This window comes from Caenispirillum bisanense, assembly GCF_039523075.1.
In the GTDB taxonomy this organism is placed as follows: domain Bacteria; phylum Pseudomonadota; class Alphaproteobacteria; order Rhodospirillales; family Rhodospirillaceae; genus Caenispirillum; species Caenispirillum bisanense.
The window spans coordinates 1-54,416 of record NZ_BAAAEP010000018.1 but is presented as its reverse complement, the minus strand read 5'-3'; the positions used below and the strand labels follow the sequence as shown (position 1 = coordinate 54,416).

Annotated in this window: 55 protein-coding genes, 1 pseudogene and 1 riboswitch (1 of these 57 running past the window's edge); of the genes and pseudogenes, 35 read left to right on the top strand and 21 right to left on the bottom strand. The window is 71.5% G+C overall.

Going from position 1 to position 54,416, the window contains the following annotated elements; all coding sequences use genetic code 11:
* The 5 genes from ABD056_RS10160 to ABD056_RS10140 form a co-directional block, all read right to left on the bottom strand.
* A protein-coding gene (locus tag ABD056_RS10160; protein ID WP_343866448.1) for an ArnT family glycosyltransferase crosses the window boundary here: on the bottom strand, positions 1–410 show its 5' portion. The gene continues 1,252 nt to the left of window position 1, outside the view; only the first 410 of its 1,662 coding nucleotides appear in the window; its start codon is at positions 408–410; its stop codon lies beyond the left edge, outside the window.
* 131 nt (positions 411–541) lie between these two features.
* On the bottom strand, positions 542–1,411 hold the full coding sequence (locus tag ABD056_RS10155; RefSeq protein WP_343866447.1) for a 3-hydroxybutyryl-CoA dehydrogenase: 870 nt from the start codon (positions 1,409–1,411) through the stop codon (positions 542–544).
* A gap of 74 nt (positions 1,412–1,485) precedes the next feature.
* Positions 1,486–2,439 carry an electron transfer flavoprotein subunit alpha/FixB family protein gene (locus ABD056_RS10150; protein WP_343866446.1) on the bottom strand — a complete coding sequence of 318 codons (954 nt, stop codon included), beginning with the start codon at positions 2,437–2,439 and terminating at the stop codon, positions 1,486–1,488.
* On the bottom strand, positions 2,439–3,188 hold the full coding sequence (locus tag ABD056_RS10145; protein WP_343866445.1) for an electron transfer flavoprotein subunit beta/FixA family protein: 750 nt from the start codon (positions 3,186–3,188) through the stop codon (positions 2,439–2,441). The genes ABD056_RS10150 and ABD056_RS10145 overlap by 1 nt, the downstream gene beginning before the upstream one ends.
* 165 nt (positions 3,189–3,353) lie before the next feature.
* Positions 3,354–3,929 (bottom strand): cob(I)yrinic acid a,c-diamide adenosyltransferase, encoded by a 576-nt coding sequence (locus tag ABD056_RS10140; RefSeq protein ID WP_343866444.1) that lies wholly within the window; start codon positions 3,927–3,929, stop codon positions 3,354–3,356.
* Positions 3,930–4,057: 128 nt separating this feature from the next.
* Here ABD056_RS10140 and lptG point away from each other — a divergent pair, with 128 nt between their 5' ends.
* The 8 genes from lptG to ABD056_RS10100 all read left to right on the top strand — a co-directional run bounded on the left by lptG (position 4,058) and on the right by ABD056_RS10100 (position 12,579).
* A complete protein-coding gene (lptG, locus tag ABD056_RS10135) occupies positions 4,058–5,167 on the top strand; it encodes an LPS export ABC transporter permease LptG (protein ID WP_343866443.1) in 1,110 nt (369 codons plus the stop codon).
* Positions 5,168–5,174: 7 nt separating this feature from the next.
* Complete coding sequence (locus tag ABD056_RS10130; RefSeq protein ID WP_343866442.1) at positions 5,175–6,683, top strand: ArnT family glycosyltransferase; 1,509 nt, start codon at positions 5,175–5,177, stop codon at positions 6,681–6,683.
* Positions 6,680–7,363, top strand: a complete 684-nt coding sequence (locus ABD056_RS10125) for a phosphatase PAP2 family protein (RefSeq protein ID WP_343866441.1) — start codon at positions 6,680–6,682, stop codon at positions 7,361–7,363. The genes ABD056_RS10130 and ABD056_RS10125 overlap by 4 nt, the downstream gene beginning before the upstream one ends.
* A 4-nt stretch (positions 7,364–7,367) precedes the next feature.
* The gene (locus tag ABD056_RS10120) at positions 7,368–8,789 is read left to right on the top strand and encodes an amidase (protein ID WP_343866440.1); all 1,422 of its coding nucleotides are present in this window, start codon (positions 7,368–7,370) and stop codon (positions 8,787–8,789) included.
* A gap of 462 nt (positions 8,790–9,251) precedes the next feature.
* The gene (locus ABD056_RS10115) at positions 9,252–9,683 is read left to right on the top strand and encodes a MaoC family dehydratase (RefSeq protein ID WP_343866439.1); all 432 of its coding nucleotides are present in this window, start codon (positions 9,252–9,254) and stop codon (positions 9,681–9,683) included.
* Between the two features lie 173 nt (positions 9,684–9,856).
* The gene (amrB, locus tag ABD056_RS10110; RefSeq protein WP_343866438.1) at positions 9,857–11,284 is read left to right on the top strand and encodes an AmmeMemoRadiSam system protein B; all 1,428 of its coding nucleotides are present in this window, start codon (positions 9,857–9,859) and stop codon (positions 11,282–11,284) included.
* 91 nt (positions 11,285–11,375) lie between these two features.
* Positions 11,376–11,840, top strand: a complete 465-nt coding sequence (locus ABD056_RS10105; protein WP_343866437.1) for a hypothetical protein — start codon at positions 11,376–11,378, stop codon at positions 11,838–11,840.
* A gap of 67 nt (positions 11,841–11,907) precedes the next feature.
* Entirely contained in the window at positions 11,908–12,579 is a 672-nt protein-coding gene (locus ABD056_RS10100; protein ID WP_343866436.1) for a Crp/Fnr family transcriptional regulator, read from the top strand.
* Here the strand turns inward: ABD056_RS10100 and ABD056_RS10095 are convergent.
* On the bottom strand, positions 12,564–14,102 hold the full coding sequence (locus tag ABD056_RS10095) for a sensor histidine kinase (protein WP_343866435.1): 1,539 nt from the start codon (positions 14,100–14,102) through the stop codon (positions 12,564–12,566). The two genes, ABD056_RS10100 and ABD056_RS10095, sit on opposite strands and share 16 nt — an antisense overlap.
* 184 nt (positions 14,103–14,286) lie before the next feature.
* On the opposite strand from ABD056_RS10095, the gene ABD056_RS10090 reads away from it, so the two are divergent.
* Positions 14,287–14,481, top strand: coding sequence for a YgaP family membrane protein (locus ABD056_RS10090; RefSeq protein WP_343866434.1), 195 nt, complete (start codon positions 14,287–14,289; stop codon positions 14,479–14,481).
* 70 nt (positions 14,482–14,551) lie between these two features.
* Here the strand turns inward: ABD056_RS10090 and murJ are convergent, their stop codons facing one another.
* A complete protein-coding gene (gene murJ, locus ABD056_RS10085) occupies positions 14,552–16,147 on the bottom strand; it encodes a murein biosynthesis integral membrane protein MurJ (RefSeq protein ID WP_343866433.1) in 1,596 nt (531 codons plus the stop codon).
* A 276-nt stretch (positions 16,148–16,423) separates the two neighbouring features.
* Here murJ and ppa point away from each other — a divergent pair, with 276 nt between their 5' ends.
* Positions 16,424–16,951, top strand: a complete 528-nt coding sequence (gene ppa / locus ABD056_RS10080) for an inorganic diphosphatase (protein WP_343866432.1) — start codon at positions 16,424–16,426, stop codon at positions 16,949–16,951.
* Positions 16,952–17,064: 113 nt separating this feature from the next.
* Here ppa and ABD056_RS10075 read toward each other — a convergent pair whose 3' ends face one another.
* On the bottom strand, positions 17,065–17,592 hold the full coding sequence (locus ABD056_RS10075; RefSeq protein WP_425545028.1) for a hypothetical protein: 528 nt from the start codon (positions 17,590–17,592) through the stop codon (positions 17,065–17,067).
* 184 nt (positions 17,593–17,776) lie between these two features.
* Here ABD056_RS10075 and ABD056_RS10070 point away from each other — a divergent pair, with 184 nt between their 5' ends.
* Positions 17,777–18,793 (top strand): agmatine deiminase family protein, encoded by a 1,017-nt coding sequence (locus ABD056_RS10070; protein WP_343866431.1) that lies wholly within the window; start codon positions 17,777–17,779, stop codon positions 18,791–18,793.
* 59 nt (positions 18,794–18,852) lie between these two features.
* On the top strand, positions 18,853–19,728 hold the full coding sequence (gene aguB, locus ABD056_RS10065) for an N-carbamoylputrescine amidase (RefSeq protein WP_343866430.1): 876 nt from the start codon (positions 18,853–18,855) through the stop codon (positions 19,726–19,728).
* A 16-nt stretch (positions 19,729–19,744) separates the two neighbouring features.
* Here the strand turns inward: aguB and dapB are convergent, their stop codons facing one another.
* Entirely contained in the window at positions 19,745–20,551 is an 807-nt protein-coding gene (dapB, locus tag ABD056_RS10060; RefSeq protein ID WP_343866429.1) for a 4-hydroxy-tetrahydrodipicolinate reductase, read from the bottom strand.
* Positions 20,552–20,577: 26 nt separating this feature from the next.
* A complete protein-coding gene (locus tag ABD056_RS10055) occupies positions 20,578–21,363 on the bottom strand; it encodes a hypothetical protein (RefSeq protein WP_343866428.1) in 786 nt (261 codons plus the stop codon).
* Between the two features lie 231 nt (positions 21,364–21,594).
* Between ABD056_RS10055 and ABD056_RS10050 the strand changes: the two genes are divergently transcribed.
* Together ABD056_RS10050 and sigJ are read left to right on the top strand one after the other, a co-directional pair.
* The gene (locus ABD056_RS10050) at positions 21,595–22,065 is read left to right on the top strand and encodes a carboxymuconolactone decarboxylase family protein (protein WP_343866427.1); all 471 of its coding nucleotides are present in this window, start codon (positions 21,595–21,597) and stop codon (positions 22,063–22,065) included.
* The gene (gene sigJ / locus ABD056_RS10045; RefSeq protein ID WP_343866426.1) at positions 22,058–22,978 is read left to right on the top strand and encodes an RNA polymerase sigma factor SigJ; all 921 of its coding nucleotides are present in this window, start codon (positions 22,058–22,060) and stop codon (positions 22,976–22,978) included. Before ABD056_RS10050 ends, sigJ begins: the two co-directional genes overlap by 8 nt.
* A 21-nt stretch (positions 22,979–22,999) precedes the next feature.
* Here sigJ and ABD056_RS10040 read toward each other — a convergent pair whose 3' ends face one another.
* Positions 23,000–23,560: a TMEM165/GDT1 family protein gene (locus tag ABD056_RS10040; RefSeq protein ID WP_343866425.1), complete on the bottom strand. Its 561-nt coding sequence runs from the start codon at positions 23,558–23,560 to the stop codon at positions 23,000–23,002.
* A gap of 102 nt (positions 23,561–23,662) precedes the next feature.
* A riboswitch (yybP-ykoY riboswitch) is annotated at positions 23,663–23,782 on the bottom strand.
* Positions 23,783–23,988: 206 nt separating this feature from the next.
* On the opposite strand from ABD056_RS10040, the gene ABD056_RS10035 reads away from it, so the two are divergent.
* Genes ABD056_RS10035 through ABD056_RS10020 form a run of 4 tightly spaced genes read left to right on the top strand, consistent with a single transcriptional unit; the run spans position 23,989 to position 27,874 of the window.
* A complete protein-coding gene (locus ABD056_RS10035; protein WP_343866424.1) occupies positions 23,989–24,729 on the top strand; it encodes a lysophospholipid acyltransferase family protein in 741 nt (246 codons plus the stop codon).
* A complete protein-coding gene (locus tag ABD056_RS10030) occupies positions 24,723–26,018 on the top strand; it encodes a 3-deoxy-D-manno-octulosonic acid transferase (protein WP_343866423.1) in 1,296 nt (431 codons plus the stop codon). Before ABD056_RS10035 ends, ABD056_RS10030 begins: the two co-directional genes overlap by 7 nt.
* Entirely contained in the window at positions 26,005–27,003 is a 999-nt protein-coding gene (lpxK, locus tag ABD056_RS10025) for a tetraacyldisaccharide 4'-kinase (RefSeq protein WP_343866422.1), read from the top strand. Before ABD056_RS10030 ends, lpxK begins: the two co-directional genes overlap by 14 nt.
* Positions 26,996–27,874, top strand: a complete 879-nt coding sequence (locus ABD056_RS10020; RefSeq protein WP_343866421.1) for an LpxL/LpxP family acyltransferase — start codon at positions 26,996–26,998, stop codon at positions 27,872–27,874. The genes lpxK and ABD056_RS10020 overlap by 8 nt, the downstream gene beginning before the upstream one ends.
* A gap of 40 nt (positions 27,875–27,914) precedes the next feature.
* Here the strand turns inward: ABD056_RS10020 and ABD056_RS10015 are convergent, their stop codons facing one another.
* Complete coding sequence (locus ABD056_RS10015; protein ID WP_343866420.1) at positions 27,915–28,853, bottom strand: DMT family transporter; 939 nt, start codon at positions 28,851–28,853, stop codon at positions 27,915–27,917.
* Between the two features lie 585 nt (positions 28,854–29,438).
* Here ABD056_RS10015 and ABD056_RS10010 point away from each other — a divergent pair.
* The gene (locus ABD056_RS10010; RefSeq protein WP_343866419.1) at positions 29,439–29,672 is read left to right on the top strand and encodes a hypothetical protein; all 234 of its coding nucleotides are present in this window, start codon (positions 29,439–29,441) and stop codon (positions 29,670–29,672) included.
* Between the two features lie 73 nt (positions 29,673–29,745).
* Here ABD056_RS10010 and ABD056_RS10005 read toward each other — a convergent pair whose 3' ends face one another.
* The 3 genes from ABD056_RS10005 to ggt are packed head-to-tail and all read right to left on the bottom strand — an operon-like array spanning position 29,746 to position 33,700.
* Positions 29,746–30,441: a flavin reductase family protein gene (locus ABD056_RS10005; RefSeq protein ID WP_343866418.1), complete on the bottom strand. Its 696-nt coding sequence runs from the start codon at positions 30,439–30,441 to the stop codon at positions 29,746–29,748.
* On the bottom strand, positions 30,431–31,792 hold the full coding sequence (locus ABD056_RS10000; RefSeq protein WP_343866417.1) for an amidase: 1,362 nt from the start codon (positions 31,790–31,792) through the stop codon (positions 30,431–30,433). Before ABD056_RS10000 ends, ABD056_RS10005 begins: the two co-directional genes overlap by 11 nt.
* A 30-nt stretch (positions 31,793–31,822) precedes the next feature.
* Positions 31,823–33,700 carry a gamma-glutamyltransferase gene (ggt, locus tag ABD056_RS09995; RefSeq protein WP_343866416.1) on the bottom strand — a complete coding sequence of 626 codons (1,878 nt, stop codon included), beginning with the start codon at positions 33,698–33,700 and terminating at the stop codon, positions 31,823–31,825.
* A gap of 436 nt (positions 33,701–34,136) precedes the next feature.
* Here ggt and ABD056_RS09990 point away from each other — a divergent pair, with 436 nt between their 5' ends.
* Both ABD056_RS09990 and ABD056_RS09985 read left to right on the top strand, forming a co-directional pair.
* Positions 34,137–34,394, top strand: a complete 258-nt coding sequence (locus ABD056_RS09990) for a hypothetical protein (RefSeq protein WP_343866415.1) — start codon at positions 34,137–34,139, stop codon at positions 34,392–34,394.
* Between the two features lie 81 nt (positions 34,395–34,475).
* Positions 34,476–36,266: a Crp/Fnr family transcriptional regulator gene (locus ABD056_RS09985; RefSeq protein ID WP_343866414.1), complete on the top strand. Its 1,791-nt coding sequence runs from the start codon at positions 34,476–34,478 to the stop codon at positions 36,264–36,266.
* Positions 36,267–36,289: 23 nt separating this feature from the next.
* On the opposite strand, the gene cobT is transcribed toward ABD056_RS09985, so the two are convergent.
* Positions 36,290–37,327 (bottom strand): nicotinate-nucleotide--dimethylbenzimidazole phosphoribosyltransferase, encoded by a 1,038-nt coding sequence (gene cobT, locus ABD056_RS09980; RefSeq protein WP_343866413.1) that lies wholly within the window; start codon positions 37,325–37,327, stop codon positions 36,290–36,292.
* A 77-nt stretch (positions 37,328–37,404) separates the two neighbouring features.
* On the opposite strand from cobT, the pseudogene ABD056_RS09975 reads away from it, so the two are divergent.
* The 9 genes and pseudogenes from ABD056_RS09975 to ABD056_RS09935 form a co-directional block, all read left to right on the top strand.
* Positions 37,405–37,926: pseudogene (locus tag ABD056_RS09975) on the top strand (adenosylcobinamide-GDP ribazoletransferase); the annotation flags it as partial.
* 130 nt (positions 37,927–38,056) lie between these two features.
* Positions 38,057–38,182, top strand: coding sequence for an adenosylcobinamide-GDP ribazoletransferase (locus ABD056_RS09970; protein WP_343866412.1), 126 nt, complete (start codon positions 38,057–38,059; stop codon positions 38,180–38,182).
* A 3-nt stretch (positions 38,183–38,185) separates the two neighbouring features.
* Positions 38,186–38,797, top strand: coding sequence for a histidine phosphatase family protein (locus ABD056_RS09965; RefSeq protein ID WP_343866411.1), 612 nt, complete (start codon positions 38,186–38,188; stop codon positions 38,795–38,797).
* The gene (gene cobU, locus ABD056_RS09960; protein ID WP_343866475.1) at positions 38,797–39,372 is read left to right on the top strand and encodes a bifunctional adenosylcobinamide kinase/adenosylcobinamide-phosphate guanylyltransferase; all 576 of its coding nucleotides are present in this window, start codon (positions 38,797–38,799) and stop codon (positions 39,370–39,372) included. The genes ABD056_RS09965 and cobU overlap by 1 nt, the downstream gene beginning before the upstream one ends.
* A 15-nt stretch (positions 39,373–39,387) precedes the next feature.
* Positions 39,388–40,449 carry a cobalamin biosynthesis protein CobW gene (cobW, locus tag ABD056_RS09955; RefSeq protein WP_343866410.1) on the top strand — a complete coding sequence of 354 codons (1,062 nt, stop codon included), beginning with the start codon at positions 39,388–39,390 and terminating at the stop codon, positions 40,447–40,449.
* Positions 40,449–44,162, top strand: coding sequence for a cobaltochelatase subunit CobN (cobN, locus tag ABD056_RS09950; protein WP_343866409.1), 3,714 nt, complete (start codon positions 40,449–40,451; stop codon positions 44,160–44,162). The genes cobW and cobN overlap by 1 nt, the downstream gene beginning before the upstream one ends.
* Positions 44,159–44,797, top strand: a complete 639-nt coding sequence (gene cobO / locus ABD056_RS09945; protein WP_343866408.1) for a cob(I)yrinic acid a,c-diamide adenosyltransferase — start codon at positions 44,159–44,161, stop codon at positions 44,795–44,797. Before cobN ends, cobO begins: the two co-directional genes overlap by 4 nt.
* Before the next feature lie 44 nt (positions 44,798–44,841).
* A complete protein-coding gene (locus ABD056_RS09940; RefSeq protein ID WP_343866407.1) occupies positions 44,842–45,858 on the top strand; it encodes a lipid-binding SYLF domain-containing protein in 1,017 nt (338 codons plus the stop codon).
* Positions 45,859–45,900: 42 nt separating this feature from the next.
* Entirely contained in the window at positions 45,901–47,346 is a 1,446-nt protein-coding gene (locus tag ABD056_RS09935) for a cobyric acid synthase (protein ID WP_343866474.1), read from the top strand.
* Here the strand turns inward: ABD056_RS09935 and ABD056_RS09930 are convergent.
* Positions 47,343–47,906 carry a DUF2269 family protein gene (locus ABD056_RS09930; RefSeq protein WP_343866406.1) on the bottom strand — a complete coding sequence of 188 codons (564 nt, stop codon included), beginning with the start codon at positions 47,904–47,906 and terminating at the stop codon, positions 47,343–47,345. The genes ABD056_RS09935 and ABD056_RS09930 overlap by 4 nt on opposite strands.
* On the bottom strand, positions 47,903–48,382 hold the full coding sequence (locus ABD056_RS09925) for a hypothetical protein (RefSeq protein WP_343866405.1): 480 nt from the start codon (positions 48,380–48,382) through the stop codon (positions 47,903–47,905). The genes ABD056_RS09930 and ABD056_RS09925 overlap by 4 nt, the downstream gene beginning before the upstream one ends.
* Before the next feature lie 126 nt (positions 48,383–48,508).
* Here ABD056_RS09925 and ABD056_RS09920 point away from each other — a divergent pair, with 126 nt between their 5' ends.
* The 4 genes from ABD056_RS09920 to ABD056_RS09905 all read left to right on the top strand — a co-directional run bounded on the left by ABD056_RS09920 (position 48,509) and on the right by ABD056_RS09905 (position 50,103).
* On the top strand, positions 48,509–48,991 hold the full coding sequence (locus ABD056_RS09920; RefSeq protein ID WP_343866404.1) for a MarR family winged helix-turn-helix transcriptional regulator: 483 nt from the start codon (positions 48,509–48,511) through the stop codon (positions 48,989–48,991).
* Positions 48,992–49,055: 64 nt separating this feature from the next.
* Positions 49,056–49,427, top strand: a complete 372-nt coding sequence (locus ABD056_RS09915; protein ID WP_343866403.1) for a DUF2237 family protein — start codon at positions 49,056–49,058, stop codon at positions 49,425–49,427.
* A 61-nt stretch (positions 49,428–49,488) separates the two neighbouring features.
* Complete coding sequence (locus ABD056_RS09910; protein WP_343866402.1) at positions 49,489–49,677, top strand: type II toxin-antitoxin system HicA family toxin; 189 nt, start codon at positions 49,489–49,491, stop codon at positions 49,675–49,677.
* A 27-nt stretch (positions 49,678–49,704) separates the two neighbouring features.
* Positions 49,705–50,103, top strand: a complete 399-nt coding sequence (locus ABD056_RS09905) for a type II toxin-antitoxin system HicB family antitoxin (RefSeq protein ID WP_343866401.1) — start codon at positions 49,705–49,707, stop codon at positions 50,101–50,103.
* A gap of 68 nt (positions 50,104–50,171) precedes the next feature.
* Here ABD056_RS09905 and ABD056_RS09900 read toward each other — a convergent pair whose 3' ends face one another.
* The 3 genes from ABD056_RS09900 to ABD056_RS09890 form a co-directional block, all read right to left on the bottom strand.
* Entirely contained in the window at positions 50,172–52,139 is a 1,968-nt protein-coding gene (locus ABD056_RS09900) for a PhoX family protein (protein ID WP_343866400.1), read from the bottom strand.
* A 120-nt stretch (positions 52,140–52,259) separates the two neighbouring features.
* Positions 52,260–52,508 (bottom strand): hypothetical protein, encoded by a 249-nt coding sequence (locus ABD056_RS09895; RefSeq protein WP_343866399.1) that lies wholly within the window; start codon positions 52,506–52,508, stop codon positions 52,260–52,262.
* 75 nt (positions 52,509–52,583) lie between these two features.
* On the bottom strand, positions 52,584–53,399 hold the full coding sequence (locus ABD056_RS09890; protein WP_343866398.1) for a competence/damage-inducible protein A: 816 nt from the start codon (positions 53,397–53,399) through the stop codon (positions 52,584–52,586).
* A gap of 184 nt (positions 53,400–53,583) precedes the next feature.
* Between ABD056_RS09890 and ABD056_RS09885 the strand changes: the two genes are divergently transcribed.
* The coding region (locus ABD056_RS09885; RefSeq protein WP_343866397.1) for a peptidoglycan-binding domain-containing protein at positions 53,584–54,416 on the top strand (833 nt) is incomplete at its 3' end.

The window sequence follows — 54,416 nt, the reverse complement described above, 5'->3', positions numbered from 1 at the left end:
TGGGCCTCCGTCACCAGGATCAGGCTGGCGCCCAGGATGCCGGCGGCGGCGAAGGCGACCCGGCGGTCGAACAGCGCGGCGCCGAAATAGAAGGTGCCGATCACCGCCAGCACCGCCCCCAGCACCGACACCAGCCGGTAGGGCCACACCGCCGTGCTGTGGGGATCGCTGAAGGCCTCGACGCTGGCCGACTGCAGCCAGTGGATGCCGACCGGCTTCTTGTGGCGGGGTTCGTCCTGGAACCAGATGGTGACGTAGTCGTCGGTGACCATCATCTGCCGCGAGGCCTGGACGAAGCGGCTCTCGTCGCGGTCGAGCGGCGGCACCGCCGCCAGCCCCGGCAGGTACAGCAGCGCACAGAGGAGCGTCAGGATGGCGTAGGGGCGCCAGCCCTGGAGGATGGTCTGCACGGTGCGGTGCTCCTGCTGCTCGGTCTGTCTCGGCCTCGGGCCCTACGACAACGGCCCCCGGAGATGTCTCCGAGGGCCGCATGTATCACATCCCGGGGCCGGCTCGCCAGCCCGCGGCGATGACGTTTGCGTCAGCGCGTCGGGATCGGCTTGTCGCCGGAATAGTCGTAGAAGCCCTTGCCGGTCTTGCGGCCGAGCCAGCCGGCCTCGACGTACTTCACCAGCAGCGGGCAGGGACGGTACTTGGTGTCGGCCAGACCGTCGTGCAGCACGTGCATGACGGCAAGGCAGACGTCCAGACCGATGAAGTCGGCCAGTTCCAGCGGACCCATGGGGTGGTTGGCACCCAGGCGCATGGCGGTGTCGATGGAATCCACCGAACCGACGCCTTCATACAGGGTGTAGACCGCCTCGTTGATCATCGGCAGCAGGATGCGGTTGACGATGAAGGCCGGGAAGTCCTCGGCATTCACCGGCTGCTTGCCGAGGGTCTCGGTGAAGGTACGGATGGCGGAGAAGGTGCTTTCGTCCGTGGCGATGCCGCGGATCAGCTCCACCAGCTGCATCACCGGCACCGGGTTCATGAAGTGCATGCCCATGAACTTGCCCGGCCGGTCGGTGGAGGCGCCAAGGCGCGTGACCGAGATGGACGAGGTGTTGGTGCAGAGGATGGCTTCCGGCTTCAGGCTCGGGCAGACCTTGGCGAAGATCTGCTTCTTCACCGACTCGTCTTCCGTCGCCGCTTCGATCACCACGTCGCAGGTGCCGAAGGAGAATTCGGTGCCGGTGGAGATGCGGGCAAGGGTCGCAGCCTTGCCCGCCTCGTCCACCGCGCCCTTCTTGACCTGACGGTCAAGGTTCTTGCCGATAACCGTAAGGGCTTTGTCCAACTGGGCCGGGTTGATGTCCACAAGCTGGACGTCATAGCCGGACAGGGCGCAGACATGGGCGATGCCATTGCCCATCTGGCCGGCGCCGATCACGCCGATCTTCTTGATCATGTAACTGGCCTTCCTTTGGCTGGCTGATGCGTGACGACCCAGAGAAGCCCCTACGCTCTCTCTTGCTTACTTGCTTATTTGACCTTGTCGAGTTCCTGCTCCAGCTCCGGCAGAGCCTGGAACAGGTCGGCGACCAGGCCGTAGTCGGCGACCTGGAAGATGGGCGCTTCCTCGTCCTTGTTGATTGCGACGATCACCTTGGAGTCCTTCATGCCCGCCAGATGCTGGATCGCGCCGGAGATGCCGACGGCGATGTACAGATCCGGGGCGACCACCTTGCCGGTCTGACCGACCTGGTAGTCGTTGGGCACGAAGCCGGCGTCGACGGCAGCGCGCGAGGCACCGACGGCGGCGCCCAGCTTGTCGGCGACCAGTTCGATATGCTTGAAGTTCTCGCCCGAGCCCATGCCGCGACCGCCGGAGACGACGATGCGGGCGCTGGCCAGTTCGGGGCGCTCGGACTTCGACAGCTCCTGGCTGACGAAGCTGGAGAGGCCCGGGTCCTGCGCCGCGGCGGCATCCTCGATGGCGGCGGAGCCACCCTCGGCCGGAGCGGCGTCGAAGCTGGTGCCGCGCACCGTGGCGACCTTGACGGCGTCCTTGGACTGGACGGTCGCCATGGCGTTGCCGGCGTAGATCGGGCGGACGAAGGTGTCCTGCGACTCGACGGCCGAGATCTCGGAGATCTGGGCGACGTCGAGCAGCGCGGCCACCCGCGGCAGCACGTTCTTGCCGAAGGTGTCGGCGGGGGCGAGGATGTGGCTGTAGCTGCCGGCCAGCGACACCACCAGCGCCGCCATCGGCTCGGCCAGCGGGTGGGCGTAAAGGTCGTTGTCGACCTTCAGCACCTTGGCGACGCCGGCGATCTTGGCGGCCGCCTCGGCGACGGCGCCGATGTCCTTGCCGGCCACCAGCAGGTGGATGTCGCCGGCGCCCTTCTCCGACAGCTGCCTGGCCGCGGTGATGGTGTTGTAGACGCCGCCGCGCAGACGGCCTTCGGCGTTTTCGGCGATGACCAGGATGCTCATCAGATCACCTTCGCTTCGTTCTTGAGCTTGTCGACCAGGGTGGCGACGTCGGGCACCTTGATGCCGGCCTTGCGGGCGGCGGGTTCCTCGACCTTCAGGGTGACGAGGCGCGGCGCGACATCGACGCCCAGATCGGCGGGCGACAGGGTCTCGATGGGCTTCTTCTTGGCCTTCATGATGTTCGGCAGCGACGCATAGCGCGGCTGGTTCAGGCGCAGGTCGGCAGTGACCAGGGCCGGCAGCTTGAGCGCCACCGTCTCCAGGCCGCCGTCGACTTCGCGCACGACCTGCAGGCCGCCGTCGGTCAGCTCCACCTTGGAGGCGAAGGTGCCCTGCGGCCAGCCGAGCAGAGCGGCCAGCATCTGGCCGGTCTGGTTGCTGTCGTCGTCGATGGCCTGCTTGCCGAGGATCACCAGGTCCGGCTGTTCCTTGTCGATGATGGCCTTCAGCAGCTTGGCGACGGCCAGCGGCTGCAGTTCCTCATCGGTCTGGACCAGCACGCCGCGGTCGGCACCCATGGCGAGGGCCGTGCGGATGGTCTCCTGGCTCTGGGCGACACCCAGGCTGACCGCCACCACGTCGGTGGCCTTGCCGGCCTCCTTCAGGCGGACGGCCTCTTCGACGGCGATTTCGTCGAAGGGGTTCATGGACATCTTGACGTTGGACGTTTCAACGCCGGACTTGTCGGCTTTGACGCGGATCTTGACGTTGTAGTCGACGACCCGCTTGACGGCGACGAGAACCTTCATGGATTTCCTGTCATCTCAGCGGTTGCGTTCCGGTCTAACTCCCCCGACGGGCGGATTTCATCCACACCGTCGTCGCGCTGTACGCGCAACCTTTGTTTGCGGCGCAAAATAAAGTGTCGGGAATTTCCTGTCAATCTGGCCAGCTGGCAAACAAGTTTCTTGCCATCAACGATTGCCCCCCGGCACCCACAGCACATCCCCCGGCCCCTGGGCGTTAACATACCGCGCCAGAACGAAAAGATGATCCGACAGCCGGTTGATGTAGCGGATGGCCTCGGGGTTCACCGCCTCCGTCTCCGCCAGGGCGGTGATGCAGCGTTCCGCCCGACGGCACACGGTCCGCGCGAGGTGCAGCTGCGCCGCCGCCGGCGCGCCGCCGGGCAGGACGAAGGATTTCAGCGGCGTCAGGTCGGCGTTCATGGAGTCGATTTCCCGCTCCAGCCGCTCCACCTGATCGGCGACGATGCGCAGCGCCGGCATCTCCGACGCCTCCTCCCCCTCGGCGGGCGGGACGCAGAGGTCGGCGCCGAGGTCGAACAGGTCGTTCTGGATGCGCATGAGCATGGCATCCTCCGCACTGCCGGCGGTGTGCAGGCGGGCGATGCCGAGCACGGCGTTGGTCTCGTCGACCGTGCCGTAGGCTTCCACCCGCAGGGCATGTTTGGGCACGCGCGTCCCGTTGCCGAGCGACGTCCGGCCGGTATCGCCGCCGCGGGTGTAGATGCGCGTCAGTTGAACCATCGGTCTTTGCTCCCCATACTGCGGTCGCGGGCACGGCGGTGCGGCGGTGTGCCGAGGAGGTTTCCCGCCGCACGCCGGGGCGCTAGAATGCGCCGCCTCGCGCGCCCATGCAAAGGACAATCGGTTTCGTGTTCCGGATCTATCCGACCCTGTCGCGCTATGTGACGCGCCATTTTCTGGCGGCGTTCGTCGGGACATTGCTGGTCATCGCCGGTCTGATCGTGCTGTTCGACCTGATCGAACTGCTGCGCCGCGCCGCCGGCACCGGCACGCCGGCGACCGAGCTGGCCATCATGGCGCTGCTCAAGCTGCCCAACATGATCCACACCACCCTGCCCTTCGTGGTGCTGATCGCCTGCATGGTGACGTTCTGGCGCCTGTCGCGGTCGTCGGAGCTGGTGATCATGCGCTCGGCCGGGGTCTCCGCCTGGCAGTTCCTGGCGCCGGTGGTGCTGGTGACGGCGCTGCTCGGGGTGGTGGAGATCACCGTCGTCAACCCGGTCGGCGCCAAGCTCTACGCCCGTTTCCAGGCGATGGAGGAGGAGTTCCGGCTGGTCGACGATGCCGGCAGCCTGAACTTCTCCGGCGGCGGCATGTGGCTGCGTGAAAGCGGCCCCGGCGAGCGCACCGCGGTGCTGCGGGCCGGATCGGTGCGGCAGGAGGACTTCACCCTCAAGATGGGCGGCATCTCCATCTTCGAGATGAAGAACGAGAACGAGTTCATCCGCCGCATCGAGGCCCAGCGCGCCACCCTCGGCGACGGCGTGCTGAAGCTGCGCGACGCCTGGGTGATGGTGCCCGGCCTGCCGAGCGCCTTCCATCAGGCGCTGGAACTGCCCACCACCCTGACCATCGGCCGCATCCAGGAAAAGTACGCCCAGCCGGAAAGCGTGCCGTTCTGGGACCTGCCGGGGTTCATCGAGTTCTTCGAATCGGCCGGCTTCTCGGCCCATCGCCACACCATCTACTGGCATTCGCTGCTGGCGTCGCCGCTGCTGCTGGCGTCCATGGTGCTGGTGGCGGCGGTGTTCACCATCAATCCCAACCAGCGGTCCGGCAAGCTGATGTTCCGGGTGCTGGGCGGCGTGCTGGCCGGCTTCGGCCTCTACTTCTACAGCAAGGTGACCTATGCCCTCGGCCTGTCCGACACCCTGCCCCTGGCCCTGGCGGCCTGGAGCCCCGGCGTGGTGACGGCCCTGCTCGGCACCGCCTTCCTGTTCCACCTTGAGGACGGCTGAGCGGTCCATGGCCCCTTCCCCCCTTTCCTCCGGCCCGGCCGCCGCCCCCTCCGGCGACGGCCTGTTCGGCCCGCTGGCGATCACCCTGCTGCTCGGCGCCCTGACCGTGTGGCGGGTGCTGTCCGTCGCCGCGCTGGGCATCGACCTCAGTTTCGACGAGGCGCAGTACTGGCTGTGGGCGCAACAGCCGGCCTTCGGCTATTTCTCCAAGCCGCCCATGGTGGCGTGGTCCATCGCCGCCACCACCGCCGTCTGCGGCGAGGGCGAGGTCTGCGTCAAGGCCGGCTCCGCCCTTGCCCATTTCGGCGCCGCGCTGGCCATCTACCATGTCGGCCGGCGGCTGTTTGACGCCCGCATCGGGTTCTGGAGCGCGCTCGCCTACGCCCTCATGCCGGGGGTGTCATTCTCCGCCCTGGTGATCACCACCGACCCCTTCCTGCTGATGTTCTGGGCCCTGGCGCTGCTCGCCCTGGTGCGGGTGCGCGACGGCGGCGGGCTGGCGTGGTGGCTGGCGCTCGGCCTGTTCGTCGGCCTCGGCCTGCTGGCCAAGTACGCCATGCTGTTCTTCGTCATCTCGCTGGTGCTGGCGCTCGCCTGGGTGCCGTCGCTGCGGCCGCAGGCGCGCACCTTCGGACCGTGGGCGGCGCTGGCGGTGGCGGCGCTGTGCTATGCCCCCAACCTGTGGTGGAACTGGTCCAACGACTTTGTTTCCTACGCCCACACCAAGGCCAACGCCAACCTGGGCGGCGACCTGTTCCAGCCCGGCGAGCTGGCGGAATTCGTCGGCAGCCAGTTCGGCGTCTTCGGCCCCATCTTCTTCGCCGTGCTGCTGTGGATCGTGATCGCCCGCTGGCGCGCCACGGTGACCGACGAGCGCTTCCGCCTGCTGCTCGCCTTCACCCTGCCGGTACTGGCGGTGATGACCTTCGAAAGCCTGCTCAGCCGCGCCAACGCCAACTGGGCCGCCACCGCCTATGTCGGCGGCTCGCTGCTGGTGACGGCGTGGCTGCTGACGCGGCAGCGGATGCGGCTGTTCAAGGCCGCCATCGTGCTGCATCTGGCGGTGATCTTCGTGCTGCACAACTTCAGCCTGGCGGCGCCGCTGGTCGGCATCGAGCCGGGCGGCAAGCTCGACCCGCTGAAGCGGGTGCGCGGCTGGGATGCCATGGGCGAAAACATCGCCGCCCTGAGCGCCGGCCAGCCCGACGCCCGGCTGCTGTTCGATGACCGCAAGACCATGGCGACGCTGGTCTACTACGTGCGGCCGCACCCCTTCGACGCCCGCATGTGGAACCCCGACGGCATCATCGAAAACCATTACGAGCTGGAGATGGCGCTTGAAGCCGGCGATGCCGGCCCCTTCCTCTACGTCACCCGCCTGGACGCTCCCGACCATGTGGTGACCCGCTTCGCCGATGCCCGCCAGGTGGCGGTGCTGCGGGTCAGCCTGTCGGCGGAAGCGTCGCTGACGCTGCACGTCTGGCGGCTGGACGGATTTGAGGGATACGGGTCTTGATCGCACGCTTCATCGAAGCCGCCGGCGCCTCCTTCCGCGCCCGGCCCTGCGCCTGGCTGCTGGGCCTGCTGGCCTTCTTCCTGCTGTTTCCCCAGGCCGATCTGTGGGTGAGCGGCCTGTTCTACGAGCCGGGCCTCGGCTTCGTCCATGCCCGCGGCTGGTTTGCTGAGTTCATCCGCAAGGGCCTGCCGGTGGTGCTGTTCGGGCTGCTGCTGTTCGTGGTGCTGCTGTGGCTGGCCGGGGTGGTGCTGCGCCAGCGGTTCCTCGGCATCGACGGGCGGGTGACGCTGTTCCTCGCCAGTTCGCTGGCCATCGGGCCGGGGCTGATCGTCAACACCATCCTGAAGGAAAACTGGGGCCGCGCCCGGCCGAGCCAGATCCAGGAGTTCGGCGGCGAGGCGGTCTATACCTCGCCCTGGCTGGTGACCGACCAGTGCGACGGCAACTGCTCCTTCACCTCCGGCCACGGGGCGCTGGGGTTCTGGCTGGTGGCCTTCGCCTTCCTGGTGCCGCGCCGCCATCGCGGCACCGCCATCGCGGCGGCCCTGGCCGTGGGCTCGGTGGTGGCGCTGGTGCGCATCATCCAGGGCGGCCATTTTCTGTCCGACACCCTGTGGTCGGCGGTCATCGTCGTGTCGGTCACCTGGGGGCTGCATCGCCTGATCCTGGGAGGCCGCTGAGCCCATGGACGACCTCATCCGCCTGACGGCCGTCGAGGCCGTGCGCCTGCTGCGCGCCGGCGCCGTCTCGCCGCTGGATCTCATCGACGCCGCGCTGGCGCGCATCGCCGTCGTCAACCCGGCGGTCAACGCGCTGCCCACCCTGTGCGCCGACCGCGCCCGCGACCACGCCCACCGCCTGCTCGCCGGCCAGGGCGACAGCGGCAGCCCCGGCTGGCTGGCCGGCCTGCCGCTGGTGGTGAAGGACCTCACCGACGTCGCCGGCGTGCGCACCACCTACGGCTCGCCCCTGTTCGCCGAGGCGGTGCCCAAGGCCAGCGACGCGCTGGTGGAGCGGCTGGAGTCGCGCGGCGGCCTGGTGCTCGGCAAGAGCAACACGCCCGAATGGGGCGCCGGCGGCAATACCTTCAACGACGTCTTCGGCCGCACCGTCAACCCGTGGGACACCGCCCGCACCTGCGGCGGCTCGTCCGGCGGCTCGGCGGCGGCGCTGGCCACCGGCATGGCGTGGCTGGCGACCGGCTCCGACCTCGGCGGCTCGCTGCGGCTGCCGGCGTCGTTCTGCGGCGTCGTCGGCCTGCGCCCGAGCCCCGGCCGGGTGGCGCGCGGCCCAGCGCGGGAGCCCTTCGGCAGCCTGTGGGTGGAAGGGCCCATGGGGCGCACCGTCGCCGACGTGGCGCTGATGCTGGATGCCTTCGCCGGCCCCGATGCCCGCGATCCGCTGGCGCTGGAGGCCCCGGCCGCCCCCTTCCTCGCCGCCGCCGAACGGCCGCAGCCGCCGCGCCGGGTGGCGTGGTCGCCGGACCTGGGCGTCGGGCCGGTGGCGGTGGAGATCGCCGCCCTGTCGGCCGCCGCCGTGCGACGGTTCGAGGATGCCGGCTGCGTGGTGGAGGAGGTGAGCCTCGACCTTTCCGCCGCCCGCGAGTCGTTCCAGACCCTGCGCGCCGCCAGCTTCGCCACCGCCATGGGACCGCTGCTGGAGCACCGCCGCGAGGCCCTGAAGCCCGAGGTGGTGTGGAACATCGAGAAGGGCCTCGCCCTCACCGCCGCCGACATCGGCCGCGCCGAACGTCAGCGGGCGGCCCTGGTGGCGAAGATGGCGCGGCTGTTCGAGACCTTCGACCTGCTGGTGACGCCGGTGGCGCCGGTGGCGCCCTTCCCGGTGGAGCAGCGCTGGGTGGAGGAGGTGGAGGGCGAGCGCTTCGCCACCTACGTCGACTGGCTGGCGCTGACCTTCGCCATCACCCTCACCGGCTGCCCCGCCCTCAGCGTCCCGGCCGCCATGACGGCGAGCGGCCTGCCGGTCGGCCTGCAGATGGTCGGCCGCCCCCGCGGCGAGGCGGCCCTGCTGTCACACGCGGCGCTGTTCGAGGGGCTGACGGGGCTGGCAACGGCGGTGCCGCGCGCCCCGGACATTCTCGCATAACGAGAAATAAAGCCATTGCCTCCGGACGCGAATCCGTGTCGCATGGCGATGCAGTCGGTGAAAGCAGCAGGACCGTGCAGGCGGACCGACCGGAGGAGACGGGCCCCTCCGGCCGTGGCGGAGGCCCCGCCGTCTGTTCGGAGAAAATGCGATGCGCTGGATTCCCAGACCATCCATTACCATCGAGTTCGAAAAGACCCGGACGCGCCTGCTACTACGCGTCCGGATCAGCTTCGAAACCTAAGGATGGTACAGGCAGGGGCGTTCCCGCGCCCCTGCCACTCCGATATTAGCACCCCACCGCTCCGGCGCAAGAGGCCGCCACGCCCTTCACTCCCCATCCGCGACGGCTCCGTGAAAACCGCATCGCTCGTCCGTCGCGGGCGCCGGCGGTGCTTGCCGGTGCGCCGGGGGGCAGGTACGATGCGGCGCAGCAAAACCCCATCGGGAGGAGGCCATAGAATGTCCGACGACGTGATCCTCAACTATTACGAAGACATCGAAGTCGGCCACAAGGCCTCCTTCGGCAAGACCATCACCGAGGCGGACATCCTGATGTTCGCCGGCGTTTCCGGCGACACCAACCCGGTTCACCTGAACCAGGAGTATGCCGAGACCACCATGTTCAAGGGCCGCATCGCCCACGGCATGCTGTCGGCGGCGCTGATCTCCACCGTGTTCGGCACCAAGCTGCCGGGGCCGGGCTGCATCTACGTCGGCCAGAGCCTGAAGTTCAAGGCGCCGGTGCGCATCGGCGATACCGTCACCGCCACCGTCGAATGCACGGGCAAGCTCGACGACAAGAAGTTCTGCACCTTCCGCACCGTCTGCACCGTCGGCGGCAAGACCGTCATCGATGGCGAAGCCACCCTGATGGTGCCGAGTCGCGGCTGAGGGCGCATGCAGGGGCCCGCGTTAGCAGCGCCATATCGTGGTGCTGGTGATGGCGGCGGTGCTCGGCCTCATCCTGTGGGCGTTCCGCAAGCTCGGCTGGCTGTAGCGCGGCCGGTGCCGTCGGGGCCCCTGCGGCGTTATACTGGGATCAGTCCTCCTGTGGGAGACGATCCATGACGCACCTGCGTCCCGCTGCGGTGGCCGGCGCCTTCTATCCGGGCGACGCCGGCCAGCTGTCGCGTACCCTCGACGACCTGCTGGCGGAAGCGCGGCGCCACACCCCGGCCTCGGCCCCTCCGCCCAAGGCGATCATCGCGCCCCATGCCGGCTACGTCTATTCCGGCCCGGTGGCGGCCCGCGCCTACGCCCGGCTGGCGCCGCTGGCCGGACGGGTGACGCGGGTGGTGCTGCTCGGCCCCGCCCATCGCGTCGCCTTCCGGGGCATGGCGTTGCCGACGGTGGATGCCTTCGCCACCCCCCTCGGCCCCCTGCGGCTGGACCGCGCCGCCATCGCCGGAGTGGTGGAGAGCGTGCCGGGCTGCGGCTATTCCGATCAGGCCCATGCCGAGGAACACAGCCTGGAGGTCCACCTGCCGTTCCTGCGCGCCGTGCTGGGCGACGTGGCGCTGGTGCCGGTCTGCGTCGGCGAGGCGCGGCCGGAGGAGGTGGCGGCGCTGCTCGACCGCCTGTGGGGCGGGCCGGAGACGCTGATCGTGGTGTCGACCGACCTCTCGCATTACCTCGACTACGACACCGGCCGCCGCTTCGACGCCGACACCCGCACCGCCATCGAAACCCTGGATGCCGCCGCCCTGTCCTACGACCGCGCCTGCGGCCGCACCCCCATGGGCGGGCTGCTGCTGGCCGCCCGGGCGCGCGGCCTGTCCATCGAGACGCTGGACGTGCGCTCGTCGGGCGACACCGCCGGACCGCGCGACCGGGTGGTGGGCTACGGCGCCTGGGCGCTGGTGGAGCCGCAGGCCGACGGATCGGCGGCAGCGGCGGCGGCGGAGGCATCGCCCGACCCGGAAACCGCCATCGAAGCCATGCTGGCGCGGCACGGCGCCGACCTCATCGCCCTCGCCCGTCACTCCATCGAGAACGGCCTCACCCGCGGCGAGCCGCTGGCGGTCGACCCGGCGACGGTGGCCGAGCCGCTGCGCCACAACGGCGCCTGCTTCGTCACCCTGACCGTCGACGGCGCCCTGCGCGGCTGCATCGGCAGCCCCCAGGCGTGGCGGCCGCTGGCCCAGGACGTGGCGGAAAACGCCTGGCGCAGCGCCTTCCACGACCCGCGCTTCCCGCCGGTCTCGGCGCGGGAGTGGCCGGCGGTGGCGGTGGCGCTGTCGGTGCTGACGCCGCCGCAGCCCTTCCCGGTGCGCGACGAGGACGATCTGGTCGCCCGCCTGCGCCCCGGCGTCGACGGGCTCATCCTCGGCGAGCATGGCGCCCGCGGCCTGTTCCTGCCGGCGGTGTGGGAAACCCTGCCTGACCCGCGCGAGTTCGTCCGCGCGCTGAAACGCAAGGCCGGGCTGCCGCCGGGCCACTGGTCCGACGCCATCACCCTGGAGCGCTTCGCCGCCAAATCGGTCAAGGGCTGACGGCGGCATCGCGTACTCCCTATGTCGGGGGTGGCTGGTGTAGACTGGCCGCCGCAAGGCCCCCCTTGCAGAGTTCAGGGACCGGACCAGGATGAGTTCCGACAGCGAGACCAGCACCGTCCTCATCGACCTGTTCAGCGAGAAGCTGAAGGACTATTCCAAGGCGGTGCGCGAGGACCGGCGCCTTGCCGCGCCCGATGCCACGGTGGAGCGCACCAGCCGCCTGTGCGGCAGCCGCATCACGGTGGACATCGCCATGGACGAGGCCGAGACCATCACCGGCTTCGGCTATGCCGTGCGCGCCTGCGCCCTGGGCGAGGCGGCCACCGCCATCCTGGCCAAGCACCTTGCCGGCCGCCCGGCGGCGGAACTGACGGCGGTGGCGGCGGCCATGCGCGCCATGCTGAAGGACGACGGCCCGCTGCCCGGCGGCGACTGGCAGGATCTGGAATACCTGCGCCTCGTCCGCGACCTGAAAAGCCGCCACGGCTCCGTCATGCTGCCCTTCGACGCGGTGGAAGCGGCCATCGCCGAAGCGCGCAAGGCGCGGGGCTGAGGGGACGGCGGACGGCGGCGCCGCTTTCTCCTTTCCCGCCGCCGCCGCTGACGGCACACTGCCGGCCATGAGCCGCGATCTCGACGCCCTGCTGGACGCCTTCCCCGACCTCGCCGCCGTCACCGGCGACGGGCGCCGCCTGCTCGACCAGTCGGTGCGGCTGGCCGAGGTGCCGCCGGGCACGGTGCTGTTCTCCGAAGGCGGCGCCTGTCAGGCCTATGTGCTGGTGCTCGACGGCTCGGTGCGGGTGCAGAAGGTGTCGGAGGGCGGACGCGAGATCGTCCTCTACCGGGTGGAGCGCGGCCAGACCTGCGTGCTGACCACCGCCTGCCTGCTCACCCGCGCCGAATACGGCGCCCAGGGGGTGGCGGAAACGGCGGTGCGGGCCGCCATGCTGTCGGCCGCCGCCTTCGAGCAGCTGGTGGACGCGAGCCCCGCCTTCCGCCGCTTCGTCTTCGCCGTCTATGCCACCCGCATCGCCGACCTGCTCATGCTGATCGAGGAAGTCGCCTTCGGCCGCATCGACGTGCGGCTGGCGCAGCTGCTGCTGGCCCATGCCGGGCGCGGCGGCGGCGGCGTAGTGGAGGCGACCCACCAGGCCCTTGCGACGGAACTGGGCACGGCGCGCGAGGTGATCAGCCGCCAGCTGAAGGAATTCGAGCGCCGCGGCTGGGTCGCCCTGGCGCGCGGCCGCATCGAGATGCGCGACGCCACCGCCCTGGCTCAGCTCGGCGGCTGAGGCGGCGGCGGTTCCTCGCCCACCAGCACCGGCGGCTCGTCGGGCAGCCACAGGCGGAAGGTGCTGCCGGCGCCGGGCTGCGACTCGACGGTCAGGGTGCCGCCATGGCGCTCGGCAATGCGGCGGCAGATGGCGAGGCCGACGCCGGTGCCGGGGTAATCCCGCTGCCCGTGCAGGCGCTGGAACAGCTTGAAGATGCGGTCGAAGAACTGCGGGTCGATGCCGATGCCGTTGTCGGCAATGGCGATGGACCAGCCGTTGCCCTGGCGCGCCGCCGTCACCTTCACCACCGGCACGTGGCCGGGGGTGTGGGGCTGGTAGCGGAGGGCGTTGGTCAGCAGGTTCTGGAACAGCTGCAGCATCTGCGGTTCGTCGGCCATCACCACCGGCAGCGGCGAGGCCTGCACCTCCGCCCCCGTCTCGGCGATGGTGCGGGCGAGGCTCGCCTGCACCGACTCCACCACCACCCCGAGATCGACGCTGGCGAAGGGCACCGCCTCCGTCTGCAGGCGGGAATAGGCGAGCAGGTCGTCCACCACGTCGGACATGCGGCGGGCGCCGCTTTCCAGATAGTCGAACAGTTCCGCCGTCTCCCCGGTCAGCACCCCGTCCTTCTCCAGCCGCCGGCGCATCAGCTGGGCGTAGCTGGTGACGGTGCGGATGGGCTCGCGCAGGTCGTGGGCGGCGATGTAGGCATAGCGCTCCAGCTCGCCGTTGGAGCGGGTGAGTTCCTCCACATACCGGCGCCGCTCCGCCTCCGCCCGCACCGAGGCGGTCAGGTCGGTGAGCACCGAGATGATGGTCGGCGGACCGTCGGGAGACCGCAGCAGGTTCCAGTCCACCCGCACATGGATCAGGCTGCCGTCCTTGCGCACCATGTCGGCGGTGTAGCTGCCGGCGGAGCTGCCGGTGCTGTCCGGCTCCTGGGTCAGCACGCGCTCGACAAGGCGGGAGGCGAACTCCTGGTCGGCCAGCAGGTCGAGCGCGCAGGTGCCCACCAGTTCGCCGGGGCGGTAGCCGAACAGGCGGGCGTGGGCCGGGTTCTCCAGCAGGATGGTGCCCGACAGGTCCAGTTCCCGCACCCCGTGGGGCAGGTGGGCCACCAGCGCCCGCAGCCGTGCCTCGCTGATTTCCGCCTGTTCCTGCGCCCGCATGATCTCGGCGATGTCCTGGGTGACGGCGAAGATGTGCGGTTCGCCGTCGCGGTCGAACAGGCGGGCCGACATGTGGCCGTAGAACACCTCCCCCGACTTGCGGCGGAACCGGCACAGGGCGTTGCGCTGCACGCCGTCGCGCAGCAGGCGGTCGACGAAGCGGCGGCGTTCGTCGCCGTCGTACCAGATGTCCAGCTCCAGCGACGACCGGCCGAGCACTTCCGCCTGCGTATAGCCCGACAGTTCGCAGAAGCCATGGTTGACGGCGATATAAACCCCGTCCCTCACGCGGGAGACGGTGATGGCCCCCGGCGTGGTGGCGAAGGCCAGCGACAGCAGGTCGGCATCGGCGGCGGTGGGAAAGCTCATGGCACGGCTCGGTGCGGGACAGGCACCCGACGACTATACCCTCATTCCCGAGCCCGCACAGCTACAAAGGGTATCCGTGCACCGCTTCTCGCGCAGTGGGCTGTGTGACTAGGTTACAGACCGCCGCCCGCCGCACCTGCTTCACTGGCATCCTCACGCTCACTGGAAGCACGGAGAGGGTTTCATGTCTCAGAACGTCGGCGGTATCGACCGCATCCTGCGCATCGTGGTCGGCCTGGCGCTGATCGGCCTGGCGCTGGCCGGTCAGATCGGCTGGTGGGGCTACATCGGCGTGGTGCCGCTGCTCACCGGCGTCATCGGCTGGTGCCCGGCCTACCTGCCGTTCGGCATCAAGACCTGCAAGGCCCGCCAGGCCTGAGGCCCCCGGCCCGTCGCTCCGCTCCCCGCCGCCGAGGCCGACCCTGCCGGCACCGGCGGCGGGCGGGGGATCAGGGCGCCGGCGGCGCCTGGGTGGCGGCGGCGGCGCGGCGCGGCCGCAGCATGGACTTGAAGTCGCTGACCGTGGTCGCCCGCAGGGCGAAGGCGGCGGCGGCATAGCTGCCGGCGCCCACCGCCACCAGCGCCACCAGGATGCCGACGGCGCTCAGCTCGCCGATCAGGCCGCCGTCGGTCGGCAGGGCCGGCAGCGCCCAGGTCTGAGCGGCGTACAGCGCCACCGCCATGATGGCGCTCGCCACCACGATGCGCGGCAGGCGGCTGCGGGCGCGGGCATCCAGCGCCAGGTGGCCGCGCCGCTGCAGCACCACCGCCAGCCCGACCGCATTGACCCACGCCGCGATGCCGGTCGCCAGCGCGATGCCGACGTGGCCCATGGTCTGCATCAGGATCAGGTTCAGCACCACGTTCACCACCATGGCGATGCCGGCGCACCAGACCGGCGTGCGGGTGTCGTGGCGGGCGAAGAAGCCGGGCGTCAGTACCTTCACCAGCACATAGGCCGGCAGCCCGAGGGCGAAGGCGGCCAGCGCCCCGGCGGTCGCCTCCGCTTCCGCCGTGCCGAAGGCGCCGCGCTGGAACAGGGCGATGACGATGGGCGTGGCAATGACGATGAGGCCGGTCATGGCCGGCAGGGTCAGCAGCAGCGACACCTCGATGCCGCGGTTCTGGTTGTAGTGGGCGGCTTCCAGGTTGCCGGCGGCGATCTGCCGCGACAGCAGCGGCAGCAGCGCCGTGCCCATGGCCACCCCCACCACCCCCAGCGGCAGCTGCGTCACCCGGTCGGCGTAATAGAGGTAGGAGACGGCACCGTCGCTCACCAGCGAGGCGAGGATGGTATCGACCAGCAGGCTGATCTGGTAGAGGCCGGCGCCGAAGGCGACGGGCAGGATGCGCTTCGCCAGCAGCTTGATGCGGGGGGTGATGGTGGGCCGCACGAAGAAGATCCGCACCCCCGCCCGCCGGCAGGCGACCCATAGCCACGCCAGCTGCACCACGCCGGTGGCGGTGACGGCGATGGCGAGCGCATGGCCGGGCGTTTCGGTCACATGTTGCAGGCCGAGCAGGCCGGCGATCATGCCGAGGTTCAGCAGCACCGGCGCCGCCGCGGCGGCGGCAAAGCGGCCGAGCGAGTTCAGCACCCCCGACAGCAGCGAGCACAGCGAGATCAGCAGCAGGTAGGGGAAGGTGATGCGGGTCAGTTCCTCCGCCAGTTCCAGCTTGCCGGGCACCGCCTCGAAGCCAGGCGCGAAGGCGTAGATGGCGATGGGCATGGCCACCTCCATCAGCCCGACGAACACCGCCAGCACCAGCCCGAGCACGGTGAAGGCGCGGCGGGCGAAGGAATGGGCCTCGGCCTCGCCTTCCTGCTCCAGCGTCGTCGAATAGAGCGGCACGAAGGCCGCCGCCACCGCCCCTTCCGCGAACAGCCGGCGGAACAGGTTGGGGAACTTGAAGGCGACGAAGAAGGCGTCGGCGACGCTGCCGGCACCCAGGTAGCCGGCGATCAGGATGTCGCGGGCAAAGCCGGTGAGGCGGCTGAGAAGGGTGAAGCTGCCGACGGTGGCGACGGCGCGGAACAGCGACATGGAGGCACCCGGTTGCGCAAGGTTCCCCTGTTTAGCGCATTGCATCGGGGCAAAAAAGCGGCGGCAGCATCCTCTGCACCCTCCTACCCGTCGGGAGTGGTCCGAGCCACCCCTTTACGGCGGGCGCGATTCCGGCAATAAAGGGCGCCGAGTTTGTTCGCGCCCGCAGCAGACGCAGGCGGGCGGTGGGTCAGGGCTTTCGGAGAGGGAGGCCCGGTCATCGCGCCGCATCGGCCGCAGGGGCGGACGGCGCTGGTCTAGCCGGAAGGAAACATCATGGACATCAGCAAGATTCCCGTCGGTAAGGACGCTCCGTGGGATGTGAACGTGGTCATCGAGATCCCGCTGCGCAGCGATCCGGTGAAGTACGAAGTGTGCAAGGAATCCGGCGCCATGTACGTGGACCGCTTCCTGCACACCGCCATGCACTACCCGTGCAACTACGGCTTCATCCCGCACACCCTGTCCGAAGACGGCGATCCGGTGGACGTGATGGTGCTGGGCCGCATGCCGGTGGCCGTCGGCTCGGTCATGCGCACCCGTCCGATCGGCGTGCTGTTCATGGAAGACGAGGCCGGCAAGGACGAGAAGATCCTCGGCGTGCCGCACACCAAGCTGCACCCCTACCACGACAACGTGCTGAACTTCGGCGACGTGCGCCAGACCGAGCTGCGCCAGATCGAGCACTTCTTCGCCCACTACAAGGACCTGGAAGAAGGCAAGTGGGTGAAGATCCTCGGCTGGGGCGACGCCAAGCAGGCCGCCGAGCTGATCCAGAAGGGCATCGAAGCCGCCAAGAAGTAAGCGGCCCGACCCTGACATGACGACCGAACCGCCCCGGCCGGCAACGGCCGGGGCGGTTCCGCATCTGGGGCAGGTGTCGGGCGCAGCCGGCGGCGAGCGGGCGGGCGGGCGGCTCAGATGCCCATCAGCTGGTCGATCTCGTCCTGGTGCAGGGCGACCTCGTTGCCGTGGATGATGGCGCTGGCGACGTCGATGAGCCGCTGCAGGGCGCGGCTGGCGGTCTTGACGCGGGTGCGCAGCTGGTCGGCGTCGTCCAGCACCTCTTCCATGCGGTCCATGGTCAGCATGACCAGTTCGTTCATCTGGCCGATGGTCTGCTCGAAGGGCTCGCGGAAGCGGGCCGGCGCGTGGTCGTAGGCCGCGATGGCCAGATCCTTGTCGGAGAACGAGGAGTCGCGGAAGTGGTCGGCATAGCTTTTGGGTGCCCAGGCGCGGCAGTCCTCCAGCATGTCCGGCATGTCCGGCACCATTTCAAGGAGCATGATGATCTCGTTGAAATGGTTCAGGTAATCGGTTGCCAGCAGGGTTTGCGGGTTGATGTTGCGGCCGGCCACGCGGGCGCTCATGGCGGCATAGCCGGGGTCGTCGGACTCCCGGCCGCTGGGCGGCGTCGCGGCTGCAGACAGGTCGCTGGTCACCATCAAGTCCCTATGCGCCGGCATCGTTGGCCGGCCCTCTCCCCCTTATTCGGCGCCTGATTATCCCTCAAAGGCCCCATCGGGATCAACGCCCGCGCGAGAGTCCCCACTCCGGCGGCCCTTGACCGCCCCCGGCGGACGGTGGTTGGCTGGCGGCTCGTGACTGACCGCTGCGGAGCACCGCCCCATGAAGACCCCCGCCGACCTCGGCTTTCGCATGCCGGCAGAGTTCGAGCCGCACGCCCGCTGCTGGATGGCGTGGCCCTGCCGCAGCGAGGCGTGGGACAACGGCATGCAGGCCGGATACGATGCCTATGCCGCCGTCGCCCGTGCCATCGCCCGCTTCGAGCCGGTAACCATGGTGGCGCGGCCGCAGGATGCCGACACCGCCCGCCGCCACCTCGGCGACGGCATCGAGGTGATCGCCTGGCCCATCAACGACAGCTGGACCCGCGACACCGGACCGCTGTTCCTGAAGGGGCCGAACGGCGAGTTGGCCGGCGTCGACTGGGGCTTCAACGCCTGGGGGCTGATCTACCAGGGGTTCGAGGACGACGCCCGGCTGGCCGGCCGCATCCTCGCCCACACCGGCACCCGCCGCTTCGTCGGGCCGCAGATCCTGGAAGGCGGCTCGGTCCATGTCGACGGCCAGGGCACCCTGCTGACCACCGAGGAATGCCTGTTCGACCCCGAACGCAACCCCCACCTGACGCGCGAGGACCACGAGGCGCACCTGAAGGCCTTCCTCGGCGTCGAGACGGTGATCTGGCTCGGCAAGGGGCTGGAGAACGACGAGACCAAGGGCCACGTCGACAACGTCGCCTGCTTCGCCGCGCCCGGCAAGGTGCTGATGGTCACCTCCACCGACCCCGCCGACCCCGACACCGCGACGCTCTCCGACAACCGCGACCGCCTGCGCGATGCCCGCGACGCCCAGGGCCGCCGGATCGAGGTGATCGACCTGCCGCAGGTGCCGCGCCGGCAGGACGTGCGCGGGCACCGCATGGCGCTGTCCTACGTGAATTTCTACATCGCCAACGGCGGCATCGTCATGCCGGGCTTCGACGTTCCCGAGGACAAGGACGCCGCCGCCGTGCTGCGCGCCGCCTTCCCCGACCGCGAGGTGGTGGTGGTGCCCGCCTTCGAGGTCGCCGTCGGCGGCGGCAACATCCACTGCATCACCCAGCAGCAGCCGAAGGCTTGACGGCCGCCCCTGCCGCCCCATATGCGCGCCGCATCCGCCACACGAGGACACCCGACACCATGACCAAGGTCACCGTCGCCGCCACCCAGTTCGCCTGCGCCACCGGGTCGGAGGAGACCCTCGACAAGGCGGAGGCCATGGTCCGCAAGGCCCATGCCCAGGGCGCCCAGATCATCCTGCTGCAGGAACTGTTCGAAACCCCCTACTTCTGCAAGGACCAGGACCCGCGCTACTTCGCCCTCGCCCGCTCGGTGGAGGACAACGCGGTGCTGGCCCGTTTCGCGGCGCTGGCGAAGGAACTGCAGGTGGTGCTGCCGTTCAGCTTCTACGAACGCTGCGGCCAGGCGTTCTACAATTCGCTGGCGGTGCTGGATGCGGACGGCACCAACCTCGGCATCTATCGCAAGAGCCACATCCCGCAGGGGCCGGGGTATGAGGAGAAATACTACTTCTCGCCCGGCGACACCGGCTTCAAGGTCTTCAAGACGCGCTATGCCACCATCGGCTGCGGCATCTGCTGGGACCAGTGGTTCCCGGAATGCGCCCGCACCATGGCCCTGCTGGGCGCCGAGATCCTGTTCTACCCCACCGCCATCGGGTCGGAGCCGCACGACGCCAGCATCGACAGCATGCCGCACTGGCAGCGGGTGATGCAGGGCCACGCCGGCGCCAACCTGATGCCGCTGGTGGCCTCCAACCGCGTCGGGGCGGAGCAGGGGGCCAGTTGCGGCCTCACCTTCTACGGCTCGTCGTTCATCGCCGACCACACCGGCGCCAAGGTGGCCGAAGCCGACCGCAACGAGGAAACGGTGCTGACCGCCACCTTCGACCTGGAAGACGTGCGCGCCTACCGCGCCGCCTGGGGCCTGTTCCGCGACCGCCGGCCCGACCTGTATGGCGTGCTGGCGGGGCTCGACGGCCGGGCGGTGCGGTAAGCCGCGCCGGCGGCCCTCAGCCGCCGAACAGCAGGGTATCGAGCCCGCGCACCACGCCGGAGACGTCCTTCACCCGCCGCGCCGCCAGCAGGGTGCCGTCGGCGTAGATGGTGGCGTCGGCACCGGCGTCGTGGGTGATCTTCAGGCGCGAATTGCCGACCGTGAACAGGGCGTCGACGGTGGCGGCGAAGCTCGGCAGGCGGACCGAGTGGACCTGCACGCCGTTGATGGTGCCGCCGCGCGCCTCGCGCGAGCCGGTGACCTGATCGAGCGGCAGGCCCAGCGCCGGCCGGCGCACGTCGCCCAGGCGCTCCGCCAGTTCGCGGGCGGTGCCGGAGGGCGCGTCGGGCTTGGCGGCCTTGGCGTAGTCGATGATCTCGAAGTGCTCGATGTACCGCGCCGCGATCAGCGAGAAGTGGCTGAGCAGCGCCGCCGTCAGGGCGAAGTTGCCCGACGCCACCACGCCCACCCCCTGCGCCCGCGCCGCCGCGTCGATCTCGGCGAAGTCCTCCGCCGTCAGGCCGGAGGTGCCGACCACCGCCGCCACGCCCCGCGCCACCGCCGCCAGCACATGCCCCTTCACCACCCCCGGCTTGGTGTAGTCGATGAGCACGTCGGCCGGCGCCGCCGCCAGCGCCTCCTCCACCGTGGCGGCGACGGTCAGGCCGAGGGGAGCCGGGCGGCCCAGCACCTCGCCCAGGTCGCGCCCGGCGGCGGAACGCGCCACGGCGCCCACCAGGGTGAGATCGTCGGCGGCCAGCACGGCCTCCACCACGGCACGGCCGGTCCAGCCGGTGGCGCCGGCAACGATGATGCGGGTCATGCGGTCGGGTCTCCCGTCGGGTTGGTTCAGGCCTCGGCCTTGAAGCGGATCAGGGTGTCGAGCAGGTTGGCGATGACCTCGTTACGCACCTTCTCCATCACTCCGTCCATGCTGCCCCAATCCTGCTGCGCCATGCAGTCCTCATAGGCCTTGCGGACTTTGTTGCTGATGTTCAGCTGGTACTTCGATGCGGTGGAGATATAGGCGTCGTAGACCGCCTGGGCGTTCTTCGCCGTCACCTTGGTCGTCTCGCTCTGCTCCAGGAACATGTAGTTCTCCAGAGAGTACTCCTTCTTGGCGAACACCAGGAAGTCCTTGAGAACGTCCTTGTCCTTGCGCAGCGCCTCGTAGGAGTTGATCTTGTCGATGCGGTCATACCGCGCCGCCAGGGCCTCGAACTCCTTCATGTCGATGGACTTGGTGGCCACCAGCATCAGCTGCGCCGTCTTGCTGATATCGGCGGCGGCCTTGGTGGCGCTGCTCGGGATCAGCTTGTTCTTCTTGAAGCCGGCGGCGGCCTTGTCGGCGGCGGCGCTGGCGGCCATCAGCGCCTTGCGTAGCCCCTCCACCGACTTCTTGTATTCCGCCTGCGCGGTCTTGAAGCCATCGCGCACCGCCTTGCGGCCCTTCTTGCGCGTCTGGTCGAGATCGAACACCGACCAGTCCACCGCCGCCCACGCCTTTTCGCAGGCCTGCAGGCTCTCGCCGACGCCGGTCTTGCCGGCCAGCTTGGCGAAGGGCCCCTTCTTCTTCTGCCAGTCCTTGTTGGTCATCACGGTCGGGTATTTGACCAGGATGTCGGCAACGCTCATTCCCCAGAACTCCCCCCATAGGCAGCCGGCAACGCGCCGGCAGGATCGACCGAAGGTAGCAGGAAACCACCTTTGGTCCCACCCAGAGGTAAACGCTCGCCTTTGGCAAATCAATGGTGGACCATGGCGGTCTGACTTTTGCCGCCGCCGCTGTCACACCCGCTCCCCCTGCGTCGTCCTTGGAATGGAGGCCGGCATTCCGCCGGCCGCGCGACGACAAGGAGACGCCCCATGGGCAACCGCATGGTTCTCGATCACCCCTCCCTCACCCCCGACCTGATGCAGGCGCTGCTCGGCCTGTCCGCCAGGCTGACCGGCGGCGCGGTGACGGCCCGCCTGCGCCATCTGGTCGACCTGCGGGTGTCGCAGATGAACGGCTGCCACTTCTGCATCGCCATGCACAGCCGCGAGGCCCTGGCCGAGGGCGACACCCAGGAGCGGCTGCAGGCGGTGGCGGCATGGCGCGACAGCCCGCTGTTCACCGATCCTGAGCGCGCCGCCCTGGCGTGGGCCGAAAGCCTCACCGCCGCCGACCCGGACGAGGCTGCCCGCGATGCGGCCATGGCGGAGCTGCGCCGCCACTTCGACGACGCCGCCGTCAGCCGCCTCAGCTACACCATCGCCGCCATCAACGCCTGGAACCGGCTGGGCCTCGCCGCCTACCGCCATCAGCCGGCGACGGCCGACGCCGCCCATGCCTGAGGCGGCGGCCCTGCCCGTGACGGAGGCGGCGCTCGCCGCCTTCGAGCCCCACCGCCGCCGGCTGTGGAGCCTCGCCTATCGCATGCTCGGCACCCGCGCCGATGCCGACGACGCGGTGCAGGATTGCTGGCTGCGCTGGCAGCGGGCGGCGACGGAGGCGGCCGAGCCGGTGCGCGATGCCGAGGCGTGGCTGGTCACCGCCTGCACCCGCCTCTGCCTCGACCGCCTGAAGGCGGCGCCACGTCGCCATGGCGGCTATGTCGGCCCCTGGGTGCCGGAACCGGCGATGGTGGAGACGGCCGGCGACGACGACGCCGTGGTGCCGCCTCCGGAACGCCACCTGGAACGGGCGCAGGAGGTGTCCCTCGCCCTGCTGCTGATGATGGAGCGGCTGAGCCCGGCCGAGCGCGCCGCTTATGTGCTGCATGAGCTGTTCGAGTGCGGTTACGGCCGCCTCGCCGCCGTGCTCGGCCGCAGCGAGACCGCCTGCCGCCAGCTGGTCAGCCGCGCCCGCCGCCGCCTGGGGGAGCAGGCGCCGCGTTTCGCCGTCGACGCCGCCGCCCACGCAACGCTGGTCGCCCGCTTCGCCCACGCCCTGGCCGACGGCGACCTGGACGGCCTCACCGCCCTGCTGACGGCCGAGGCGGAAGCGTGGAACGACGGCGGCGGCAAGGTGGCGTCGGCGCTCAACGTCATTGTCGGCGGGCGGCGGGTGGCGCGGTTCCTGTGCGGGATCCAGCGCAAGTTCGGGCCCTACGCCCTTCGCCCCTGTACCGCCAACGGCCGCCCGGCGCTGCTGATTTGCCGCGACGGCCGCCTGCATGGCCTGCTGGCGGTGGAGCCGGCGACGGTGGAAGCGGCCGGCGCCGGCCTCGTCATCTTCATCCGCAACCCGGACAAGCTGCCGCCGTAGGGGCGGCAGCCGCCGGCCACCTCACCACGCCAGCGCCATCACCCCCAGCACCGCGAACAGCGCCGCCGAGACACCGCGCACCAGGCCGAGCGGGATGCGCCCGGCGGCCTTGTTGCCGACCAGCACCACCGGCACGTTGGCGATCATCATGCCGATGGTGGTGCCGAGCGTGACCAGCCACAGGTTCTGGAACTCGGCCGCCAGGGCGACGGTGGCGATCTGGGTCTTGTCGCCGATTTCCACCAGGAAGAAGGTCACCAGGGTGGCCAGGAACGGCCCGTATTTGGCGGCCTTGGGCTCGCCCTCGGCCTCGTCGAGCTTGTCGGGCACCAGCATCCACCCCGCCATGGCCAGGAACCCGAGGCCGAGCAGCCACTTCAGCGTCTGCGGGCCGAGGAACTCGGTCACCGTCACGCCGACCAGGGCGGCGGCGGCATGGTTCGCCAGGGTGGCGATGAAGATGCCGAGGATGATGGGAATGGGCTTGCGCCAGCGGCAGGCCAGCACCAGCGCCAGCAGCTGCGTCTTGTCGCCGATTTCCGCCAGCGCCACGACGCCGGTGGATACGAGTAGGCCGTTCATTGCGATCCGTTCCGAGGGGCCGGGCGGCTGAAACCCCATGACCGGGCGCGCCCCGCCCGGCCCCATAGAAGCCCCGGAAGCGTCCGGTCAAAGGTCTCGCCAGGGCCGCCTTGAGCGGCCTGTCCGCGCCATGGAAGCGGCAGTCTCCCGATGCCGGTTTCCAAGTCTGTTGACGCGGCCCCCTCTCGCAATGGAGGGCGGCTACTCCCCGATGACGGGGCAAAGACTACCCCCTCGGCGGCGGATGTCAAGCGGTCGCGGGGGACAACCGGCGGATGGTGGCGTCCTGTTTGCGTTGACCGCCGGGCGCGGCGTGGTAAGGTCCGGGTTCGTCCGCAACGGATAGCCGTCCGGCCTTGACCAGTCACCGTACCACCGCCCCCGACGGGGAACCGCAGCAACGGCACCGCCGTGGCGGCGTCGGGGCCTTGATCAAGAAATACCTGAAGAGCGATCGCGTCCGCGACCGTCTCTGCAGCCTCGCGGCCCGCTACATCAGCCTGGTGTTCGCTACCGGCCGGTGGGAGGAGATCGGCCGCCAGCATCCCGAAGCGGTGTGGAACGCGGGCAAGCCGTTCATCCTGTCGTTCTGGCATGGCCGCCTGCTGATGATGCCGAAGGTGTGGCCGGCCTCCCAGCCCATCCACATGCTGATCTCGCAGCACCGCGACGGCCAGCTGATCGCCCGCACCGTCGGCCACTTCGGCATCCACACCGCCGCCGGCTCGTCCACCCGCGGCGGGTCGGGCGCCCTGCGGGTGATGCTGAAGGCGCTGAAGACCGGCGAGAACGTCGGCATCACCCCCGATGGTCCGCGCGGCCCGCGCCAGCGCGCCACCGACGGCGTCATCCACATCGCCCGCATGTCCGGCGCGCCGGTGATCCCGCTCGCCTACGCCGCCCGCCGCCGCCGGCTGCTCGACAGCTGGGACCGCTTCATGGTGCCGCTGCCGTTCAGCGGCGGCGTGTTCGTGTGGGGCGAGCCGATGATCGTGCCGCGCGACGCCGACGCCGCCGTCATCGAACACCTGCGGGCGGAGCTGGAGGCGCGCATGAACGCCCTCACCGCCGAGGCCGACCGCCGCGTCGGCCACCGCACCACCGAGCCCGCCCCCCTGCCCGACGCCGACCGGCCGGAGCGCGAGGAAGAGGCGGCGGCGCCATGCTGATCAGCCTCTACCGCGGCCTCACCACCCTGGGCGGGCCGGTGATCGACCTCTACCTCGGCCGCCGCCGGGCGGCCGGCAAGGAAGACCCGCTGCGCTTCCCGGAACGGCGCGGCCATGCCTCGCTGCGCCGCCCGTCCGGCCCGCTGGTGTGGGTGCACGCCGCCAGCGTCGGCGAGAGCCTGTCCATGCTGCCGCTGCTGCGCCACCTGCGGGAGACGCGGCCGGGCCTGACCGTGCTGCTGACCACCGGCACCGTCACCTCCGCCCGCATGATGGCCGACCGCCTGCCGGAAGGCTGCCTGCACCAGTACGTGCCGGTTGACCGCATCCGCTTCGTGCGCCGCTTCCTCGATCACTGGCAGCCCGACCTGGTTCTGTGGGCGGAAAGCGAGTTCTGGCCCAACATGATCACCGAAATCGGCCGCCGCGGGCTGCCGCTGGTGCTGCTGAACGGCCGCGTCTCCGACCGCTCGTTCCGCAACTGGCAGCGGTTCCGCGGCCTGATCGGGCAGCTGCTGGGGTCCTTCACCCTCTGCCTCGGGCAGACCGCCGACGATGCCGACCGCCTGAGCCAGCTGGGCGCCCCGGCCTGCGACTGCCTCGGCAACCTGAAGTTCGCGGCGCCGCCGCTGCCGGCCGACGAGGACACCCTGATCCGCCTGCGCCGGCTGACCGCCGAGCGGCCGGTGTGGCTGGCCGCCAGCACCCATGCCGGCGAGGAAGCCATGGCCGCCCGCCTGCACCACACCCTGGCGGAGCGTCACCCCGGCCTGCTCACCGTCGTCATCCCCCGCCACGCCCACCGCGGCGACGAGGTGCGGGCGGAGCTGGAGGCGGAAGGGCTGCGCGTCGCCCAGCGCTCCCGCGGCGAGATGCCCGAGGCCGGCATCGACCTCTACCTGGCCGACACCATGGGCGAGATGGGCCTGTTCTGCCGCCTGGCGCCGGTGGTGTTCATCGGCAAGTCGCTCATCGGCCACGGCGGCCAGAACCCGCTGGAAGCGGCGCGACTCGGCTGCGCGGTGGTGATGGGGCCGCACATGGACAACTTCGCCGAAATGACCCGCCGCATGGTCACCGGCGGCGCCGCCCTGCAGGTGGGCAGCGAGGGCGAACTGGCGCTGACCGTCGACCGCCTGCTGCGCGACCCGCAGGAACGCCGCCCGCTGGCCGACCGCGGCCACGACTTCGCGACCCAGGAAATGGTGGTGCTGGAGCGGGTGCTGGACCGTCTGGCGCCGCTGCTCGACACGGCGGAACGGCAGGCGGCGGCCCATGCGCGCGCCTGAGTTCTGGCAGACCGAGACCGGCCTCACCCGCCTGCTGGAGCCGGCCGCCCTGCTCTATGCCGCCGCTGGCCGCTGGCGGCGGGCCCGCACGGTGCCGGCCGAGGCCGGGGTGCCGGTGGTCTGCGTCCGCAACATCACCGCCGGCGGCGCCGGCAAGACGCCGGTGTGCCTGGCGCTGGCCGCCCTGGTCGACGGCGCCCACTTCCTCACCCGCGGCTACGGCGGCTCGGAAGCCGGGCCGCTGCGGGTGGAGCCCGACCGCCACACCGCCGACGAGGTGGGCGACGAGGCGCTGCTGCTGGCCGCCCGCGCCCCCACCTGGGTGGCCCGCCGCCGGCCGGAGGGCGCCCGCGCCGCCGTGGCCGCCGGAGCGGCCGCCATCATCATGGACGACGGCCACCAGAACCCGACCCTGGCGAAAACCCTGTCGCTGGTGGTGGTGGACGGCGGCTACGGCTTCGGCAACCGCCGCGTCATCCCCGCCGGCCCCTTGCGCGAACCGCTGGCGGAGGGCCTGTCCCGCGCCGATGCGGTGGTGCTGGTGGGCGACGACACCACCGGCGTCGCCCGCCGCCTGCCCAAGGGCCTGACGGCGCTGCGGGCGCGGCTGGTGGCGGGGCCGGAGGCGGGGGCCCTGGCCGGGCGGCGGGTGGTCGCCTTCGCCGGCATCGGCCGGCCGGAGAAGTTCTTCGCCACCCTGCGCGGTGCCGGCGCCCTGCTGGCCGCCGTCCACCCCTTTGCCGACCATCACCCCTACCGCCACGACGACGTGCAACCGATCCTCGATGAAGCCTTCGCCCTGGGCGCCGTGCCCGTGACCACCGCCAAGGACGCCGTCCGCCTGCCGCCCGACCAGCGCCAGCAGGTCGACGTGGTCTCCGTCGCCGTCGCCTGGGACGACCCCGCCGCCCTGCGTGCCCTGCTGGCCGCCCACGGCCTGCCGCTGCGCGCCGATGCCGGAGACGGAGCCGCCGCCCATGGCTAAGCGCAAGGCGGCCTGGCGCACCCGGCTGGAAGGCTGGCTGGCGCGCGGCGTCTACTTCGGCCTGCGACGGCTGCCGGTCAACCGATCCTCCGACCTGGTCGGCGGGCTGTTCCGGCTGATCGGGCCGCGTCTGGGCGTTTCCCGCATCGCCCACCGCAACCTCGCCCGCGCCTTCCCGGAAAAGTCCGAGGTCGAGCGCGAGACCATCCTGCGCGGCATGTGGGAGAACCTGGGCCGCACCGCCGGCGAGTTCCCGCACCTGGAGGACGGCCGCTTCTACGCCGCCCACTGCGACGTGGTGGGGGCCGAGCATATCCGCGCCCTGCGCGACGACGGCAAGGGCGGCCTCACCTTCTCCGCCCACCTCGGCAACTGGGAGATGGCCAACCTGTTCGCCGGGGCCGAGGGGCTGGTAATGCACCGCTTCTACCGCGCCGCCAACAACCCGGCGGTGGAAGACCTGTTCCGCCGCGCCCGTGGCGGTGCCCCCGGCGAGGTGCTGCCCAAGGGCGCCGCCGGCGCCCGCCGCGCCTTCGCCCTGCTGAAGAAGGGCGAGCACCTGGGCATGCTGGTCGACCAGAAGCTGAACGAGGGCATCCCGGTGCCGTTCTTCGGCCGCGACGCCATGACCACCACCTCCATCGCCCAGTTCGCCCTGCGCCTGGACCTGCCGGTGGTGCCGGGGCGGGTGGTGCGCACCGCGCCGCACCGCCTGCGGGTGGAGATCTACCCGCCCATGGAGCTGCCGCGCACCGGCGATCTCGATGCCGACGTGCGCGAGCTGATGACCCGCATCAACGCCATGATCGAAGGCTGGATCCGCGAACACCCCGACCAGTGGCTGTGGCTGCACCGCCGCTGGCCGGACTAACCCCGGACTGACCCCGCGCGCCGGCGCCGCGGCGCCGGGATCAGGCGGCGCGGCTGCGGCCCTCGCGGTGGACGATGTAAAGGCCGCTGGCGACGATCACCGCCGCCCCCCACCACACATGCGGCCCCGGCACCTCGTGCCAGATCACCCAGCCGGCCAGCGCCGCCACCGGCAGGTTGAGGTAGTCGAACGGCGCCAGCACCGCCACCGGGGCGCACTGGTAGGCGCGGGTGAGGAACAGCACGGCGATGCCGCCGGCAATGCCCATCATGGCCATCAGCGCCAGGTCGGCAGCGGTGGGGCTGACCCAGTTCCACGGCAGCAGCAGCGCCAGCACGGCGATGGACACGAAGTGGGTGTAAAGCGCCAGGCTGGTCGGGCCGTCGCGGCGCATGAGCCGGCGGCCCCACACCATCGACAGGGCATAGATGGCGGTGCCGGCCAGGGCGAGGCCGGCGCCCAGGCTGAGGGTCAGGCCGTCGGGCCGCACCACCACCAGCACGCCGGCGAAGCCGACCAGGATGGCCGCCCACCGCCGCCAGCCCACCCGTTCCCCCAGCAGCGGCACGCCCAGCGCCGCCATCAGGATCGGCGCGGCGAAGCCGATGGTGATGGCCTCCGCCAGCGGCAGCAGCGCGAAGGAGCCGAAGATGCACAGCATGGCCGCCGGCGCCAGCATGGACCGCAGCAGCACCCCCGCCGGCTGGCGCAGCCGCAGGGCGATGCCGCCGCCGCGCAATGCCATGGGCAGCAGCGGCAGCAGGCCGAAGACGGAGCGGAAGAACGCCACCTGCGGCACCGGATAGGTCGCCGCCAGCCACTTGATGCTGGTGTCCATGACGCCGAAGAACAGGGTCGCCACCACCACCAGCAGGATGCCGCGCAGGGGCTGCTCCGCCGTCGCCGGCGGCGTCACCGGCAGCGGGATGGCGGTGCCGGCGGGAGGGGGAGCGGCGGCGGGGCGCTTGCGGACCTGCATGATTTTTTCCTGTCGACGGTACACCAGCATGGCACGCGCCGCCGTTCGCGGCTGCGGCCATTGACGCGGCACCGCGGGAGCCGCTCGCTGTTCACGACAGGAAATCCGCCGCCCGCTGTGTCAACGGCGGTTCACATCCCGCCGCAGCTGCTCACAGGCCGCGGCCAAGGGGGGAATCGGCGCCCTGCTTTGGGAGGGGGTGGCCTGCGTCGTTTGATACCGCACCCATGCCGTCCGGCCGGATCGACAGGGGGATTTCCTTGCGGAAAATAGGGCTGTGTGAGGCTCGTCACATCACCGGACGGGCTATCGTGGCACAAGGCTCGCGTGATGCGCGAGCATGATGACGATGCGGTGACACCGCTTGCATCGGCCGTGCGGCACCTTAGGTAAGGGTCAGGCCCACGGCGAGCGACTTTTTTCTCCTGCCAGCTCAACGCCGAGGCGGGCCGAGCGTTAGTCCCAGCGCTGCATGGACGGCACAGAAAAACCGACTGCAGCACCCGGACAAACCCAAGGACACGCTCCTGCTCTCAAGGGCTGTATGCCGAAACGAAAAGAAATGCAGGAAGGGAGTGCCAAGTGATGACGAGAGGAATGGTGATCAACTCCTTCAAGCCGCCGCGCAACAGCTACCACGCATCTTCCGAGGCCGAACGTGGCCTGCGTCCGCGTGCCGATCGCTTTGCCGCCAACGAAGAACCCTCCATCGCCGAGCTGATGGGCGACCCGATCATGGACGCCCTGCTGGCCCGCGACGGACTCCACCGCGACCTCGTCCATCGCTGCATCGCCGAGGCCCGCGCCCGCCTCGGCTGACGCCATCCCTTATCCCGCCAGGAAAAAAGGCCGGCTCCCCAAGGGGCCGGCCTTTGCCGTTCCGGGGCCGCTTTCAGGAGGAGCTGGTGGTGGCGGTGGTGGCGGTGGTGGCAGCAGCAGGCGCCTGCCCTTCCGCCACCGCGTCGCCGCCGCCCTTGGGGCGGGTCAGCTGCCACACCCGGTCGATGGTGGCGTAGTCCTGGTAGCCGAGTCGGGCGATGGGGCGGATGCGCTCCACGTCCACCTTGCCGTCGGGGGTCAGCGCCTCGTCGGCCACATGGACGCCGACCACCGTGCCGATGACCAGGGCGTTGGGGGCGCCGTCGCCGTCGGGCGGCAGGTCGACGATCTGCCACACCCGGCATTCCAGATGGATGGGGCTTTCCGCCACCCGCGGCGGCGCCACCAGACGGCTGGCGGCGGCGGTGAGGCCGGCGTGGTCCAGCTCGCTCTCCCCCGGCGGCAGCGGGCGGGAGGTGGCGTTGACCGCATCGCGCAGGTCGTGGGTGGCCATGTTGACCACGAACTCGCCGGTGGCGCGGCAGTTGCGCACCGTATCCTTCTCGCCGCCGTCCACCGCGTGGCGGCCGCCGATGCCCAGCACCACCATGGGCGGCTCGCCGGCCACCGCGTTGAAGTAGCTGAAGGGGGCCAGGTTCACCCGCCCGGCCGCATCCACCGTCGTCACCCAGCCGATGGGGCGGGGAATGACGCAGCTCTTGAACGGGTTGAAGGGCAGGCCGTGCGGCTGTCCGACCTCATGAAACATGACGCATCTCCGCCACCGCCGCTTCCACCCCGGCGGCGATCCGCAGCAGGCGGTCGTCGTGGCCGGTGGCGGCGACCACCTGCAGGCCCACCGGCGCCTCGCCCGGCCGGTTGACCGGCAGCGTCACCGCGCAGCCGTCGAGCACGTTGACCAGCCGGGTGTTGCGCAGCATGAGGCGGTTCCAGGTGTTGTAGCCGGCCTCGTCGGCATCCACCTGGGCGATGGTGGGCGCCACCGTCGGCAGGGTCGGCCACAGCAGGGCATCGAACGGCGCCGCCAGCGCCTCCCAGCGGGCGCGGAAGGCGTCGCGCCAGCGCATCATGTCGACCAGATCGGCCGCCGACCAGCCTTCCGCCGCCTTCATGCGCTCGCGCACCCGCGGGTCATAGCGGTCGCCGGCGATGGCGATGGTGCGGCGGTGCAGCGCCCAGGCCTCCGCCGTCACCTGCGCCGCCTGACGGGCGACGTAGGTTTCGTCGATCAGGTGTTCCGCCGCCACGCCCTCGATATGGGCGCCGGCCGCGCTCAGCCGGTGCAGCGCCGCCTCGAAGGCGTCGGAGACGATGGCGTCCATGTCGTCGAGCAGCAGGCAGCGCGGCACCGCCAGGCGCAGGCCCTTGACCGGGAAGGGCTCCGTCGGCCGCACCGGGCCGCCGCTCAGCACGGCGTCGAGCAGGGCGCAGCAGGCCACCGTCGGCGCCAGCGGCCCGACCGAATCCATGGCGAAGGACAGCGGGAAGCAGCCGTCGCGGCTGACCCGCGCCTGCGTCGGCTTGAAGCCGGTGAGGCCGCACAGGCCGGCCGGAATGCGCACGCTGCCGCCGGTATCGGTGCCGATGGCCGCCGCCGCCATGCCGTCGGTGACCGACACCGCCGCCCCCGACGACGATCCGCCGGGAATGCGGCCGGTGGCGCGGTCCCAGGGGTTCCTGGGCGTGCCGTAGTGGGGGTTGAGGCCGACGCCGGAAAAGGCGAACTCGGTCATGGTGGTGCGGCCGACCAGCACCGCCCCGGCCTCCCGCAGCCGTCGCACCACCGGCGCATCGGCGGCGGCCGGCGGGTCGTCGGCGCGCACCACCGAGCCGACGGTGGTCACCTGCCCCTTGATGTCGAACAGATCCTTCACCGACACCGGCAAACCGAGCAGCGGCGCGCTGTCGAAGCCGGCCTTGCGGGCCCCGTCCGCGAGGTCGGCGGCGGCCAGCGCCGCCGCCTCGTCGACCAGGGTGAAGACCCGCGGCCCCTCCCCCACTTTCGCCCGCGCCAGCGCCGCCTCGGTCAGCGCGCGGGAGGTGGTGCGGCCAGCCGACAGGTCGTCGAGCAGAGCCGCAAGCGGGGTCATGGGCAGCATGTCAGAACGTCTCCGTCAGCGGTCTTGGCGTCATTCCCCCAGCGCCACGCCCTCGCGCCGCGGGTCGGCACCGCCGTAGAGGCGGCCGTCCGGTCCGATGGCGATGGCGTGCAGGCCGCTGGTCATGTCGACGATCTTGACCTCGTGGCCGCGCGCCTGCAAGTCGGGCGCCAGCCGCTCCGCCGCCGTGCCGGCCTCCAGCTCGGTGGCGCCGCCGCGGCTCTGGACGTGCGGCAGGCTCACCGCCTCCTGCGGGTCGAGGCCCCAGTCGAGCACGCCCATGATGCTGCCCGCCGTGTAGCCGATGATCCGCGCGCCCCCCGGCGAGCCGGTGACCAGCAGCGGCCGCAGGTTCTGGCCGAGCACGATGGTCGGCGCCATGGAACTGCGCGGCCGCTTGCCCGGCTCCACCCGGTTGGCGACAGGGCGGCCCTTGGCGTCCTTGGGCTCGAACGAGAAGTCGGTGAGCTGGTTGTTGAGCAGGAAGCCGTTGACGAACACCCGCGAGCCGAAGGCGCCCTCGATGGACGACGTCATCGACAGGGCATCGCCGTGGGAATCGACGATGCTGACCTGGGTGGTGGAGGGGATTTCCAGTGCCGCGCCGTTGCCCCAGGCGGCGGTCTTCTGCGGCACCCCCGGCGGCGTGCCGGCGTCCGGCGAGGCGATCAGCCCGTCGGCCCGCATCAGCCGCGCCCGTTCCCGCAGGTAGCCCTTGTCGATCAGCCCGGCCACCGGCACGTCGACGAAATCGCTGTCGCCGACGTAGAGGTTGCGGTCGGCAAAGGCCAGCCGCTGCGCCTGGGTCAGGTAGTGGGCGGTGCGGATGCCGAGCGGTTCGTTCACCAGCGCCGGCGGCAGGGTGTCGAGCATGCCGAGGATCTGGCCGACGGCGATGCCGCCCGACGACGGCGGCCCCATGCCGCACACCAGCCGGCCGCGATAGCCGGTGCACACCGGCTCCCGCTCCTTGGCCTGGTAGCCGGACAGGTCGGCCAGCGACAGATCGCCCGGCCGGCGCGGCGCCGTGCGCACCGCCTCCACCATGGCGGCGGCCAGCGGGCCGCGATAGAAGGCATCGGCGCCGCCGCGGGCGATGGTGCGGAAGGTGGCGGCCAGGGCCGGGTTGCGCAGGGTCTCGCCCACCGCCGGCGGCTCGCCGTCGTCGCCGTAGAAATAGGCGGCGGCGGCCGGCATCTTCCTCAGGTCCTGGTCCTCGGCCAGCAGCTGGTGCAGGCGCGGGGTGACGGCGAACCCGTCCTCCGCCAGCTTGATCGCCGGCTCGAACAGGGTCGCCCACGGCAGCCGGCCCTCGCGCTTGTGGACGGCCTCCAGCATGCGCAGCACGCCCGGCACGCCGACCGACAGGCCGCCGACCACGGCATCGTTGAAGGGCAGCGGCTTGCCGTCGGCATCAAGGAACCGTTCCGGCCGCGCCGCCGCCGGGGCGGTCTCGCGGCCGTCCCAGGCGGACAGGCGGCGGCTGTCGGAGTCCCAGTGCAGCAGGAAGGCGCCGCCGCCGATGCCGCTCGACTGCGGCTCCACCAGGGTCAGCACCGCCTGGGTGGCGATGGCGGCGTCGATGGCGGCGCCGCCGCGCTTCAGCATCGCCTGCCCGGCCTGGGCGGCCAGCGGGTGCGCCGCCGCCACCATGTACTTCTGTGCCACCACCGGCGGCTTGGCCTGCCAGCCGGTGGCCGCTTCCGGCTGTGCCTGAAGGTCCGGGCCGGCCGCATCGGTCGCAGCGGCGGCGCCAGCGGAGGCGGAGGCGGAGGAGGTGGGCGCCTCGGCCGGAGTCGCGGTGGCATCGGGTGCGACGGCGGTCTCCGGCGGCGCCTCGCCGGTGCCGGCGCAGGCCGCCAGCAGGAGTGCCAGGGCCACGGCCAAGGGCTTGATCGGTCTCGACATTCGCCAGTCTCCCACGGTTCTTCTCGCACATCCCCGGCGAGCATAACGCCTGACCGGATGCAGCCTGCAGCTTTTTTCCGTTGCAACATGGAATTCTTCAGATTATTTCTTGACTACTGCACTCCGGTAATCGGCGGTGCAGGGCGCAGCGGCAGGCCTCATCCCCTCCGGGCCCGGCCGCCTCGCAGACGACGCCATTCCGGGCCGTTCCGCAGCGGCCCGTCGGAAGCGCAACGGGGATCCCCTTCCCCGCAGGGGCGGCGGCGGCCGGGACCTATTCCCCCTCCGTCGACCAGCCGGCCGGTTGCCGCCCCTCGCGCTATCGCCTCCTCCCCGTTCCGCAGCAGATCGCCTGCCGCCGCCGCTTTCCGGCCGCGGCCCGGCAGTGCTATGGTGCCCGCCATCCCATGCCGCACCGGAACGGAAGGACAAGGCGGTGAGCGACAACCGCGAAATGTACTCGGAAATCAACGCCCTCATCGGCGGCCTCGCCAAGGCGTTCGAGATCGACGACAAGGCCGTGGTGGCCGACCTGGAAGCCGGCCGCATCAGCCTGGACATGGCCGCCGACGAGAACGGCAACCGCTACATCGCCGCCACCCGCGGCGACCGCACGGCGCGGCTCTACCAGGGTGCGATCCAGTACGACCGCCCGCCCGGCGAAGGCGGCGGCAGCCCCGCCGGCGAAGGCTGAGTGCGCCGGTGATCGCAAAGACATTGCCGGAACGCCCGCGCCCGACGACAATCGACCGTTGAGCAAACGGAACGACGGGCCGTGAAGACCAGGAAGTTCAGGGACGGAGACATCGTCTATCGCGAGGGCGAGACCTCGGACAGCGCGTACATCGTGCAGTCCGGGCGGGTGGAGCTGTTCAAGGACAGCGGCACCGGCCCCATGCTGATAGCCACCGCCGGCCCCGACGAACTGTTCGGCGAGACCGGCCTGCTGGACGGCCGCAGCCGCGACGCCACCGCCTATTGCGCCGGCGACGTGGTGCTGAAGGTGCTGCCGCGGCGCGAGTTCCTGCGCCGCATCGAGAACGATCCCGCCACCGCCATGAAGGTGATGGCCAAGCTCGCCCAGCGCCTGCGCGAAACCGACGAGCGCGCCGCCATGGGCATGGCCGGGCTGCCGGTGCCGGTGGATGGCGGCCAGGGCGGGCTGATCGTGCCGCCGCCGCCCGACCCGCGCCGCCAGACCCTGCTGACCCGGCTGTTCGGCCGCTGGCGCTCCTCCGGCGGCGAGCCGCGCGAAAGCGGCAGCGCCGTGCGCCCGTTCCGGGTGCTGGTGGCGCCCTTCGGCAACGACCCGCAGGACACCCAGCGCCCCCATGTAGTCGCCTGGGTGGAGCAGCTGGAGGGCTTCACCGCCAAGCCCCACGGCAGCAAGGTGCTGCCGGCCGAATCGGACGCCCTGCTGCAGCCGGGGGAACGCTTCCGCCGCGCCGCCGCCACCGCCCGCCGCTGGCTGGCCGAAGGCCACGCCGACCTGGTGCTGTGGGGCGAGGTGGACAGCGAAGGCCGCATGATCCAGGTCCACTTCACCGCCGCGCCGTGGGCGGAGGACGACAAGCCCGGCCTGCCGCAGCCGCTGCTGTGGCTGCCGCTGCCGTGCTACTTCGACGAAGGCTGGGCGCCGCTGTTCCATGCCGCCGTGATGGGCGCGGTGGAGCCGCGCGGCGAGGGTCAGGCGCAGTTCCTCAGCCTGCGCCTGCCGGGCTGGATGGAGGCGGCGCGCGGCTTCATCGACCAGCCGGTGGACGGCCTTTATCAGATCGAGACGGCGCAGATCTTCGCCATCTACGGCATGGCGGCGGCGGTGACCGGCGGCCTCAACCCCGGCACCGGCCTGCAGGAATACGGCGCCGAGGTGCTGCGCTCGGCCATCGAATGGACGCCGGGCGAGAATGCCGACGTGTGGTATGCGCTGCAGCGCCAGCTGGGCCTCGTCTATCAGGCCATCGCCGAGCGTACCAACAGCCCCGACTATTTCCACGCCGCCGCCGAGGCCTACCGCCAGGCCATCTACGGCACCGAGCGCGGCGTCGAGCCGGAAATCTGGGCCAGCCTGCACAACCGCCTGGGGGTGGTGCTGTTCCGCCTGGACATGGCCGAGGGCAACCCCGACGCCCTGCGCGAGGCGGTGGGTGCCTTCCAGTACGCCCTGACCGTCTTCACCCGCCAGAGCTTCCCCTGGCAGTGGGCGGAGGTGATGCACAACGTCAGCCAGGTGCTGCAGGTCTACGGCGACGCCCACCGCAACCAGGAGGTGCTGGAGCGCGCCATCGGCACCATCCGCAACGCCCTGCTGGTGCGGCGGCAGGAGTCGGTGCCGCTGCTGTGGGCGGCCAGCCGCAACTCCCTTGGCGCCGCCCTGTTCCTGCTCGCCAAGCACACCCGCGACGGCGCCCCGCTGGTGGAAGCGGTGGAATGCTTCAGCGATGCGCTGACGACCTATCAGCAGAACGGCGCCCGGTCGCAGGCCCGCATCGCCCAGAAGAACCTGGAACGGGCGCAGCGGCTGGCCGGCCGCGTGCCGCCGCAGGGGCAGGAGGCGCGGCCTTAGGCCGCCGCCCGTCCCTCCCCCGCTCAGCCCTCGCCGGCCGCGACTCCGGCTTCGGCGAAGGTGGCCATGCCGGTGTGGCAGGCCACCGCCGCCTGCAGCAGACCCACCGCCAGCACCGCGCCGGAGCCCTCGCCCAGCCGCAGGTCGAGGTCGAGCAGCGGCCGCTTGCCCAGCGCCGCCACCAGACGGCGGTGGCCGGGTTCGGCGCTGGCGTGGGCGACGACGCAATGGTCGAGGGCGCCGGCCACCGTCGCCTCCAGGCAGGCCGCCGCCGCCGTGCAGATGAAACCGTCGAGCACCACCGGCACCCGCGCCATGCGGGCGCCGACCACCGCCCCCGCCATTGCCGCCAGCTCGCGCCCGCCCAGGCGACGCAGCACCTCCAGCCCGTCGGGGGCGTCGGCGGTGTGGCGGGCGACGGCCTCGGCGACCACCGCGATCTTGGTTTCCAGGGCGGAGCCGGCGACGCCGGTGCCGGGGCCGGTCCAGTCGGTGGCGCTGCCGCCGTGCAGGGCCAGGGCGATGGTGGCGGCGCTGGTGGTGTTGGCGATGCCCATTTCGCCCAGGCACAGGGCATCCAGCGGCTGCCCCGTGGCGGTCGCCGTCGCCGCCTCCAGCCCGGCGTTGAGGGCGGCGACCAGATCGGCCTCGGTCAGCGCCGGGGCGGCGGTGAAGTCGGCGGTGGGGGTGTCGAGGTCGAGCGGCGTCACCGTCAGCTCGACGCCGAAGGTGCGGCACAGCTGGTTCACCGCCGCCCCGCCGCGGCGGAAGTTCTCCACCATCTGTGCCGTCACCGCCGCCGGAAAGGCCGACACGCCGCGCGCCGCTACCCCATGGTTGCCGGCGAAGACGGCGCAGCGCACCCGCGCGGCGGCCGGCGGATGCCGCCCCTGCCACGCTGCCAGCCAGCCGCTCAGTTCCTCCAGCCGGCCGAGGCTGCCGGGCGGCTTGGTCAGCTGCGGCTCGCGCGCGGCGGCGGCGGCGGCGGCGGCCGTGTCGGCGGTCGGCAGGCTGGAGAGAAGCGCGCGGAACTCGGCCACGGAGCGCACGGTCAGGGACATGCCACTTGCACCTCGGCTTGAGGGATGGAAAGGTTCGGGCCGATCCATACCGCGATGCCGCAAGGAAATCACTCCCGATGGATAAATCCGGGCGCATGGCAGAGGCGCACCTCGCCTTCGTGTTCCTGACCCGGCTGCCGCTGCCGCGGCTGTCGGAGGCGGCGGCGCGCACGCCGCTCGCCCGCGCCGTATGGGCCTTTCCGCTGGTCGGGGTGGTGGTCGGGCTGATCACCGCCGGCGCCCTGCACCTTGCCCACCTGCTCGACCTGCCGGCGGCGGTGGCGGTGCTGCTGGCCATCGCCGCCGGGCTGCTGGCCACCGGCGCCCTGCACGAGGACGGGCTGGCCGACGTGGCCGACGGCTTCGGCGGCGGCGCGACGCGGGAGCGCAAGCTGGAGATCATGCGCGACAGCCGCATCGGCACCTATGGCGTGCTGGCGCTGCTGGTCGCCGTCGGTCTGCGGTGGGCGGCGCTGACCGCCCTGCTGGAAACGGCCGGCGTCGCCGCCGCCAGTGCGGCGGTGGTGATGGCGGCGGTGCTGTCGCGCACGGCGGTGCCGCTCGCCATGGCCATGCTGGAGCCGGCCCGCAGCGACGGCCTGGGCGCCGGCGCCGGCCGCACCGAGGCGGCGCCGGTGGCGGTGGCCGTGGCGCTGGCGGGGGCGGCGGGGGGGCTGGTGCTGCCCCCATGCCCTGCTGGCGCCGGTGTTCGCCTTCGGGTTGATCGCCGTGCTGCTTGTCGCCGGCCTCGCCCGCCGCCACATAGGCGGCCAGACCGGCGACGTGCTGGGCGCCGTGGAGCAGGTGGCCGGGCTGACCGTGCTGGTCACCCTGGTGGCGCTGCTGAGGACCTGAGTGATGACGACGGCAGGCGAACGCGACCGCTCGACCCGCTGGTGGTGGCTGCGCCACGCCCCGGTGGAGGCGGGGCCCGGCGAGATCGTCGGGGCGCTGGACCATCCCTGCCGCGCCGATGCCTTGGCGGCGGCGCCGGTGCTGGCCGCCGTGCTGGCGCGCCGGGCGGTGGTGGTGACCAGTCCCCTCGCCCGCTGCCGCGCCACCGCCGCCGCCCTCGGCCTGGAGCCGGCCGACGCGGTCGAGCCGGCGCTGGTCGAGCAGGATTTCGGCCGCTGGCAGGGTCGCTGCTGGAACGATCTGCCGACCGCCGACACCGACCCGTTCTGGCAGGCGCCGTCCACCGCCCGCCCGCCCGGCGGCGAGAGCTTCGCCGACGTGGTGGCGCGGCTGCGGCCGGCGGTGGCGGCCCTGGCCGAGCGTCATGCCGGCCGCGACATCATCGCCGTCGCCCACGCCGGCACCATCCGCGCCGCCCTGGTGCTGGCCCTGGGGCTGGAGGCGCAGCCGGCGGCGGGATTGTCCTTCGCCGTCGACCCGCTGTCGCTCACCCGCATCGACCTCATGGAGGGCGGCGCCGCCGTCCGCTGTGTCAACTGGAGGCCGCTTCCCTGATGCCGCTGCCCCTTGTCGTGCCGCCCGCCCCCGCCGACTTCTCGCCGCTGCCGCCGCTGACCGTGTTGGTGGGCGGCGCCCGGTCCGGCAAGAGCCGGCTGGCCGAGGCCATGGTGCGGGCCTCCGGCGCCTGCCGCGCCACCTACATCGCCACCGCCCAGGCGTGGGACGACGAGATGGCGGCCCGCATCGCCGTTCACCGCGAACGCCGCGACGGCTTCTGGCGCACGGTGGAGGAACCCCTCCACCTGTGCCGGGTGCTGCCGCAGGTGCAGCCCGGCGAGCCGGTGCTGGTGGACTGCCTGACCCTGTGGCTCACCAACCAGATGCTGGCGGAGCCGCCGCGCGACCCCGACTTCGCCATCACCGACCTGGTCCGCCTGCTGGCGGCGGTGCCGGCGCCGGTGGTGCTGGTCAGCAACGAGGTCGGGCTCGGCATCGTCCCCGACACTCCGCTCGGCCGCTGCTTCCGCGATCATGCCGGGCGGCTGAATCAAAGGGTGAGCGAGGCGGCGGACCGGGTTATCTTCGTCGCCGCCGGATATCCTGTCATCCTGAAAAATATCCAACGGTAAGGAACTCCACCCCCCATGAGCGCCGTCCGCAAGATCCCCGCCACCGTCGTCACCGGCTTTCTCGGCGCCGGCAAGACGACGCTGATCCGCCACCTGCTGGAACAGGCCAACGGCCGGCGCATCGCCCTCGTCATCAACGAGTTCGGCGATCTCGGCATGGACCGCGAGATCCTGCTCGGCTGCGGCGTGCAGGGCTGCGACGACGACGACACCAGCATCGTCGAGCTGGCCAACGGCTGCATCTGCTGCACGGTCGCCGACGAGTTCCTGCCGACCATGGAAAAGCTGGTGCTGGGCGCCAATCCGCCCGATGCCATCGTCATCGAAACCTCCGGCCTCGCCCTGCCGAAGCCGCTGGTGAAGGCCTTCCAGTGGCCGGAGATCCGTTCCCGCGTCACCGTCGACGGGGTGGTGACGGTGGTCGATGCCCATGCCGTCGCCGCCGGCCGCTTCGCCGACGATCCCGACGCCGTGCAGGCCCAGCGCGATGCCGATGCCGCGCTTGACCACGACAACCCGCTGGAAGAGGTGTTCGAGGACCAGCTGGCCTGCGCCGACATGGTCATCCTCAACAAGGCCGACCTGATGGACGAAGCCGGCATGGACGTGCTGGAACAGTCCCTGCGCGCCCGCCTGCGCCCCGGCGTGAAGCTGGTGCCGGCCGCCTTCGGCAAGGTCGATCCGGCGGTGCTGCTCGGCCTTGATGCCGCCGCCGAAGACGACCTCGACGTGCGCCCGAGCCACCACGACGGCGACGACGACCACGACCACGACGACTTCGACACCCTGGTGGTGGAGTTCGGGCCGGTGGACGACCTGGATGCCTTCGAGGCCCGGCTGCACGCCGCCATCGCCGGCCACGACATCCTGCGCGTCAAGGGCTTCCTCGACGTGCCGGGCAAGGCGGCGCGGCATCTGGTGCAGGCCGTCGGGCCGCGCATCGACCGCTGGTACGACCGCCCCTGGACCGCCGCCGACAACCGCCGCAGCCATCTTGTGGTGATCGGCCTGCACGGCCTCGACAAGGCCGCCGTGGCCGAGGCGATCCGCAGCGGGCTCGACGTGCCGGCCGCCTGATGCACCTGCTTGCCGCCACGCCGGGAGGCATCGACGACGGATCGGAGGCCGTCGACCTCGGCCAGACGCCCGCCGACATCGTGGTGCTGTCCGCCGCCGACAGCGAACTCGCCTGCCTGAGCGCCGCCCGCAAGGCGCTGGGGCAGGCGGTGCCGTCCCTGCGGCTGGCGAGCCTGCTGCACCTCGGCCACAACATGAGCGTCGATCTCTACGTCGACGGCGTCATCAGCGGCGCCCGGCTGGTGGTGGTGCGGCTGCTGGGCGGGCGCGGCTACTGGCCCTATGGCGTCGACGAGGTGGCGAAGGCGTGCCGCCGCAAGGGCATCCTGCTCGCGCTGCTGCCGGGCGACGACAAGCCCGACGCCGAGCTGCGCGACCTCTCCACCGTGCCGGCGGAGGCCTACGACCGTCTGTGGGGCTACCTGATCCACGGCGGCACCGCCAATGCCGAACACTTCCTGCGCTACGCCGCCGCCCTGCTCGGGCATGACCGGGAGTGGCTGGAGCCCGCACCGCTGCCGCCTGCCGGCGTTCTCATGCGCGACGCATGGGTGGAGGGGGCGCCGGTGGCGGCGGTGGTGTTCTACCGCGCCCTGGTGCAGGCAGCCAATACCGGCGTGGTGGAGGCGCTGTGCGCGGCGCTGCGGGCGGAGGGCGTCAACCCGCTGCCGCTGTTCGTCACCAGCCTGAAGGACCCGCTGGCCGCCGGGGTGGTGGAGAGCGTGCTGGGCGAACACGCGCCCGACGTCATCCTCAACGCCACCGGCTTCGCCGTCGCCGCCCCCGGCAAGCCCATGGACACCCCCTTCGCCGCCGCCGATTGCCCGGTGCTGCAGGTGGTGTTCTCGGGCGGTGCGGAGGCCGGCTGGCGCCAGGGCACGCGCGGCCTGTCGGCCCGCGACATCGCCATGAACGTCGCCCTGCCGGAGGTCGATGGCCGCATCCTCGCCCGCGCCGTCAGCTTCAAGGGCCGCGCCCGCCGCGACGAGGCGACGCAGTGCGACATCGTCGCCTATGAGCCGGTGGCCGACCGCGTCGCCTTCGTCGCCGCCCTCGCCGCCCGCTGGGCCCGCCTGCGGCGCACGCCGGCGGCGGAGCGCAAGGTGGCGCTGGTGCTCGCCAACTACCCCAACCGCGACGGCCGCCTCGGCAACGGCGTCGGGCTCGACACACCGGCCGGCACGGTGGAGGTGCTGAAGGCCCTGCGCGAGGCCGGCTACGGCGTCGCCGACATCCCGGCCGACGGCGATGCCCTCATCCGCCGCCTGCAGGAAGGACCGACGAACGACCTCACCGCCCGCGCCGCCCGTACCGTGCGGGCGGTGCTGCCGCTGGCCGAGTACGAGGCCGCCTTCGCCCGACTGCCGGAGGCGGTGCGGCGGCAAGTGACGGAGCGCTGGGGCGCTGCGGTGGATGACCCGCATTTCCGCGCCGACCTCGGCGGCTTCGCGCTGGCGGTGCTGCCGCTCGGCAACGTCATGGTCGGCATCCAGCCGGCGCGCGGCTACAACATCGACCCGGTGCAGAGCTACCACGACCCGGCCCTGGTGCCGCCGCACGGCTACCTCGCCTTCTACATCTGGCTGCGCGAGACATGCGGCGTGCATGGCATCGTCCACATGGGCAAGCACGGCAACATGGAATGGCTGCCCGGCAAGGCCCTGGCGCTGTCGGCCGAGTGCTTCCCGGAGGCGGTGTTCGGGCCCCTGCCGCACCTCTACCCCTTCATCGTCAACGATCCCGGCGAGGGCACCCAGGCCAAGCGCCGCGCCCAGGCCGTCATCATCGACCACCTGACGCCGCCGCTCACCCGCGCCGAGAGCTACGGGCCGCTCAAGGACCTGGAAGCCCTAGTGGACGAGTATTTCGAGGCGGCGGGCGTCGATCCGCGCCGGCTGAAGGTGCTGCGGGAGGACATCCTCGGCCTTGCCCGCACCCTCGGGCTGGATGAAGACCTGGGCATCGCCGCCAACGACGATGCCGACACCGCGCTCGCCAAGCTCGACGCCCATCTGTGCGAGTTGAAGGAACTGCAGATCCGCGACGGCCTGCACATCTTCGGCGTCTCCCCCACCGGCGACCAGCGCACCGACCTGCTGGTGGCGCTGGCCCGGGTGCCGCCGGCGGGGCAGGACGGGCTGGCGCTGACGCGGGCGCTGGCGAAGGATCTGGCGCTCGGCGCCGGGTTCGACCCGCTCGACTGCGCCATGGCCGAGCCCTGGGGTGGGCCCAAGCCGCCGGCGCTCGCGGCCGTTGCCGACACCCCCTGGCGCACCGCCGGCGACACGGTGGAGCGGCTGGAACTGCTGGCCCGCGCCCTGGTGGCAGGCAGCACCGCCGCCAATCCCGCCTGGACCGCCACCGCCGCCGCCGTTGCCCATGTGCGCGACACCCTCGCCCCCGCCATCGACGCCTGCGGCGCGGCGGAACTCGGCGGGCTGCTGACCGGGCTCGCCGGCCGCTTCGTGCCGCCCGGCCCCTCCGGCGCCCCGACGCGCGGGCGGCCGGATGTGCTGCCGACCGGGCGCAACTTCTATTCCGTCGACACCCGCACCGTCCCGACCCCGGCCGCCTGGAGCCTGGGGTGGACGTCGGCCAGCCTGCTGCTGGAACGGCACTGGCAGGACCACGGCGAGTACCCGACCACGCTGGCCGTCACCGCCTGGGGCACCTCCAACATGCGCACCGGCGGCGACGACATCGCGCAGGCCCTGGCGCTGATGGGCGTCAAGCCGACGTGGGATGCGGCGTCGCGCCGGGTGACGGGGTTCGAGGTGCTGCCGGCCTCGGTGCTCGGGCGGCCGCGGGTGGACGTAACCTTGCGCATCTCCGGCTTCTTCCGCGATGCCTTCCCCGGCCTCATCGACCTGTTTGACAGCGCCGCCCGCGCCGTCGCCGCCCTGGACGAACCGGCCGACAGCAACCCGCTGGCCGCCCGCGTGCGGACCGAGACGGAGCGCCTTGCCGCCACCGGCCTCGACCCCGCCCCCGCCGCCCGCCGCGCCGGGGCGCGGGTGTTCGGGTCGAAGCCGGGGGCCTATGGCGCCGGCCTGCAGGCCCTGATCGACGAGAAGGGCTGGCAGAGCGATGCCGACCTGGCGGAGGCCTACGTCGCCTGGGGCGGCTATGCCTACGGCGCCGGCTCGGAGGGCGAGGCCGCCCACGCCACCTTCCGCGAGCGGCTGTCGAAGGTGCAGGCGGTGGTGCAGAACCAGGACAACCGCGAGCACGACCTGCTCGATTCCGACGACTATTATCAGTTCGAGGGCGGCATGACGGCGGCGGTGCGGGTGCTGTCCGGCGTCCAGCCGGTCACCTACCACCCCGACCACTCCCGCCCCGAAAGCCCCCGCATCCGCACGCTGGGGGAGGAAATCGCCCGCATCGTCCGCGGCCGGGCGGCCAACCCCAAGTGGATCAGGGGCGTCATGCGCCACGGCTACAAGGGCGCCTTCGAGATGGCGGCGACGGTCGATTACCTGTTCGCCTTCGCCGCCACGGCACACTGCGTGTCGGACCACCATCTTGACGCCATATTCGACGCCTATCTCGGGGATGACGAGGTACGGCGCTTCCTGGCCGAGCACAACCCGGCCGCCCTGCGCGAAATGGCCGACCGCTTCGACGAGGCGCTCCGCCGCGGCCTGTGGCGCTCGCGCCGCAACGACGTGGCAGAGGTGATCGGCACCATAACACGGGAAACGACGCCATGACCGACCAGACCCCCGACCTGCCGGACGACCAGCCCGAGGATCTGAACCAGCGCCACCGGCAGAAGATGGCCAAGAAAAAGGCCATCCGCGACAAGATCATGGCCGAGAAGACGGCGCAGAAGGGCCTGCTGATCGTCACCACCGGCGCCGGCAAGGGCAAGTCCACCGCCGCCTTCGGCATGGCGCTGCGCTGCGTCGGCCACGGCATGAAGGTGGGCGTGGTGCAGTTCATCAAGGGCGCCATGGACACCGCCGAACGCGAGGTGCTGTCGCGCTTCGACGATCTGGTCGAGTTCAAGGCCATGGGCGAAGGCTTCACCTGGGAAACCCAGGACCGCGAGCGCGACATCGCCGCCGCCCGCCGCGCCTTCGAGGTGGCCAGGGCGTGGCTTGCCGATCCGGCTTACGCCATGGTCATCCTGGACGAAATGAACGTGGTGCTGCGCTATGGCTACCTGCCGCTGGACGAGGTTCTGGCGGTGCTGGCAGCGCGGCCGCCCCACCAGCACGCCGTGCTCACCGGCCGCAACGCGCCGGAAGAGCTGATCGAGCAGGCCGACCTGGTGACGGAAATGAAGCTGGTGAAGCATCCCTTCCGGTCGGGCGTGAAAGCGCAGGCCGGTATCGAGTTCTGAGCGTTGTCGAAATGAACGACCGCTCGCGAGGAGGCAAGACAACGATGTTCGTGCGCGCACTCACCCTTTCGCTGGCCCTGGCGCTGGGCACGGCGGTGATCGCCCCGCCGCCGGCGGTGGCGCAGGGCGTCCAGCAGGATCTGGCGGATGCCCGCTCGACGCTCAACCAGTCCATCTCGGCCGTCTATGCGGTCCGCTCGGACGCCAACTTCCAGGCCAACTTCGAGCGCTACCTGCACCGCGCCAAGGGCGTGCTGATCGTGCCGAGTTTCCTGAAGGGCGGCTTCATCATCGGCGGCTCCTACGGCAACGGCCTGCTGATGACCCGCGACCGCAACGGCGCCTTCTCCGCCCCGGCGTTCTACACCATGGGCGGCGGCTCGCTCGGCCTGCAGATCGGCGGCCAGTCGGCGCAGATGGTGTTCCTGATCATGACCGACCGCGGCCTGACCTCGCTGATGAACGACGAGTTCAAGGTCGGCGCCGGCGTCGGCGTCACCTTCGTCACCGAGGGCGCCAACCTGGAGGCGGCCACCACCTCCAACCTGTCCAACGACATCCTGGCCTTCGCCCGCGCCAAGGGTGCCTATGGCGGCGCCACCATCGACGGCGCCGTCATCAAGCCGCGCCACGACTGGAACCAGGCCTTCTACGGCCGCGGCGCGACGCCCAAGGCCATCGTGCTCGACCGCCGCTTCCCGAACCCGGAAGCCGAACCGCTGTGGGAAGCGCTGACCATCCGCCAGCTGCAGGGCGGCGCGCCCTACGCCGGCCAGGCGCAGCCGCAGGGCCAGCAGCCGCAGCAGCAGTACGGCCAGCCGCAGCCGCTGACGCCGCAGCAGCAGCCCATGGCCGGCGGCGGCGATCCGCAGTCGGGCATCATCGGCGCCCGTCCGGTGCAGCCGGGCGACACGGCGCCGGTGGAAGGCATGGCGCCGGAGCCCATGGACGCCCCCGGCGGCTACGCCACCACCCCCGCCCCGGCCGCCACCGGCGCCCCCACCCGCCTGACGCCGGGCGGCGTGCAGAGCGAATCGCTCGCCCCGCCGCCGGTGCAGTGACGGGGTAGCGCGGTGGCGCGGGGGGATCGCACGCCGGCCCTGATGTTCCAGGGCACCGGATCGGACGTCGGCAAGAGCCTGCTGGTGGCGGGCTTCTGCCGGCTGTTCGCCCGCCGCGGCCTGCGGGTGCGCCCGTTCAAGCCGCAGAACATGAGCAACAATGCCGCCGTCACCCCCGACGGCGGTGAGATCGGCCGCGCCCAGGCGCTGCAGGCCCGCGCCTGCGGCATCGCCCCCAGCCGCCACATGAACCCGGTGCTGCTGAAGCCGCAGACCGACGTCGGCGCCCAGGTGGTGGTGCAGGGGACCGTGCTCGCCAATGCCGGTGCCCGCGACTACTTCCGCCTCAAGCCCTCGCTGCTGCCGGCGGTGCTGGACAGCTACGCCACCCTTGCCGCCGAAGCCGATCTGGTGCTGGTGGAAGGCGCCGGCAGCGCGGCGGAGGTCAACCTGCGCGCCGCCGACATCGCCAACATGGGCTTCGCCGAGGCCGCCGACCTGCCGGTGGTGCTGGTGGGCGACATCGACCGCGGCGGCGTGCTGGCGCAGATCGTCGGCAGCCACGCCCTGCTGCCGGCGGCGGAACGGGCGCGGGTGGTGGGCTACCTCATCAACAAGTTCCGCGGCGACCCGGCACTGTTCACCCCGGCGCTCGACATCATCGGCGGGCAGACCGGCTGGCCGTCGCTCGGCGTGCTGCCGTGGTTCGCCCGCGCCAGCGACCTGCCGGCGGAGGACGCCATGGCGCTGGACCAGCGGCGCGGTGCGGCGGGGGGCGGCGGCGGGCGGGTGAGGGTCGCCGTGCTGCGCCTGTCGCGCATCGCCAACTTCGACGATTTCGACCCGCTCGCCGCCGAGCCGGACGTGGCGCTCACCTGGGTGCAGCCGGGGCAGGCCATCCCCGGCGATGCCGACGTGGTGATCCTGCCCGGCTCCAAGGCGACGCTGGCCGACCTTGCCTTCCTGCGGGCGCAAGGGTGGGACATCGACCTTGCCGCCCACCTGCGGCGCGGCGGGCGCATCCTCGGCATCTGCGCCGGCTACCAGATGCTCGGGCGCAGAGTGTGCGACCCGGAGGGCATCGAGGGTCCGCCCGGCGAGGCACCGGGGCTCGGGCTGCTCGACGTCGAGACGGTGATGCGCGGCCCCAAGACCCTGCGCGAGGCGGCGGGAACGGACGCGGCCTCGGGCCTCGCCGTCAGCGGCTACGAGATGCACATGGGCAAGACCACCGGCCCCGACCTCGCCCGCCCCTGGCTGCGGTTGGGGGACGGGCCGGACGGGGCCGTCTCCGCCGACGGGCGGGTGCGCGGCTGCTACCTGCACGGCCTGTTCGCAGCCGACGCCTTCCGCCGCCACCTGCTCGGCCTGGAGGGGGCGGCGACGGTGGACTATGACGCCGGGGTGGAGGCGGCGCTGGACGCGCTCGCCGACCACCTGCAGGCCCATGCCGACCTGCCGGCGCTGGAGCGGGCGGCGGGGCTTTAGGCCGCCCCGGACGGCGACGGCCGCACCAGACGCGGCACTGCCGCCGTCAGCACCGCCGCCACGGCCAGCGCCGCCGCCACCGCGGCGATGATCGGCGGCCATGTCATCGGCCGGAACACGCCGAGGCCGACGATCACCCCCAGGGCCGGCAGATCAAGGAAGTGGGTGAAGGCGGCCAGCCGGCTCGCCCGCGCCGCCGCCAGGGCCGGATCATCGGTGCGGCTGAGCCGCCGCAGCCGGCGGAAGGCGAGCCGGGTGATGGTATTGCCCTCGATGAACTCCAGCGCGAACAGGACGATCATCGCCAGCAGCCACGGCTGGTCGAGCACGGCGGCGCCATGGAAGACCGCCGTCATGGCGGCCCCGGCGGCCGCCAGCACCAGGGCGCCCGGCACCACCAGGGCATCGTAGCACCGCGCCACCAGCGCCGCCGCCTCGGCAAAGGCGGCAGCATCGCGGCTGCGGCGGCCGTGCAGGTCGGCCATGAACACCGCCAGCAATCCGCCACCCATGAGCAGCACGCCGACGAGATGGGCGAAGCGCAGCAGCTCGTAAGTCATGGCCGGGCGCCCCGGACCGGGGCTGTGGCGACGGCGGCGGCGCGGCGGCGCGGGCGGACCACCGACAGGCCGACCACCGCCAGCAGCAGCACCAGGTTGAGGGTGCCGAAGATGTCCTCGCGGGCGATCAGCGCCTCGGTCGGCGCGCCGGCGGCCGCAGCGGCGGCGATCTCACCGCCCAGCGGCAGCAGCACCAGCAGGCCGTTGGCGGCGATCAGCGGCACCAGGGCCAGCTTGACCTTCAGCCACAGCGGCCACGGGCGCGGCAGCCGGCGGGCGAGCAGGCCGCCGCTCACCCCCAGCAGCCCCATGCCGGGCAGGATGAGGCTCCAGGTGGTGGTGTCCTTCAGGGCCATCAGGGCGGCGAAGTCCGGTGCCGCCGGATCGGCGACGGCGGCCATCAGCACATGCAGGAAGGCGCTGCCGACGACGGCGGCAAGGGCAAGCAGATGAACGGTGAGCAGGGCGGAGCGCATGGCGCGGGTCCTTCCACGGGTGGGCAATGGCAAAAGCCTGCCATGGCATTGTCTGCTATGCCATGTATTTTGACGAGCGCCGTGAAGATCCTTGCCTTGGCAGGCATTTGCCGCCACCCTGACCCCATGCAGACCACCCCGCCGCCCTGGACCATCCCCCGCGACTCGGCCGACGCCTTCGCCGTCGAGGACAGCATGGGGTTCGTGGTCAATCGCCTCGCCCGCCTGTTCGCCGCCGCCCTGCAGGAGCGTCTGGCACCGCTGAACCTCACCACCGGCGCCTTCCCGGTGCTGCTGGCGCTGTGGGCGGAAGACGGGATCAGCCAGCGCACCATCGCCCAGCGCCTGCCGCTGGACGAAACCACGCTGGTGCGCACCCTCGACCGCATGGAGCGCGACGGCCTCGTCCACCGCGCCCGCGACACCGCCGACCGCCGCCGCATCGTGGTGCGCCTGACCGACCACGGCCGCAGCCTGAAGGAGCCCGCCCTGGCCGCCGCCGAGGCGGTCAATGCGGTGGCGCTGGGCGGCCTCGCGCCCGATACCACCGATGCCGTACGCGACGCCATGCGGCGGATGGTGGCCGCCCTGGCGGCGGACACAGCTTGACGCCGCCGGCCGCCACCGCCACCTGAAGGGCGGACAGCGGCGCACGGACACAGAGGAGGAGCGGGTGTCGGATCAGCTCAACGTCTTCGGAGACCCCATCGAACCGTGCAGCACCAGCCCGCGCACCGGGTTCTACCGCACCGGCTGCTGCGAGACGGGACCGGAAGACCTCGGCCTGCACTTGATCTGCGCGGTGATGACGGCCGACTTCCTCGCCTTCAGCAAGCGCGCCGGCAACGACCTGTCGACCCCGCGCCCGGAGTTCGGCTTCCCCGGCCTCAAGCCCGGCGACCGCTGGTGCCTGTGCGCCGGCCGCTGGCGCGAAGCCCATGACGCCGGCATGGCGCCGCAGGTGATGCTGAAAAGCACCCACGAGGAAGCCCTGGCGGTGATCCCGCTCGACGTGCTGAAGCAGTACGCGCTGGACCTGACGTGAGGGGGTGACGGCACTGCCCCTTAGTGTGTAGGATACACACAGCGGGATCGGGAGGGGCGGAATGGACAGCCGGGAGGTCATCCGGCGGCTGGAGGCCGATGGCTGGGTGCTGGCGCGCGTCAAGGGCAGCCACCACCACTATGTTCATCCGGTGAAGCCCGGCATCACCACCGTTCCGCACCCGAAGAAGGACCTGAAGGTCGGCACCCTGCGAAGCATCGAAAAGCAGGCCGGCCTGTCGTTGCGCTAGCCGCCCGAGCAGGAGTTTGACCACACCATGCGCGCCCAGTACGTCGGCATCGTCGAGCAGGATGAGACGCCGGGATACTCCATCTTCTTCCCGGACTTCCCGGGCTGCGTCAGCGCCGGCGACACCATCCAGGAAACCGTGGAGATGGGCCGCGAGGCACTGACCGGCCACATCGCCCTGATGGCCGAACTGGGCCAGCCGGTGCCGCCGCCAACGCCGCTGGATGCCATCACCGTCGATGCCGATGTGACCGAAGCCGTCCGCGTGCTCATCGAGGTCGGTGTGCCGGGGCGCGTCAAGCGCATCAACATCACGCTGGACGAGAACCTGATCGAGGAGATCGACCGCGTGGCCGGCGACGGCCGCCGCTCCGCCTTCCTGGCCGACGCCGCCCGCCTCGCCCTCGCCGCCCATCGCACAGCCTGACGGCCGGCCAGCAGCAGAAAGGGGCGACCCATAGGCCGCCCCTTCCTCCACTGACACTGCGGGACCGGTCAGCTGCCGATCTCGCCGCCGTCCTTCTTCACCACCGCGACCACCGACGGGCGGGGCGGCATGCCGTCGGCGAAGTCGGGCCAGCGGGTGGCCGGGTTCTCGAAGGTGGAGTCCTTCTCGTCGCCCGGGTGCTGCACGGCGACGAACAGCGTGGTGCTGTCGGGCGTGAAGCAGGGGCCGCACAGTTCGGCGCCCACCGGGGTGCGCAGGAAGTGCTTGGTCAGCGCCCGGCCGTGGCCTTCGGCTTCCGCCGCCCACACGCCGTCGGCGATGCCGGCCTTCGGCGCGCCGTCGGTGGCGATCCAGACGCGGCCCTTCTTGTCGAAGGCGACGTTGTCCGGGCAGGACAGCCAGCCGCTTTCGGTCAGCTCACCCTCGCCATACCGGGCGCCGTGGGCGGCGTCGGCCGGGTTGCCGGCGAGCAGGAACAGGTCCCACTTCGCTTCCTGGGCGGCGTGGTCGGCATCCTTGCCGCGGCCGCCGGCCGGAATGATCTCCAGCACATGGCCGTGGGCATTGGCGGCGCGCGGGTTGGTGGCGTCGACGCCGTCGTCCTTGCGCTTGGTGTTGTTGGTCAGCATGACGAAGACCGTGCCGGTCACCGGGTTCGGCTCGACGTCTTCCGGCCGGTCCATGGGGGTGGCGCCCAGCAGGTCGGCGGCGCGGCGGGTCTCGATCAGGATGTCGGCCTGATCCCTGAAGCCGTTCTCGGCGGTCAGCGGGCCGACGCCGTGCACCAGCGGCATCCAGGTGACGCTGCCGTCCTGGTCGAACTTGGCGACGAACAGGGTGCCGTCGTCCAGCAGGCCGTCGTTGGCCTTGCGGTCCTGCAGGTTGACCTTGCCGTTGGAGACGAATTTGTAGACGTATTCAAAGCGCTCGTCGTCGCCCATGTAGACGACCAGACGGCCGTCCTTGTTCACCAGGCTGGTGGCGCCTTCGTGCTTGAAGCGGCCGAGGGCGGTGCGCTTCTTCGGCACGGCGGTCGGGTCGTACGGGTCGAATTCCACGATCCAGCCGTAGCGGTTGGGCTCGTTCGGCTCCTTGGCGATGTCGAAGCGGTCGTGGAACTTGGGCCAGGCGTACCAGGGCTTGTCGCTGATGCCATAGCGCTTGTGGTTGCCGGCCTCGGCGCCGGCGCTTTCCGGCGTGCCGCCGAAGTAGCCGTGGAAGTTCTCCTCGCCCGACATCACCGTGCCCCACGGCGTTTCGCCGCCGGCGCAGTTGTTGAGCGTGCCGATGACCTTGGTGCCGCTGGCGTCGGCGCCGGTCTTCAGGCGGGCGTTGCCGGCCACCGGACCGACCACCACCGTCTGGCTATCGAGGCCGTTGATGCGGCGGGCGTATTTGCTGTTCTCGACCACGCCCCAGACGCCGCTCTCGCGCTTGACCTCGATCACCGACATGCCATGGGCGGCCAGTTCGATGTCGATCTGGTCCTTGGTCTGCTTGTCCAGGTCATCGGGGCCGATGCCGGCGAACATCAGCTGGCGGTCGGTGTACTCGTGGTTGACGACCAGCAGGCCGTGATCGGAGTTCTGCGAGCCGGCCGGCAGCGGGAAGAAGCCGATGTAGTCGTTGTTGTAGCCGAACTGCTTCTTCTGCGCCTCGGCCGACAGGGCGTTGACGTCAAACGCCGGCGCGCCGGCTTCCACCGCGTCGCCCCAGCGGATGACGATCTGCGCGTCATAGCCTTCCGGCACGTGGAACTCGGGGTCATAGCCGTGGGGGATCGGCTTGAAGGTCAGGCTCGACTGCTGCGCGGCCAGCGCCTCGCGGCTGACCGAGGCACCGATGGCGCCGCCGACGGTGGCGACGGCGGCGGCGGCGGTCAGGCCCTTGAGGGCGGCGCGGCGGCTGAAGCGGGCGGCGATCAGGTCGCCGATGGTGGGCACGGCCGGCACGTTGACGCCTTCGTCCTGGCTGGCGTCATAGGAGCGGGCGGAAAGATCGGGGGTGTCGCTCATGGGAGACTCGTTCCGGGGATGGGAGGAAGATCGCCCAGAACTTTATGGAGCCCGCCCCGATTTTCCCGTGAAAGTTCAATGGCGGCAGCTTTGCGGAAATGTTTCAACCACCCCCTGGCGTCAGTTCTTGTCCTCGCCCATGGACATGATCCCCACCCCCATGCCGACCGAGCCGAAGGTCACGAACAGCCCGAAGAACAGCAGGATGAGGTAAAGCACGGTGTTGTCACTGGCCCACGCCAGCGTGCGGATGCCGCCCAGGTCGGTGGCCAGCACCAGCCCGCCGAACAGAAATCCGCCGAAGGTGCCGTAGAGCAGGTGCTTGAGCAGGAAGTCGATGGCCTTGCGCTCGTGCGGGTTCAACGGCATGGCGGGCTCCTGGCTCCGGGAAGGGGGACGCGCCGACAGCATGGCGGCGGCGCGTCCGGCGGTCATTGCGAACGGTCAGTCGGCGGCGTCGTGCCAGCTGGAGGCCGAGCCGGTGGTGGCATCGAAGCTGCCATCCTGCTCCGGCGGGCAGCCGAGCGCGGTCATCAGCGCCGCCACCTGCGCCACCGCCGCCTCCGCCGCCGCCACATCGGTGGAGCGGGCGACGATGGAGGTGCCGATGCGGGTGCCGCGCACGAAAGGATAGCTGCCGATCTCCACCGTCGGGAAGGCATCCTGGATGCTGCCGAGCCCCTCGGCGACGTCGCCTTCGCGGATATAGGCCGTCACCGCCCGGCTGTGAACCGGCGCCCCGCCCGCCAGCTGATGTTTCACCGAGTCCAGCATGGCGCTGGCGATGCGAGGCACGCCGGCCATGACGAACACGTTCTCCACCCGGAAGCCCGGCGCGTGGCTGACCGGGTTGTCGATCAGCGCCGCCCCCACCGGAATGCGCGCCATGCGCAGGCGGGCGGCGTTCAGCCCCTCCGGCCCGTAATGCTCGCGCAGGCGGCGCTCGGCCTCGGGGCTGACCTCCACCGCCAGACCGAAGGCGGCGGCGATGCAGTCGGTGGTGATGTCGTCGTGGGTGGGGCCGATGCCGCCGGTGGTGAAGACATAGGTATAGGCCGCCCGCAGGGCGGTGACGGCGGCGACGATGGCATCGGCGTCGTCGGCGATCATCCGCACCTCGCGCAGGCGCACGCCGCGCTCGCCCAGCACGGTGGCGAAGGCCTGCACGTTGGCGTCGCGGGTGCGGCCGGACAGCACCTCGTTGCCGATCACCAGCAGGGCGGCGGTGACGGTGGGGGACGCGGGGGCATCGGCGGGCATGGCGGCTCCTTGCTCCTTACGGCTGGCGACTGACGGCGGACCCGGGCGCGGCGGCGCTGACAGGGCGGGACGGCGCTGCTATGGTCCTTGCGGAAACTTCGGAGAGTCCCGTCGCATGACCGTCCCCGGCCGCGCGGCCGCAGTTGTGGTGCTCGGCACCTTATATGCGCTATGCCCCGCCGTGATGCCAGCGCCGGCCGCCGCCGCCACGCGGGAGCCGGTCACCAGCCTCGCCCCGGCCGCCTCCGCCGAGGTGCGGGAGGCGCAGACGCTGCTGCTGGAACTGGGGCTGTGGGAAGGCGAGCCCGACGGCATCGGCGACGACGCCTTCCGCCGCGCCGTGCAGGCCTTCCAGCGCCACATCGGCCGCCCGGCCAGCGGCGACCTGGATGCCGAGACCCTGGGCGCCCTGCGCACCCGCGCCGATGCCGCCCGCACCGCCCGCCGGCTCGACAACGCCCGCGCCGAGGAAGCCGCCGAGGCCGCCGCCGCCATTGCCGCGGCGCCGGAACTGGCCGCCCGCCTCACCCGCCGGCCGGAGGACGGACGCGCCGACGCCGCCCGCAACCTCGCCCCCTGCCGCACCGCCCCCACCGCCGCCTGCCTGCTGCACGAGGCGCGGGAAACCGCCAAGGGCATCAGCGACGTCGAACTGCGCGACTGGGTGCTGCTCGATATCGCCGCCGGCCTGACGCTGGAGGAAGGGGCCGACGCCCTGTGGCCGGCCCTGCGCCTGACCACCGACCCCCGCGCCGTGTTCGGCGGCCTGCGCCGGGTGGCGGTGGCGGCGGCGGGCGCCGGTCGCGACGACCTGGCGCTGCAGCTGGCGGCGCTGGAAGAAGCCCTGCCGCGCGAGGCCCTGCGCACCTGGACCGCCCTCGCCGACACCCTTTCCCGCCGGGCGCCGCCGCCGGCCGGCGCCGTGGCCCGGGTGGAAGCGGCGGCCGACCGTCTGCTGGCGACGGTGCCGGCCCCCGACCGCCGGGCCGCCCTGCTCGCCCTCGGCCGGGCGGCCCA

Excerpts from the sequence above, each read along its gene's own strand:
- ABD056_RS10015 (WP_343866420.1), bottom strand. The coding sequence starts at position 28,853 with ATGCAGGTCCGCAAGCGCCCCGCCGCCGCTCCCCCTCCCGCCGGCACC.
- ABD056_RS10055 (WP_343866428.1), bottom strand. The coding sequence starts at position 21,363 with ATGAGCGTTGCCGACATCCTGGTCAAATACCCGACCGTGATGACCAAC.
- ABD056_RS10010 (WP_343866419.1), top strand. The coding sequence starts at position 29,439 with ATGACGAGAGGAATGGTGATCAACTCCTTCAAGCCGCCGCGCAACAGC.
- ABD056_RS10090 (WP_343866434.1), top strand. The coding sequence starts at position 14,287 with ATGTCTCAGAACGTCGGCGGTATCGACCGCATCCTGCGCATCGTGGTC.
- ABD056_RS09910 (WP_343866402.1), top strand. The coding sequence starts at position 49,489 with ATGGACAGCCGGGAGGTCATCCGGCGGCTGGAGGCCGATGGCTGGGTG.
- dapB (WP_343866429.1), bottom strand. The coding sequence starts at position 20,551 with ATGACCCGCATCATCGTTGCCGGCGCCACCGGCTGGACCGGCCGTGCC.
- ABD056_RS09935 (WP_343866474.1), top strand. The coding sequence starts at position 45,901 with ATGTTCCAGGGCACCGGATCGGACGTCGGCAAGAGCCTGCTGGTGGCG.
- ABD056_RS10070 (WP_343866431.1), top strand. The coding sequence starts at position 17,777 with ATGAAGACCCCCGCCGACCTCGGCTTTCGCATGCCGGCAGAGTTCGAG.
- cobO (WP_343866408.1), top strand. The coding sequence starts at position 44,159 with ATGACCGACCAGACCCCCGACCTGCCGGACGACCAGCCCGAGGATCTG.
- murJ (WP_343866433.1), bottom strand. The coding sequence starts at position 16,147 with ATGTCGCTGTTCCGCGCCGTCGCCACCGTCGGCAGCTTCACCCTTCTC.
- ABD056_RS10150 (WP_343866446.1), bottom strand. The coding sequence starts at position 2,439 with ATGAGCATCCTGGTCATCGCCGAAAACGCCGAAGGCCGTCTGCGCGGC.
- ABD056_RS09895 (WP_343866399.1), bottom strand. The coding sequence starts at position 52,508 with ATGCCGTTGAACCCGCACGAGCGCAAGGCCATCGACTTCCTGCTCAAG.
- ABD056_RS10145 (WP_343866445.1), bottom strand. The coding sequence starts at position 3,188 with ATGAAGGTTCTCGTCGCCGTCAAGCGGGTCGTCGACTACAACGTCAAG.
- ABD056_RS10130 (WP_343866442.1), top strand. The coding sequence starts at position 5,175 with ATGGCCCCTTCCCCCCTTTCCTCCGGCCCGGCCGCCGCCCCCTCCGGC.
- ABD056_RS10000 (WP_343866417.1), bottom strand. The coding sequence starts at position 31,792 with ATGCTGCCCATGACCCCGCTTGCGGCTCTGCTCGACGACCTGTCGGCT.
- ABD056_RS10050 (WP_343866427.1), top strand. The coding sequence starts at position 21,595 with ATGGGCAACCGCATGGTTCTCGATCACCCCTCCCTCACCCCCGACCTG.
- ABD056_RS09930 (WP_343866406.1), bottom strand. The coding sequence starts at position 47,906 with ATGACTTACGAGCTGCTGCGCTTCGCCCATCTCGTCGGCGTGCTGCTC.
- ABD056_RS10095 (WP_343866435.1), bottom strand. The coding sequence starts at position 14,102 with ATGAGCTTTCCCACCGCCGCCGATGCCGACCTGCTGTCGCTGGCCTTC.
- ABD056_RS10020 (WP_343866421.1), top strand. The coding sequence starts at position 26,996 with ATGGCTAAGCGCAAGGCGGCCTGGCGCACCCGGCTGGAAGGCTGGCTG.
- ABD056_RS10155 (WP_343866447.1), bottom strand. The coding sequence starts at position 1,411 with ATGATCAAGAAGATCGGCGTGATCGGCGCCGGCCAGATGGGCAATGGC.
- cobW (WP_343866410.1), top strand. The coding sequence starts at position 39,388 with ATGAGCGCCGTCCGCAAGATCCCCGCCACCGTCGTCACCGGCTTTCTC.
- ABD056_RS10105 (WP_343866437.1), top strand. The coding sequence starts at position 11,376 with ATGAGTTCCGACAGCGAGACCAGCACCGTCCTCATCGACCTGTTCAGC.
- ggt (WP_343866416.1), bottom strand. The coding sequence starts at position 33,700 with ATGTCGAGACCGATCAAGCCCTTGGCCGTGGCCCTGGCACTCCTGCTG.
- cobT (WP_343866413.1), bottom strand. The coding sequence starts at position 37,327 with ATGTCCCTGACCGTGCGCTCCGTGGCCGAGTTCCGCGCGCTTCTCTCC.
- ABD056_RS09965 (WP_343866411.1), top strand. The coding sequence starts at position 38,186 with ATGACGACGGCAGGCGAACGCGACCGCTCGACCCGCTGGTGGTGGCTG.
- ABD056_RS10115 (WP_343866439.1), top strand. The coding sequence starts at position 9,252 with ATGTCCGACGACGTGATCCTCAACTATTACGAAGACATCGAAGTCGGC.
- ABD056_RS09905 (WP_343866401.1), top strand. The coding sequence starts at position 49,705 with ATGCGCGCCCAGTACGTCGGCATCGTCGAGCAGGATGAGACGCCGGGA.
- lpxK (WP_343866422.1), top strand. The coding sequence starts at position 26,005 with ATGCGCGCGCCTGAGTTCTGGCAGACCGAGACCGGCCTCACCCGCCTG.
- ABD056_RS09940 (WP_343866407.1), top strand. The coding sequence starts at position 44,842 with ATGTTCGTGCGCGCACTCACCCTTTCGCTGGCCCTGGCGCTGGGCACG.
- ABD056_RS09890 (WP_343866398.1), bottom strand. The coding sequence starts at position 53,399 with ATGCCCGCCGATGCCCCCGCGTCCCCCACCGTCACCGCCGCCCTGCTG.
- amrB (WP_343866438.1), top strand. The coding sequence starts at position 9,857 with ATGACGCACCTGCGTCCCGCTGCGGTGGCCGGCGCCTTCTATCCGGGC.
- ABD056_RS10140 (WP_343866444.1), bottom strand. The coding sequence starts at position 3,929 with ATGGTTCAACTGACGCGCATCTACACCCGCGGCGGCGATACCGGCCGG.
- sigJ (WP_343866426.1), top strand. The coding sequence starts at position 22,058 with ATGCCTGAGGCGGCGGCCCTGCCCGTGACGGAGGCGGCGCTCGCCGCC.
- ABD056_RS09900 (WP_343866400.1), bottom strand. The coding sequence starts at position 52,139 with ATGAGCGACACCCCCGATCTTTCCGCCCGCTCCTATGACGCCAGCCAG.
- ABD056_RS10075 (WP_425545028.1), bottom strand. The coding sequence starts at position 17,592 with ATGGTGACCAGCGACCTGTCTGCAGCCGCGACGCCGCCCAGCGGCCGG.
- ABD056_RS10040 (WP_343866425.1), bottom strand. The coding sequence starts at position 23,560 with ATGAACGGCCTACTCGTATCCACCGGCGTCGTGGCGCTGGCGGAAATC.
- ABD056_RS10030 (WP_343866423.1), top strand. The coding sequence starts at position 24,723 with ATGCTGATCAGCCTCTACCGCGGCCTCACCACCCTGGGCGGGCCGGTG.
- ABD056_RS09920 (WP_343866404.1), top strand. The coding sequence starts at position 48,509 with ATGCAGACCACCCCGCCGCCCTGGACCATCCCCCGCGACTCGGCCGAC.
- cobU (WP_343866475.1), top strand. The coding sequence starts at position 38,797 with ATGCCGCTGCCCCTTGTCGTGCCGCCCGCCCCCGCCGACTTCTCGCCG.
- ppa (WP_343866432.1), top strand. The coding sequence starts at position 16,424 with ATGGACATCAGCAAGATTCCCGTCGGTAAGGACGCTCCGTGGGATGTG.
- aguB (WP_343866430.1), top strand. The coding sequence starts at position 18,853 with ATGACCAAGGTCACCGTCGCCGCCACCCAGTTCGCCTGCGCCACCGGG.
- cobN (WP_343866409.1), top strand. The coding sequence starts at position 40,449 with ATGCACCTGCTTGCCGCCACGCCGGGAGGCATCGACGACGGATCGGAG.
- ABD056_RS10005 (WP_343866418.1), bottom strand. The coding sequence starts at position 30,441 with ATGTTTCATGAGGTCGGACAGCCGCACGGCCTGCCCTTCAACCCGTTC.
- ABD056_RS10120 (WP_343866440.1), top strand. The coding sequence starts at position 7,368 with ATGGACGACCTCATCCGCCTGACGGCCGTCGAGGCCGTGCGCCTGCTG.
- ABD056_RS10100 (WP_343866436.1), top strand. The coding sequence starts at position 11,908 with ATGAGCCGCGATCTCGACGCCCTGCTGGACGCCTTCCCCGACCTCGCC.
- ABD056_RS09925 (WP_343866405.1), bottom strand. The coding sequence starts at position 48,382 with ATGCGCTCCGCCCTGCTCACCGTTCATCTGCTTGCCCTTGCCGCCGTC.